Source organism: Reyranella sp. (assembly GCF_050185545.1).
Lineage (GTDB): Bacteria > Pseudomonadota > Alphaproteobacteria > Reyranellales > Reyranellaceae > Reyranella.
The window spans coordinates 1-41,386 of the sequence record NZ_JBFWZI010000051.1; the positions used below are offsets into that span (position 1 = coordinate 1).

The window sequence follows — 41,386 nt, forward strand, 5'->3', positions numbered from 1 at the left end:
CTTCGCGGACGGAGGGGTCAGGGTCTTCCGGACCGCGGGCGTCCCGCCCGCTCATGGATCATGATCATGAGCGGGGGGGACGCCCGCGGTCCAAGAGAGCCTGACCTCTCCGCCCCGTATGACGGGGCACCTTCCCAGCGAAGCTGGGGAGGAGAAAGAGCATACATCGCCAAGCGCTCGCTGAACTATAAAGTCGCCAGCATTCAGGAGGAACGTTCATGTCAGAGTCGATTCGTCGCCGGTCGCTGCTTGCTGCTGCCGTCGCGGCGCCGATGGTGAGTCGCGCCGGTTGGGCGCAGCCTGCCTATCCCGGCAAGCAGATCCGCATGGTGGTACCGTTCGCCGCCGCCGGCACGACCGACCTGCTGGGCCGCATCGTCGCCCAGTACCTCACCGAGGTTTGGGGCCAGCAGGTGATCGTCGACAACAAGACCGGGGCGGGCGGCAATGTCGGCGCCGAGCTGGTCGCCAAGGCAGCGCCCGACGGCTACACGCTGCTGCTCGGCACGGTCGGCACCGCCGTCACCAACCAGTATCTGTACAAGAACATGCCTTACGACAGCGTGAAGAGCTTCGCGCCCGTGGCGCTGGTCGGCGAGGTGGCGAACGTGCTCGCCGTCCATCCGAGCTTCCCCGCCAAGTCGCTGCAGGAGTTCGTCGCCTACTGCAAGGCGCAGGGCCCCAACAAGGTGAGCTACGGCTCGCCAGCGATCGGCGGCACCGGGCATCTCGCGATGGAGTATCTGTCGGAACTCGCCGGCATCAAGCTCGAGCATGTCGTCTATCGCGGCAGCTCGCTGGTGATGAAGGACCTGCTGGCCGGCCACATCCTCGACACCATGGACAACCTGCCGCCCTACCTGCAGCACATCCAGTCAGGCGCGCTGCGCGCGCTGGCGGTGAGCTCGTCCAAGCGCTGGTACTCGGCGCCGCAAGTGCCGACGGTCGCCGAGCAGGGCTATCCCGGCTTCGACGCCGCGCCGTGGTGGTACGTCGCGGCGCCGGCCGGCACACCGGCCGACATCGTCGGGAAACTGTCGGATCAGATCACCAAGGGCATCAGGAGCGAGGCGGTCATCAAGAAGATCCGCGAGACCGGCGCCGCCGAGCTGGCGGGCGATGCTGCGGCGCTTGCCCGGCACATGGTCGCCGAGAATGCCAAGTGGAAGAAGGTCATCGCAGCTGCCAAGCTGGAGCCGCAATGACACGCAACGAGCTCGCCGGAAAGATCCAGACTGTCCTCGGGCCGATCGAGCCCGTCGCACTGGGCCGGACGCTGATGCACGAGCATGTGCTGTGCGACATCCGTCCGCCCGGCACGCGCGCCGACAACGATCTCGGCCCCGAGATCACGCTCGAGAACGTCTGGCAGATCAACTACGGCCGCGGGCTGAAACGGGCCGGCCGCAAGTACATGCTCGATCTCGAGGACATCGCCACGCGCGAGGTGGCGATGATGAAGCACGACGGCGGCGACGCCATCGTCGAGCTGACCTGCGGCGGCCTCTCGCCCGATCCCGACGGGCTCCGCCGCATCGCCGCCGGCACCGGCGTGCACCTGATCATGGGCTGCGGCTACTACGTCAACGACTACCAGGATGCGCGCAACCAGGGCCGCAGCGTCGACGATTTCGCCGGCGAGATGATTGGTCAGATCCTGACCGGCGCCTGGGGCACCGACGTGCGCGCCGGCATGATCGGCGAGATCGGCTGCCAGGCGCCGTGGACCGACCTCGAGAAGAAGGTGATGCAGGGCGCCCTGATCGCCGCCGCCGCGACCGGGGCCGCGATCAACGTCCATCCCGGCCGCGATCCCGACCAGCCGCAGGAGGTCGCCGACTTCATCAAGGCGGCCGGCCATCCGACCGAGCGGATCGTCATCAGCCACATCGACCGCACGATATTCGACCTCGAACGCCTGCTGCGCCTGGCCGATTCAGGAGTTACGGTCGAGTTCGACCTGTTCGGCCAGGAATCGAGCTATTATGGGCTTAGCGACATCGACATGCCCAACGATGCGACGCGGCTCCGGCTGATCCGGTCCCTGATCGAGCACGGCCATCTCGACCGCGTCGTGATCAGCCACGACATCTGCTACCGCACCCGGCTGGCGAGCTTCGGCGGCCACGGCTACGGCCACATCTTCCGCAACGTCGTGCCGATGATGGCCCAGCGCGGCTACAGCGAGGACGAGATCGACGCCATCCTGGTGCGCAATCCTAGGAGACTGCTGACGTTCGTGTAGGGCAACGCTCATGGCCGGGAGCGCGCTACTCCATGGCGCTCATGGGAATGACGGACATCACGATTGCGGATCGGAAGAAGAGCATGAGCGCCATGGAGTAGCGCGCTCCCGGCCATGAGGCGGATCAGGCCAACCATACAGGAGGCCACAGCGGCATGATCGTAATCATCAGGAACGCGGCGTGGGTGGACGCGTGGGACGCCGACCTCGGGCAGCACTTCTATCGCCAGGACGTCGATGTCGTCTTCGACGGCAATCGGCTCGTCCATATCGACCCGGACTACACCGGAAAGGCCGACCAGATCATCGACGGCTCCGCGCTCTGCGTGATGCCCGGCATGGTCAATGTGCATACCCATCTGCAGTCGGAGAGCCTAGGCCGCGGCCTGATCGAGGAACTGGGCAATCCCGCCCTCTACATGACCGGCATTCTCGACGAGAAATCCGTCTTCGTGACCTCCGGGCTCACCGAGCAGGCGGGCGGCGCAACGGCGCAGCTCGCCGCCAATGCAGCGTCGACGCAGAACGCCATCGCCGAGCTGCTGAAGAGCGGTGCCACGACCGTCGTCGACCTCGCGGTGGCCTACGACGGCTGGCTCGATCTGTTGGCCGGCACCGGCATCCGGGCCGTAGCCGCGCCGATGTACCGCGATGCCAGGTGGCACGTGCCGACTGGTCATCGGCTCGACTATCTCTGGGACATCGAGAAAGGACGCCGAGATTTCGCGACGGCGCTCGAGGCTGTGGATGCCGCGACGAACCATCCCTCGGGGCGACTCAGCGCCATGATCGCGCCGATGCAGATCGACACCTGCGGCATCGAGCTGCTGCGCGACAGCCTCGCCGCCGCCCGGCAGCGCCGGCTCAAGATGACCGTGCACTGCTCGCAGCACATCCCCGAGTTCCAGGAGATGGTGCGCCGCCATGGCGTCACGCCGGTGCAGTGGATGCACGAGAACGGGCTGCTCGGTCCCGATACGCTGCTGGGCCACGCCCTCTTCCTCGATCACCATTCGCTGGTTCAATGGTGGACGCGGCGCGACCTCGACCTGCTGGCGGATACCGGCACGTCGGTCGCCCATTGCCCCGTCGTCTTCTCGCGCTACGGCCAGATGATGGAGGATGTCGGCACCTACATCCGCAAGGGCGTGAACGTGGCCATCGGCACCGACACCGAGCCGCAGAACATGGCCGAGGAGCTGCGAATGGCCTCGACCCTGGGCCGGGCGGCGGCGCGGAGCGTCCGCGGCGTATGGCTGTCCGAGCTGTTCCATGCGGCGACGATCGGCGGTGCCAACGCCCTCGGCCGCGACGATCTGGGCCGGCTGGCGGTCGGCGCCAAGGCCGACCTGGTAATGCTGGACCTCGATGCGCCCGGGATGCGGCCGGTGCGCGATCCGCTGCGCAGCTTCGTGTTCAGCGCCGCCGACCGCGCGGTGAGGCACGTCTTCGTCGACGGCCGCCAAGTCGTGAAGGACGGCGCTGTCCTGACCATCGACCACAAGGCGCTGTCGTTCTCGCTGCAGACGTCGCAGGATGCCTTCGTGCGAAACGCCCCCTATGTCGATTTCCGCGGCCGCAGCGCTGACGAGATTTCGCCACCGAGCTTTCGCATCGAAGGCCGGAACTGAGCGGCTCAGGGTGCTCGAATTTGCAAAGACACCGTCATCCCGAGCGGAGTCACCCCGAAGAGGCGGCGCAGTCGAAGGACCCTTTCTTGCCGTTTGCAATAAGTAAGGTCCCTCCACTACGCCTCGCTTCGCTCGGCTTCGGTCGGGATGACGGGATTTTTGCCGTTTGCAAGTACCGTGGGCGCTTGGGCAGGAACAGCCAGATCGGAGCCTGAACGTGGTCAACTTCGGTCTTTCGCTCAGCTTCCAGGTCCATCCTGGGATGGGCGAGAAATGGGACACCCCGTATCGCGAGAGCCTCGAGCTCGCGAGCGAAGCCAGCCGCCTGGGCTTCGATTCGATCTGGGCCAGCGAGCATCACGGCGAAGAGGATGGCTATTGCCCTTCGCCCATCGTCGCCTGCGCCGCGCTCGCTGCGGCCGCGCCGCGCTGCCGGATCGGCCAGGGCGTGGCGCTGGCGCCCCTGCACGGCCATCCGCTGCGCCTGGCCGAGGACCTGTCGGTGGTCGACAACATCTCGGGAGGGCGCATCGAGATCGGACTGGGGCAGGGATACCGCCCGGCCGAGTTCGAGAGCTTCGGCTGGAACTACAAGACGCGCACGCGGGCCTTCGAGGAGTCGCTGGACGTCCTGGGGCTGGCATGGCGCGGCGAACGCTTCGACTACGACGGCCGGATCCACAAGGTGAAGAGCGGCCTGCTGCGGCCGCCACCGGTCAGTCCCGGGCCGTTGCCGTTGTGGATCGGCGCCGCCGCCCCGAAGGCCCGCGCCCGCGCCGTGCGCTACAGGGCGGGGCTGATCGTGGCGCCACTGATTGAGCTGCAGCACCTCGCCCGGCAGATCAAGTCGTACGACGACGAGGCCGAGCGACAGAATGCCGGTCCGCTGCCGCATGCGCTGATGCGCGAGGTCCTGGTCGGCGAGTCGGCGGCCGATGCGATGAAGCGGCACCAGCCCTATATCGACCATGTCTATCGCGTGCAGTACGCGCCCGAGCGCACCGGCCAGACCTGGGTCGACCCCGCGACCGGCGAGCGCAAGCCACTCACCGGCGATAATCCACTCTACCTCTCCGAAGCCTTCATGCAGGACCGCTGGTTCCTCGGTTCGCCCGGCGAGATCGCCGCCAAGATGATCCACTGGCTGCCGCGCTTCTCGCTGGAACACTTCATCTTCCAGGGCCGCCAGCCCGGGATGACGCTACGTCATGCCGTCGACAGCCTGGAGGCGCTGGCGAAGGACGTCTTGCCGGTGGTTCGCAAAGCCCTCGGCTGATCGGATCGTGGTGTCACGTCGAGGAATTCATGCGCCCCGCACACACTTCTTGTCATCCTGAGCGCAGCGGAGGATCTCATCGCCAGAAGTTTCAAAGCACACTTTTGGCAAACGGCGATGAGGTCCTTCGCTGCGCTCAGGACGACAGAAGAGCGGCCCTGCAGGCCGCTCATCGCGATGAGGTCTACGCCTGGAAGAGTGCCAAGGTTAGCACCATGACGTGGGCGGCCTTGGTGCAACGAGAGTGGTCCGAAACGGTGGTTACACGCTACATTGCATAGCGGCCGGCTACGGCGAGCAAAGGAGGAGCCATGGCGACGCGCAACTGGCAGGTGAAGCGCCTCTCGGCGGCGTTGGGGGCCGAGGTGACCGGAGTGACCCTGGCCAAGGCCGATGCGACGGAGGCGGCCGACATCCGCCGCCTGCTTCACGAGCACATGGTGCTGTTCTTCCCTGCCCAGTTCATGAGCGCTGAAGATCACATCGCGTTCGGCCGGCATTTTGGCCTGCTCGAAGGCCATCCGAACCTGAAGGAGAGCACGCCCAAGGAACACCCCGAGTTGTTCCGGCTCGTGGCGAGCCAGGGCGGCATCGCCGACGAATGGCACACCGACCTCACTTTCCTACCGCGACCGGCGCTGATGTCGATCCTGAACATGAAGCAGTGCCCGGAGGTCGGCGGCGACACCATGTGGTCGAACCTGGTCGCCGCCTACGAAGGCCTGTCGCCGCCGCTCAAGCATCTGTGCGACGGGCTGAGCGCGCTGCACGATGCCCATCCGCACGATCGGGCGGATCGCATGGCCATCCATCCGGTGGTGCGCGTCGATCGCGAAAGCGGCCGCAAGGCGCTCTACGTGAACGAGCACTTCACGCGCCGGATCGTCGAGATGAGCGGTCCGGAGAGCGACCACCTGCTAGCCTACCTGACGCGCTGGGTGCAGCAGCCGCCCTTCACGGTCCGCTACCGCTGGACGGCCGGCACCATCGCCATGTGGGACAATCGCTTCACCCAGCACTACGTGATCAATGACTTTGTCGGCGAGCGGGTGATCGAGCGGGTGACGGTGATGGGCGATCAGGTGCGTGGCACCGCGCCGCGCTGGCGCCCCTGGCCGGAAGTGGTTGGCGGAACGTCGTCCATGAGCCGGCACGATCGGCAGCTCGTGCGCCATCTCAAGGCGCGCGCCGCCGACGCAGCCGAGTAGCGCCGACAGCCCGCGACATGTGAATCGGCGTCTTCGCTCTTCTCATCCTCCTCCCCAGCTTCGCTGGGGATGTGTCGCGTCATACGCGACGGAGGGGTCATGAGTCATGAAACGGGACTCATGGCTCTCGACCCCTCCGTCCGCGACTACGCGGACACCTCCCCAGCGAAGCTGGGGAGGAGAATGAAGGCGCCCGTCTTCAGGGATGACGGAAGAGGGACTTGCAATCACTTAACCGAAAGGTTAACTGTAATCCGAGCCCGTTCGAGGAGTACCCGATGAAGCTCTATTACGGCTGGGTCGTCGTCGCCGCCGGCGCCCTGATGGGCTGCGTGGCAATCGGCTCGGTGTTCTCGCTGGCGGTGTTCCTGCAGCCGATGGCCGACGCGACCCAGTGGTCGCGCACCGGCATCTCGAGCGCCATGACGATCGTCTTTCTGGCCATGGGGTTCGCGTCGTTCGGCTGGGGGGCGCTCACCGACCGTTTCGGGCCGATGCCGGTGGTGCTGGCCGGCGGCGTGCTGCTGGGCCTCGGCCTGCTGCTCGCCAGCCGGGCGACCAGCCTGATCGAGTTCCAGCTGATCTATGGCATCGTCGTCGGCGGTGCTGCCGGCGCGGTGTTCGTGCCGACCTTCGCCACCATCACCGGATGGTTCGAGAAGCACCGCAGCCTCGCCGTGTCGCTGGTGTCGGCCGGCATGGGCGTGGCGCCCATGACCGTGTCGCCCTTCGCGAGCTGGCTGATCACGCACTATGACTGGCAGGCAGCCCAGTTCGTGATCGCCATCGTCGCCTGGGCGGTGCTGGTGCCGACGGCTTTCCTCGTGCGCCGTCCGCCGCCGCAACCGGACGCGCGCGAGCGCATCGCACCCACATCGGGCGTGACGATGGGCGCCGCCGATTCCGACATGACGGCGGGCCAGGCGCTGCGTTCGCCGCAATTCTGGGTGCTGTCGCTCACCTATTTCTGCTGTTGTGCCACCCATTCCGGCCCGATCTTCCACACGGTGAGCTACGCCATTGCCTGCGGACTGCCGATGATGGCGGCGGTCACCATCTACAGCGTCGAGGGCCTGGCCGGCCTGGGCGGGCGCATCCTGTTCGGCCTGGCAGGCGATCGTTTCGGCGCCAAGCGGGTGCTGGTGATCGGCCTGTTCGCCCAGGCGCTGGGCGCGGGCGCCTACTTCTTCGTGCGCCAGCTCGGCGAGTTCTACGCCGTGGCGGCGGTGTTCGGCCTGATCTATGGCGGCATCATGCCGCTCTACGCCGTGATCGCACGCGAATACTTCCCGATGCGCATCATGGGCACGGTGCTCGGCGCGTCGACCATCTTCTCGAGTCTCGGCATGGCGCTCGGGCCGGTGGTCGGCGGCTGGATCTTCGACACGACCGGCGGCTACGGCTGGCTCTACATCGCCTCCGCCGGCATCGGCTTCGGCGCCATGGCGATCGCGCTCCTGTTCCCGCCCTATCCCTCGGCGCGCCCCGCCACCCAGCCGGCGTAGAAAGGGTTAAACAGCCGCGGGAACTTCCAGTGGTTGTCCGCGGTTGCTCTCCTAATCCCGGCGGGCAAGTGCTGGGACACAAGTTCGGCTTCAAGCGAAAGGACTGGTAATGGCAATCGCCAAGAACACGATTTGCGTCTGGTACGACAAGGATGCCGAGGCGGCCGCCCGCTTCTACGCAAAGACGTTTCCCAACAGCGCGGTCGGGGCGATCCATCGTGCACCCAGCGACTATCCGTCCGGCAAGAAGGGCGATGTGTTGACGGTGGAGTTCACGGTCGCGGGCGTTGCCTGCCTCGGTCTCAACGGTGGACCGGCGTTCAAGCACACCGAGGCGTTCTCGTTCCAGATCTCCACCGAGGATCAGGAGGAGACCGATCGGTATTGGAACGCCATCGTCGGCAACGGCGGCCAGGAGAGCGCGTGCGGATGGTGCAAGGACAAATGGGGCATCTCCTGGCAGATCACGCCACGCGTGCTGATGGAGGCGATGGCCGCCGGCGGTGCCGAAGCAAAGCGCGCCTTCGATGCGATGATGGACATGAAGAAGATCGATGTCGCCGCCATCGAGGCTGCGCGGCGTGGCTGACGGAGCACGCATATCCCTCCCCCGTAATCGGAGGAGGAGGCCCGAAGGGCCGGGGGAAGGCTGCAGTCGAGATTTTTCCGATTCCAACGTCGGACTCCGAACCATCTCGACTGAGGCTTTCCCCCACCGCCACTGACGGGGCACCTCCCCCGTCATACGGCGATGACGGGAGAGGAAAAGGGGATGCGCGTCCTCCCGGGCGCTCGATTGACTCGGCGAAAACTCCCCATCATCCTTCCTGAACCGCTCCAGTAGTACGACCGCGTTCGCTCTGGGAGGGTCTCATGACGGCGTGCCGATCTTGGCAGTTGCGTCGCGTGGTTTTCCGTTCCTTCCTTGTCCTCGGCATCGCCCTCGGTTTGGCGTCGCCTGTTGCCGCCGGGTCGCCGGCGGGCCGCGTGACAATCGCCTGGCATGTGACGATCTCGCCGAGCTGGTTCGATCCGTCGAGCGCGCCGCCGCAGATCACGCCGTTCGGCATGCTCTACGCCATCCACGACGCGCTCGTGCGGCCCTATCCCGGGCAAAAGATGGGCCCGAGTCTCGCCGAGTCGTGGCAGGAAAGCCCGGACGGCAAGACCTACGAGTTCAAGCTGCGTCCCGGCCTCACGTTCCACAACGGCGATCCGGTGACCACGGAGGACGTGAAGTTCAGCTTCGAGCGCTACAAGGGCGCGGGCGCCAAGATCCTGCACGACGCGGTCGACCGCGTCGAGATCGTCGATGCCCGGGTGGTGCGCTTCCATCTGAAGGCGCCGTGGCCTGACTTCATGACCTTCTACGGCACGACCGCGACGGCGGCGGGCCTCGTCGTGCCCAAGAACTACCTGACCCAGGTCGGCGAGGAGAACTTCCGCAAGAAGCCGGTCGGCGCCGGCCCGTACAAGTTCGTCGGCAGCAAGCCCGGCGTGGAGGTCGAGTTGGAGGCGTTTCCCGCCTACTGGCGTCGCGTGCCGGCCGTGAAGACCGTGATCATGAAGAGCGTTCCCGAGGCGACGGCGCGCGCCGTCATGCTGAAGACCGGCGAAGCCGACATCGCCTATGTGCTCGACGGTCCCGAGGCCGAGGATATCCAACGCGATTCGCGCTTCAAGGTGGTGTCGTCCAAGCACGCATCGATCTTCTGGATCGAGATGACGGAGCAATGGGACGCCGCCTCGCCGTGGCACGACAAGCGGCTTCGCCAGGCGGTGAATCTGGCGCTCGACCGCAAGCGGATCAACGAGGCGGCGTGCCTGGGCTTTTGCCCGCCGGCTGGCGTGATCGTGCCGCGCGTCATGGACTTCGCGCTTCAGGTCGATCCGCCTCCGTATGATCCCAGCAAGGCGAAGAAGCTGCTCGCCGAGGCCGGCTATCCCAAGGGGATCGACGGCGGCGAGTTCGCGGCGATCCCGGGTTTCCCGACAGTGGCCGACTCCGTCGTGAACGACCTCAACGCCGCCGGCATCCGCGTCCGTCAGCGGCCGATGGAACGCGCGGCCTTCTATGCCGCCTGGCGGGAGAAAAAGCTGCGCGGCCTGTTCATGACCGCGGTCGGCAATTCCGGCAACGCCGCGAGCCGGGTCGAGTCGTTTATCCAGTCGAAGGGTGCCTACGCCTACGGCGGCTATCCCGACATAGACGAGCTGTTCCAGCGCCAGGCGTCGGAGCGCGACGTCAAGCGGCGCGAGGCGCTGCTCCACGAGATCCAGAAGCTCACGATCGAGCGTGCGATGTTCGCGCCGGTCATGGACCTGCGCGTCCTGATCGGCATCGGCCCGCGCATCGCCAAGCACACGATCACCGACGTCTGGATGAGCCCGTTCGCCTCGAACGAGGACATCGAGCTGAAGCCGTAGGAACCGCTGGGGGCGCGCCGCTCCCGTGGCGCTCATGCTCATGTGGACCGCGGGCGTCCCGCCCGCTCATGCGTCCTTGCTGTCATCTGGGCACTGACGAGGTGCAGACATCCTCTTTTCCTCCCCCCGTCATCGGGCGGAACGCCCGCGGTCCGCATGAGCGACACGGAATGGCGCGCGCCCAGCGAAGAGTCAAAACGTCAGCGCGTACGCCGCCTCCTCGGTGTAAATCGAGCCGTTGCGGCCGGTGCGGCTGGAGTAGAGCGCGAAATGGTCGGCGATCCACGGGCCGGCCCTGAAGGTCGAATGGCTGGCCATGAACTGCGCCAGGTGGTGGCCGGTCTCAGCACCGTTGCCGAAGCGCGCCAGGGTGACGTGGGGGCGGTACTTGCGGCGCTCGACCTCGATGCCGCAGTTGCGTGCCACCGTTGCCACTTTCTGCTGCAGCCAGTCGAGCCGGTCGCTGCGCTCGACGGTGGCGACCAGCGCGCGCGGCTGCTTGCCGCTGCTGAACTGCTCGACGCCGGCGAGCGCCACGGCGAAGCGCGGGCCGGCGATGTCGGCCAGCTCCTCCTCGAGGTCGCGCATGACGGCACCCTGCACTTCGCCCGCGAAGCACAAGGTGACGTGCAGGTTCTCCGGCGGCAGCCAGCGCGCGTCGGGCACGCCCGACTGCAGCGCCATGAGCTCGTCGGCGATCTCGTCAGGGACGGGCAGGGCGACGAACAGACGCGGCATAGTCGTCGAGGTTTCGGGTGACGAAGGGCAGGAGACGGGCGACGACGATGTCGACGCCCTTGGCATTGGGATGGATTCCGTCCGGCTGGTTGAGCGCCGGATCCTGGGCGACGCCGTCGAGAAAGAACGGATAGAACGGCACGCCGTGCTTGTCGGCGAGGCGCTGGAAGGCGCCGTCGAACTGCTTGGCGTACTCCGGGCCGAAGTTGCGCGGCGCCAGCATGCCGGCCAGCCATACCGTCACACCGGCCCGCTTCAGCTTCCCGATGATGGCGTCGAGGTTGCGCTCGGTCGCTGCCGGATCGAGGGCGCGCAGCGCATCGTTGCCGCCCAGCTCGACGATCACGATGTCGGGCTTGTCGGCCAGCATCCAGTCGACCCGGGAGAGGCCGCCCGCGGTGGTGTCGCCCGACACGCCGTGATTGATCACCGTGACGTTGCGGCCGGCCGCCTTCAGCGCCGCCTCGAGGCGGGCGGGGATCGCCTGGTCGGGCTTGAGCCCATAGCCGGCGGCCAGGCTGTCGCCCAGAAAGGCGAGCTTGACCGGCGTGGCCGGCTTGCTCGGCGCATTTTGTGCATGGGCAGGCGAAAAGCACAGCGCAATCGTGATCAGCAGCGAATTGACCATCGCCGCAAAACGACCATATGCAGACTTGACACTCATGGCCTCTGTTCCGGAACCCGTTGCCTTGGCGCCCATCGTCCGTCTCTCCGACGTCCATCTCGACATGGCAAGCGATGCCGGCACGGTCAATATCCTGCGCGGCGTGAGCCTGGACATCGCCGCCGGCGAGATCGCCGCAGTGGTGGGTCCCTCGGGCGCGGGTAAGTCGAGCCTCATGATGGTGGCGGGTGGCCTCGAGCGGGCAAGCTCCGGCCGCGTCGAAGTGGCGGGCCACGATCTCGGGCCGCTCGACGACGATGCGCGGGCGCGCCTGCGGCGCGATCACATCGGCATCGTCTTCCAGGGCTTTCATCTCATCCCGACCATGACCGCACACGAGAACGTTGCCCTGCCGCTCGAGTTCGCTGGCCGTGGCGATGCCTTCGCGCTCGCCGAGGCGGCGCTGCGGCGCGTCGGGCTCGGCCATCGCATCGGCCACTATCCGGCGCAGCTGTCGGGCGGCGAGCAGCAGCGCGTCGCCGTGGCGCGCGCCTTCGTCGGCCGGCCGAGGCTCCTGCTGGCCGACGAGCCGACGGGCAATCTCGACGGCAGCACCGGCAAGCAGGTCATGGACCTCCTGTTCGAGCTGGCGCGCGCCGACCAGGCGACGCTGATCCTGATCACCCACGACATGGTCTTGGCCGATCGCTGCGACCGCATCCTGCGCATCGCCGACGGCCTGCTGGTCAGCGACGAACGTCCGGCAGCGGCGCTGGCGGCGCAGTGATGGTCGTGCTCATGCGGACCGCGGGCGTCCCGCCCGCTCATGATCATGAACATGAGCGGGCGGAACGCCCGCGGTCCATATGACCATGACCCCTCCGCCCCGCAAGACGGGGCACCTCCCCGGCGAAGCTGGGGAGGAGGGCAAGACGAGAAGCCCGCGCCTGCCGCTCGCCATCCGCCTCGCCGCGCGCGAGATGCGCGGCGGGCTTGCCGGCTTTCGCCTGTTCCTGGCCTGTCTGGCGCTGGGCGTGGCGGCGATCGCCGGCATCCTGAGCTTCAGCCGTGCCGTCGAGGAAGGACTGCGGGCCGACGCGCGCGAGATCCTGGGCGGCGATGTCGCGGTCTCGCTGCTCTACCGCGAGGCGACGCCCGAGCAGATCGAGTTCATGAAATCGCGCGGCCAGTTCGTGCGCTGGATCGACAGCCGGGCGATGGCGCGGCCGGTCAAGCCGGAGGGCCGGCCCACGCTGGTGCAGATGAAGGCGGTCGAGGCGGCCTATCCCTTGTACGGCGTCATCGAGCTGAAAGGCGGCGGCACGCTCGGCGCTGCGCTGGCCGAGCGCGACGGCGTGTGGGGCGCCGTGGTCGAAGAGTCGGCGCTCAGGCGCATGAACCTCGCGCTCGGCGATCGCCTGCGCGTAGGCGACGCCACGGTCGAGGTGCGCGATGTGCTGGCGCGCGAGCCCGATCGCGGGCTGAACGCCTTCGCAAGCCTCGGCCCGCGCCTGATGATCCCGTTCGCGGCGGTGGCCGAGAGCGGGCTGGTGCAGCCCGGCAGCCTGCTCAACTGGGAGTACCGCCTGCGCCTGCCGCAGGGAACGTCGGATAAGGCCACGATCGCGGCGCTGAAGAGCCGCTTTCCCGACGCCGGATGGCGGGTGAGGGGGCTCGCGGAGGCCGGCGGCGGCATCCGCTTCTGGCTCGACCGGCTGACCCAGTTCATCGGCCTGATCGGCCTGTCCTCACTGCTGGTCGGCGGCGTCGGCGTCGGCAATGCGATCGCGAGCTTCCTCACCGGCCGGCTGCGCACCATCGCCATCCTGAAATGCCTCGGCGCGCCCGAGCGCCTGGTCTTCTCGACCTACTTCGTGCAGCTGGCGGCGCTGGCGCTGCTCGGCGTGCTGCTCGGCGTCGTGATCGGCGGGGCGCTGCCGTTCCTCGCCCAGTCGCTGATCGCCGACGTGCTGCCGGTGCGCGCGCGGGTCGCGCTCTATGCCGCGCCGCTCGCCGTCGCCGGGGCGTTCGGCCTCCTGGTGGCGCTGCTGTTCACCCTGGTGCCGCTCCTGCGGGCGCGCCGCATTCCCGCCGCGACCCTGATGCGCGGCGCCGTGGTCGGCGTCGCCGGGCGCCTGCCGTGGCGCGATGCCCTGCCGATCCTCGCCGTGGTGCTGGCGTTGGCGGCCTTCACCATCTTCACCGCCGACTCCAGGCGCATCGCCGGCTGGTTCGTGCTCGGTGCGGTCGGTGCCTTCATCGCCTTTCCGTTGCTGGCGCGACTCCTGATGCTTGTGGCGGCGCGCGCGGGCAAGCCGCGGCTGGCCGGGCTCAGGCTGGCGCTCGCCAACCTGCACCGGCCGGGCGCGCCGACGCCGATCGTCATGCTGTCGCTCGGGCTCGGCCTCACCGTGCTGGTGGCGACGGCGCTGATCGAGGGCAATCTGCGCGAGCAGCTGACGCGGCGCATCCCGAGCGACGCGCCGGCGTTCTTCTTCGTCGACATCCAGTCGAGCCAGATCGCCGAATTCGAGAAGACGCTGGCCGCCATTCCCGGCGCCGGCCCGCTCGACAAGGTGCCGTCGCTGCGCGGCCGCATCGTCAAGATCGGCGGCAAGCCGGTGAGCGAGATCGCAGTGCCGTCGGAGGCGCGCTGGGCGGTCGAAGGCGATCGCGGCGTCACTTACTCGGCGACGCCGCCCGAGGGCTCGCGCATCGTCGCCGGCCAATGGTGGCCGCCGGACTATCGCGGGCCGCAGCTCATCTCGTTCGACGAGGGGCTGGCCCGCGCCTTCGGTCTGGGTCTCGGCGACACGATCACGGTGAACGTGCTGGGCCGCGACATCGAGGCGACGATCGCTTCGCTGCGGCGCATCGAATGGACGACGCTCGCCATCAATTTCGTGTTCGTCTACTCGCCCGGCCTGCTCGACAAGGCGCCGCACACGTTCCTCGCCACGGTGAAGGCCAAGCCGGGAGCCGAGGATGCGATCTTCGCCGCCGTCACCGACCAGTTCCCCAACGTCACCGTGGTGCGCATTCGCGACGCCATCGAGACCGCGGCGGGCGTGCTGGGCAATATCGGCCTGGCAAGCCGGGTCATCGGCTTCCTCAGCATCCTGGCCGGCGTGCTGGTGCTGGCCGGCGCCATGCTGGCGACCCAGCAGCGGCGGGTGCACGAGGCCGTGGTGATGAAGGTGCTGGGCGCCACGCGGGCGCGCATCGCGGGCATCTTCGCCTGGGAGTTTGCCGCTCTCGGCATCGCCACCGCGCTGGCGGCGCTGGGTGTCGGCACGGTGGCCGCGTACTTCGTGATCAATCGCCTGATGGGGCTGGACTGGACGTTTTTGCCGGCCGTCGCTGTGGCGGTCGCCGTGGGCGCCACGGCGCTGACCCTGGCCTTCGGGCTGGCCGGCACGCTGGGCGCCCTGCGCCAGCGGCCGCTCGCGTTACTGCGCAATGAATGACCAATAAATCTCTGTAATTTGTAAACGATTCGCAACCTTTGCGGCTCTAAAGACTATTGATTCATACGGTCTGAGTGACCAAATTGACGGGCAATGGGGCTCGCCAACGAGGCCCCGTGGAGGCTGAGGAGCAAATGGCGAATACCAACTTCGGAATGTTCAACCGCGCCGGCACTGTTGCCGACCAGGCAGCGTTCGATGTCGGCCTGCGCGCCCACATGGTGCGCGTCTACAATTACATGGCCTCGGGGCTCGCCCTGTCGGGCATCGTGGCCGTTGGCCTGTTCAGCTCGGCCGAGCTTGCCGGCTTGTTCTTCCAAGTGCAGGGCACGCGCGTCGTTGGCCTGAACATGCTCGGCTGGATCGCGATCTTCGCGCCGCTCGGCTTGCTGCTGCTCGTCTCGTTCCGGGCGGCGTCGATGAGCGTGGGCGCGATACAGGCCGTCTACTGGGCTGTGACGGCCCTGATGGGCGTCAGCATGTCGCTGCTGCTGTTCCGCTACACCGGCGCATCGGTGGCCCGCACGTTCTTCATCACCGCGGCCGCGTTCGGTGCGCTGAGCCTTTACGGCTACACCACCAAGCGCGACCTGTCGGCGATGGGCAAGTTCCTGTTCATGGGACTGATCGGCCTGATCCTGGCCGGCTTGGTCAACATGATCTGGCCGTCCGGCACGATGAGCTTCGTCATCTCGGCCGTCGGCGTGCTGATCTTCTCGGGCCTGATCGCTTACGACACCCAGAAGATCAAGGAGCAGTATGCCGAGGCCTGGGGCACTGACACCTTGGAGAAGGTCGCGGTGTTTGGCGCTCTGAGCCTCTACCTCGACTTCGTGAACCTGTTCCAGTTCCTCATGGCCTTCCTCGGACAGGAACGCGAGTAGCACTCACCGATCGATTGATCGTCGAGACGCCCGGGCCGCAAGGCTCGGGCGTTTTGCTGTGGGGCTCGTGGCGACATCTCCTCTTCCTGACGACACTCGCCATTGCCGATGACCAGGGGCCGTCGTCATCATTGCGGCGTTCCGCACCGGCCACCTGACGCCGGTCGCCCTGACCTTCTCCGGCATTGTCATTGTTGGCCTGGCGGAACCTCAACCTTTCCGGCGTGCGCAGCCTTGCCCCCACCTCGTGCCGGGCGTCGTGCTGGGGCGTGTCGGTGCTCGAGTCGGGTGTCCATGCCACCCTGGCCGGCGTCGATGCTGCTCAGCCCTGCGTCCCGAAGTTGAGTGGGGCAATTGCGCGGCCGTTCGGCCGGCCTATAGATTACCGTCATGCGGCGGACATCGTACGAACAGATGAACTGCTCGATCGCGTCGGCGCTCGATATCGTCGGCGAACCTTGGACGCTGTTGATCGTGCGCGACGCTTTCTACGGCGTGCGCCGCTTCGACGACTTCCATGAAAATCTCGGCATCGCCCGCAACGTGCTGACGGTGCGTCTGAAAAAGCTCGTCGAGGTCGGCATCTTCCGCAAGATCGCCTACCAGACACGGCCGCTGCGTCACGAATACAGGCTGACCGACAAGGGCGCGGCGCTGTTCGGCGTGATCGTCGGACTGAAGCAGTGGGGCGATCGCTACGGCGCCGCGGCGCGCAGCGGCAAGCCCATGGAGCTGGTGAACCGCACCGACGGCCGGCCGCTCGATCCGGTGCTGATCGACGCCGACACCGGCCAGCGCATGGAGCTCACCAACGTGCGCGCCGTGGCCGGCCCCGGCGCCGACCAGGCAACACGCGCCTTCTTCGAGCGCCTCGCCGTCAATCGCGCCGGGCGTTGATGAACCCAGGTTCGTGAGCGCAATTCCCGTTTTTGGGATGAGTCGTCCCGATGCGGTTGCTGCGGAGTGGACACGTCTCAGCCTGGACCGGATTGGGGTGGTTCTTGGCGCATTCCGGGGGGAGCCGGGTTGACGTCGCGCAAATCTCGTCTAGCTTGGCGAGAGCTGGCGGCGATCGGTTGCCGGTGACTGCGCGGCATCATGGAGGATGGATCATGCGCATGGTCGGGCTTGCAGCCGAGGCCGTTTTCGGCCGCTTCGGCGCCCGCGGGCGGTTCGGCTGTTCGTCGTGCCTGCGAGCGAAGCTGACGGAAAACGCCCGACTGACACAAAGCCACCTTCCACATCGTCATTTGCGTCAATCGCAAGCCTTTGATTCCAAAGGGGCGCTGACGCAAAGACGCAAATGACGCAAAATTCGGGCGTGAAAAGTATCCCGAGGAGCTCTCCTTGCCCGCCCATGAATCCGAGCGGGCGAGACGCCCGCGGTCCGGGAGAAAGCCCGCGATCCGCCTTTTTGGACCGCGGACATCTTGCCCGCTCATGAATCCGAGCGGGCGAGACGCCCGCGGTCCGGGAGAAAGCCCGCGATCCGCCTTTTTGGACCGCGGACATCTTGCCCGCCCATGAATCCGAGCGGGCGAGACGCCCGCGGTCCGGGAGAGAGCCCGCGATCCGCCTTTTTGGACCGCGGGCATCTTGCCCGCTCATGAATCCGAGCGGGCGAGACGCCCGCGGTCCGGGAGGGCGCCCGCGGTCCGGGAGAGGCCCCGCGGTCGGCATCAACGAGAGCCGTCACTCCTTCTCGATCAGCTTGCCGTCGAGCGTGCGGCGCGCGCGTTCCTCGTCCTGCCTGTCGGCAGCTTTCTGGGCCTTGGTGCGGCCGAAGCGGCGCCGGTTGGCGTCGGCCTCGTTCTCGCGGTCGCGCCGTGCCTTGTCCCTGCGGGCGCGTCGCAGGTTGACGATCTCCGCCATCGTTCGTCTCGCCTGTGGAATAACGCCAGAAGTCTATGCCGTGTCGGGCGCCGATGCGCTACTCTTAGCATGACTCCGGGTACAGGAGCGGGTCATGGCCAGTTCGCTTCGCAAGAAAGTCCTGATCGGCAGCGGTAGCGTCATCGCCCTCCTGGTCGTCGTGCTGATCGCCCTCCCGTTCTTCATCGACGTCAACGCCTTCAAGCCGCAGATCGCCGCCGAAGTGAAGAAGGCGACCGGCCGCGAGCTGCTGATCGACGGGCCGATCGAGCTGTCACTGTTGCCGAGCCCGGTTGTCACGGTCCAGGGCGTGAAATTCTTCAACGCGCCGGGCTCGAAGAACGCCAATATGGTCGAGGTCAAGTCGGTCACGGTGAAGCCGGCCATCCTGCCCCTCCTGAGTGGCGGCATCGAGGTCGACGAGGTGACTCTGGTCGAGCCCAAGATCGTCCTGGAGGTCAATGCCGCCGGCAAGCCGAACTGGGAGTTCACGCCATCGGTTGCGGAGGCCAAGCCGGCGGCGCCCAAGCCCGGCCCGGCCCGGCCGCTGTCGCTCGGCCGGCTCACCATCGATAACGGCACGCTGATCTTCAGCGACGCCAAGGCGGGCCTCTCGGTGGTCGCCGAGAAGGCCAACTTCACCGCCTCGGTCGGCTCGCTCGACGGGCCCTATTCGTTGGCCGGCAGCGCCACGGTGAACGGCTCGCCGCTCGCCGTCGACCTCGCCGTCGGCCCCAGGGGGCAGTCCGGCCACAGCGCCGACCTGTCCTTGCAGGTCGGCGGTGGGCGGCTGGCCTTCAAGGGTACGCTGAGCGAGCTCGGTCCGAACGCGCGCCTGGCCGGCACGGCCTCTGCAGCCGCCGAGTCCCTATCTGCGTTCGTCGGCACCCTGTCGAAGCTGGTCGGACAGCCCGAGCCGGTGCTGCCGCCGCTGCTCGTCGGCAAGTTCAGCTTCGACGGTGGCATCGAGGCGTCGCAGGCTGCCTTCGCGGCCAAGAATTTCAAGGTCGTGCTCGGGCAGGACAGCGGCTCGGGCTCGGTGTCCGTGTCGATGAAGCCGGAACTGGCGATCGATGCCAGGCTCGCGCTGCCCAAGATCGATTTCGATCGCACGCTGGCGGTGATGTCGCAAGCCGCTGCACCCTCCGCGGCGGCGAGGCCGGCGACCGCCACGCCGGCGGCACCTGCGGCATCGTCAGGCGGCCTGCCGGCCAATCTCACCCTCAAAGCGATGCTCGAGATCGGCGAGCTGATCTACAACAAAAAGCCCGTGCGCAACGTCGCGCTGGAACTCGACGCCAAGGGCGGCGCGGTCGCTGTCCCGAAGCTCACGGCGACGCTGCCCGGCGACATGGTGCTGCAGGCGCGCTCGACCCTGTCGGGCGACCCGGCGCGGCCCACCGTGTCGGGCGAGTTCAGCCTGGTCGGTCCCAAGCTGCGCGAAACCCTTGCCTGGCTCGAGGTCGACGTCGCCTCGGTGCCGCAGAGCAAGCTCAACCGGCTCAACGTCAAGGGCCGCATGGCGTCGAGCGGCGGCAAGGTGCAGGTCAGCGGCGTCACCTTCGAGGTCGACGATCTCAAGGGTACCGGCGGCATCACCGTGACACTCGGCGTGCCCCTGGCGATCGCAGTCAGCGTCGACATCGACACGATGGATCTCGATTCCTACCTGGCGCCGCCGCCGCAGAAGCCTGCTTCGGCGGCGGCCAAGCCGGCCGGTCCGGCGGTCGCCGGCCCGACGGTTGCACTCAAGGCCAAGGTCGCCAAGCTGATCTATCGCAAGGACACGATCGGCGGCATCGATGTCGACATCGCCCTGCAGGGTACGACGCTGCGCCTGAACGACATCAAGGTCGGCAACCTCGTGGGCGCCCGGCTGGCGGTGCGCGGCTCGGTCGCAAATTTCCAGTCGGCGATGCCGCGGCCCGACATCGCCTTCAATTTCGAGGCGCCCGACATGGGGCGCGTCCTCAAGCTTGCCGGCACCACCGCGCCGTCCGGGCTCGGTCTGGTGGCCGCGAGCGGCGGCGTTTCAGGCACCCTCGAGCAGCTCGCGCTGCGAGAGTTCACGGTGACCGGAATGGGCCAGAGCGTGCGGGCGAGCGGCACGCTTTCGCTGCCCGGGGCGGCCCAGGGGGCGCTGAAGTCGGTCGGCTACAAGGGCAATATCACGCTCAACGGCCAGGCTCTCGGAGGCGCGGTCGATGTCGCCCTGGCCGGCGCCAGGCCCAACATCGTGGCCGACCTCAAGGCGGCGACACTCGATCTCGACCGGATCGGCGGCGCGCCGGCGGCGCGACCCGCAGGTCGCGGCAAGCCGGCGGCCGCAGCCAAGCCGATCGACACCGGGCCGCTGCGCAGCGTCGACGGCAGCTTCAGGCTGCAGGCCGGGACCCTGATCAGCGCGCCGATGCGCATCGCCAACGCCGACCTGGCGGCCACCCTCAAGGACGGCGTCCTCACCATTGGCCATTTCAAGGGCGGCCTGTTCAGCGGCTCGCTCGCCTTCTCGGGCGTCGTCAACGGCAGCCAGCCGGCGCTCTCGCTCGACCTCAAGGGCGACGTCAACGGCATCTCGCTCAGCGAGATGCTGCGCACCACGTCGGGCTCGAACCAGTTCGGCAGCGCCATCAAGGTGACGATCGACGGCCGGCTCAACGCCAACGGCATCACGGTGCGGGCGGCCGGCGCGACCGCCGCCCAGATCCGCGGCTCGCTGGCGGGCGGCGCCAATCTCGGCGGCCACATTTTCGTCGGCGCCGACAAGGCGCTGCAGATCCTCGGTGGCGCAGCGACGGGCGCGGCAAGCGGCGTGATCGACAACACGCTGGGCAACGTCCTGGGCGCGATCGGCCAGAAGGGCAATCTCGGCGTCGGCAACCTCCTGAACGCCATCTCGCTGGTGCTGAACCGCTTCGTCAACCATGACAGCCCCATCTCGGGTCATGTCGACATCGCAGGCGGCGTGCTGACGGACAAGGGCCTGGTCGTGCGCGGCAATCGCGCGACCGCGAACATCGATACGCGGACCAATCTGGTGAGCTCGACGACCGATACGACCATCACCTTCACCATCGCCGAGGATCCATCGGCCGCCTACCTGATCACCACCGCGCGCGGCCCGACCTCCTCGCCGTCGCTCAACGTGGTGCGCGGCACCGCCAAGGATCCGCCGGGCATGGTGAATACGCTGCCCGGAGTCGGTAATGTGTTGCCGGGCGGGCAGAACTCTCCGGTGCCGGGCGTGCCGATCCCGAACGTCCCCATTCCCGTCCCCAAAATTCCCAACATCTTCGGCCGCTGAGAGGTTTTCTTGCTCGATCGTTTGTTGACCGTGCTGCGCGCGCGGTTCGGAACCGCGCCGGCGCTCACCGAGGAGCCGCGCGGCGTCGATGTCCTGGCCGACATGGCCAACCGTCGGGTCATCCGGCGCTATCTCGACAAGCCGGTCGATCCGGCGCTGCTCGACACGCTCTGCGCGGTGGCACTGTCGGCGCCGTCCAAGAGTGATCTTCAGCAGGGGGACATCGTGATCGTGTCCGACAAGGGCCAGCGCGAGAAGCTCGAGGCCCTGCTGCCCGACAATCCCTGGGTCAAGGCGGCGCCGGTCTTCCTGGTGTTCTGCGGCAACAACCGTCGCCACCGCCTGCTGTTCGACTGGCGCAAGCGGCCGTTCGTGAACGACTATCTCGACCCGTTCTTCAACGCCGCGGTCGATGCCGGAATCGTGCTGGCGACCTTCACCGCCGCCGCTGATCGGGTGGGGCTGGGCAGCTGCCCGATCAGCGCCATCCGCAACCATGCCGCCAAGGTCTCGGACATCCTCGGGCTTCCCCAGCACGTGTTTCCGGTTGCGGCACTCGGTGTCGGCTGGCCGTCGTTCGAGGGCGTCATGAGCCCCCGGCTCGGGCTCGACGTCACCATCCACCGCGACCGCTACGACGAGCAGGGCCTCGCCGACAAGATCGCGGCCTACGACAAGCGGCGCGAGGCGGTGCAGCCCTATCGCACCCAGCGCTATGTCGAGAAGTTCGGCGAAAGCGCGGAATACGGCTGGTCGGAGGACAAGGCCCGGCAATATTCGGTGCCGGAACGGGCCGATTTCGGAGCATTCGTGCGCGCCAAGGGGTTCAAGCTGGAGTGATCGTGCGTGTGTCAGTGCGCCTCATATGGACCGCGGGCGTCCCGCCCGCTCATGATGATGAAGGATGAGCGGGCGGGACGTCCGTGGTCCGGAAGATTTGATCATGACATAAGCGGGCGAGACGCCCGCGGTCCAAAACGAGGGCCCGCGATGCGTCAGCGCGTCTCGTCCCGCCGGCGTTTCAAGGCCTCGAGCACATGCAGCCTGAGCGCGCTCGACAGGTTGGTCGACCCGCCGCCGGCGGCGCGCGCGTGATCGACCTCGGCGATCAGGGCGTTGAGCGACTGGCTGCGCCCATGGGCGAGCGCCGCCAGTTCGGTCCAGAAGGCATCCTCGAGCGACACCGAGGTGCGATGGCCGTCGATGGTGACCGAGCGCTTGCGCATGGCTCGACTGTGGCAGCGTCAAGTCGCCTCCTCAACCTGCCTTGCCGCCGTCATAGAGCGTGCGTATAAGCGCGCCCAACAACCCCGGACACATTTATGGAAATCCGTAACGTCGCGATCATCGCGCACGTCGACCATGGCAAGACGACCCTCGTCGACTGCCTGCTGAAGCAGAGCGGTACCTTTCGCGACAACCAGCAGGTCGCCGAGCGGGCGATGGACTCGAACGATCTCGAGCGCGAGCGCGGCATCACCATCCTCGCCAAGGCGACCTCGGTGGTGTGGCGCGACGTGCGCATCAACATCGTCGACACGCCGGGCCACGCCGATTTCGGCGGCGAGGTCGAGCGCATCCTGTCGATGGTCGACGGCGTGGTGCTGCTGGTCGATGCCGCCGAAGGGCCGCTGCCGCAGACCAAGTTCGTGCTCGGCAAGGCGCTCAGGCTCGGGCTGCGGCCGATCGTGCTGATCAACAAGGTCGACCGACCCGATGCCCGCGCCCACCAGGTGCACGACGAGGTGTTCGACCTGTTCGCCGCCCTCGAGGCGAGCGACCGCCAGCTCGACTTCCCGACCCTGTTCGCCTCGGCCAAGCAGGGCTGGGCGGCCGATTCGCTGGAGGCCGAGCGGGTCGACATGACGCCGCTGTTCGACCTCATCCTGCGCCACGTGCCGGCGCCGCACATCGAGGCCGACAAGCCGCTGCGCATGCTGGTGACGACGCTCGAGTCCGACTCCTTCCTCGGCCGCATCCTGACCGGCCGCATCCAGTCGGGCGTGCTCAGGCCTAACACCATCCTGAAGGCGCTGAGCCGCGACGGCGGCGAGATCGAGCAGGCGCGCGTCACCAAGGTGCTGGCCTTCCGCGGCCTGGAGCGCCAGGCGCTCGACCAGGCCGAGGCGGGTGACATCGTGGCGGTGGCCGGCTTCAAGACTGCGACCGTGGCCGACACGATCTGCGATCCCGCCGTCGAATGGGCGCTGCCCGCCCAGCCGGTCGATCCGCCGACGCTGGCCATGACCTTCTCGGTCAACGATTCGCCGCTCGCCGGCCGCGAGGGCGACAAGGTGACGACGCGCATGATTCGCGCCCGCCTGATGCGCGAGGCCGAGGGCAATGTCGCGATCCGCGTGCGCGACACCGACAACACGGATTCGTACGAGGTCGCCGGGCGCGGCGAGCTGCAGCTCGGCGTGCTGATCGAGACCATGCGCCGCGAGGGCTTCGAGCTCGCCGTCGGCCGTCCGCGCGTGCTGTTCGAGAACGATCCGGTGACCGGCCAGCGGCTCGAGCCGATCGAGGAGGTCGTGATCGACGTCGACGACGCCTACACCGGCGTCGTGGTCGAGCAGATCTCGACCCGCAAGGGCGAGCTGCAGGACATGCGGCCGTCGGGTGCCGGCAAGACCCGGCTGGTGTTCCATGCCCCGTCGCGCGGCCTGATCGGCTATCACGGCGAGTTCCTGACCGACACCCGTGGCACCGGCGTGATGAACCGCCTGTTCCACAATTACGGGCCCTATCGCGGCCCGATCCCGGGCCGGCGCAACGGCGCGCTGATCGCCAATGCCGAGGGCACCGCGGTGGCCTATGCGCTGTGGAACCTCGAGGAGCGCGGGCCGATGTTCATCGATCCGGGCACGGCGGTGTACGAGGGCATGCTGATCGGCGAGCACAGCCGCGGCAACGACCTCGACGTCAACGTGCTGAAGGGCAAGCAGCTCACCAACATCCGCGCCGCCGGCAAGGACGAGGCGGTGCGGCTCACTCCGCCCCGCCGCATGTCGCTCGAGCAGGCGATCGCCTACATCGAGGACGACGAGCTGGTCGAGGTGACCCCGAAGTCGATCCGTCTGCGCAAGCGCTTCCTCCATCCGGAGGATCGCAAGCGTGCCAAGAAACAGGCGGCTGCTGCCGCCGCAGAATAGGTAGGACCCTTGAACAATCGCGATACTTTTTCCGACCGCCTCGAAAACCAGGCCAAGGCCCGTCAGGCCCTGCTCGAGCGCTCCCGGGCGAAGGACCCGACCAACGATCCCGACTTCGCCGCCCGCCAGGAGGCCCGCGCCGCCGCGGCCCGCCTGCGCGAGCAGCGCGAGGAGGAGCGCCGCAACGCCCGGCTCGCCGAACGCGCCAAGGCGATCGCCGATCGGGAGGCAAAAAAGGCCGAGAAGATCAATCGCGAGGCCGAGGAGGCCAAGGCCGCCCTGCGCGCGCAGATCGAGCTGCTGGCGGCCCAGAAGGCGACCCGCGACGCCCGCTACGCCGCCCGCAAGGCGCGCAAGAAGTAGGCTCTTCATTCTCCTCCCCAGCTTCGCTGGGGAGGTGGCCGCGTAATCGCGGACGGAGGGGTCATGGTCTTCCGGACCGCGGGCATCCCGCCCGCCCATGCTCATGAAATCATGAGCGGGCGGGATGCCCGCGGTCCGGAAGGGCATGAGCATGAGCGGGCGGGACGCCCGCGGTCCACGATGAGCTACAGCTTCCCGCCGGTCAGCGAGGCGCGCTGGCTGATCTCGATGTGGTTGCCGTCGGGATCGCAGACGAAGGCGAAGCGCACCGTGTCGCCCAGCACGCGCGGCTCGCCGCCCGAGGTGCCGCCGCGCGCGAGGATGCCGGCGTACTCGTGCAGGCAGTCCCACACCTGCACGGTCATGTAGCGATAGCCCGGGCCGCGCCATTCCGTGCTGCGCTCGACCCGCCCGCGCTCGGCGATCACGATCAGCGAATCACCGCAGCGATAGCGACCGTCGCCCGCGCGCTCGAACTGCATGGCATGGGTCCAGAACCGGTCGTGCTCGGCCGGGTCGTTGACCTTGAGCAGGATGGCGATGCCCTCGACGCCGTGCTCGCCTCTGGGCACCAGCGTCACCTTGTTGCCGTCGGGGTCGACCAGCGCCCGGGGCTCGGCGAGGCCGTCGCGGGCGATCTCCAGGCCGATGATGCCGGACGGCGGGGCGTCGGGCAGGGCATCGCGCGAATGGTTCATCTTGAGGATCGAGCCGTTCATGTGATGGCGATGCTGCTGCATGCCGCCGCCCAGCTTGCCCATGTGGTCGTAGGGCAGGCCCACCGTCTGCTGCCAGAAAGCGAGTTGCTCGTCGCGCCTGGTCGAGAACAGGCCGATGTCGAGATGCTGCTTGGCAAGGTTCATGACGTCGGATCGCCGGCCTAGATCTTCAGCTCGCTGAAAAAATCGTTGCCCTTGTCGTCAGTGACGATGAAGGCCGGGAAGTTCTCGACCTGGATGCGCCAGATCGCTTCCATGCCGAGCTCGGGATACTCCAGGACCTCGACCTTCCGGATGCAGTTCTTGGCCAGGATGGCGGCCGGGCCGCCGATCGAGCCGAGATAGAAGCCCTTGTGCTTCTTGCAGGCGTCGACCACGGCCTTGCTGCGGTTGCCCTTGGCCAGCATGACCATCGAACCGCCATTGGCCTGGAACAGGTCGACGTAGGAGTCCATGCGGCCGGCGGTGGTCGGCCCGAACGAGCCCGACGGCATGCCCTGCGGCGTCTTGGCGGGGCCGGCGTAGTAGACCGGGAACTGCTTGAAGTAGTCGGGCAGGCCCTCGCCACGATCGAGCCGTTCCTTGAGCTTGGCGTGCGCTGAATCGCGCGCCACGATCAGGGTGCCCGTGAGATTGACGCGGGTCTTCACGGGATACTTGGTCAGCACCGACAGGGTGTGCGCCATGCCCTTGTCGAGATCGACCGACACGACGTCGCCGGACAGCTGCTGCGGCTCGATGTCGGGCAGGAAGTGCGCCGGGTTGGTCTCGAGCTGCTCCAGATAGATGCCGTCCCTGGTGATCTTGCCCAGCGCCTGGCGGTCGGCCGAGCAGGAGACGCCGATGCCGATCGGCACCGAGGCACCGTGCCGGGCGATGCGGATCACGCGCACGTCGTGGCAGAAATACTTGCCGCCGAACTGCGCGCCGATGCCCATCTTGCGCGTGAGCTCGAGCACCTTCTGCTCCATCTCGCGATCGCGGATGGCGACGCCCTTGTTGTTGCCCTCGCCCGGCAGGTCGTCGAGGTAGCGCGTCGAGGCGAGCTTCACCGTCTTGAGGTTCATCTCGGCCGAGGTGCCACCGACGACGATGGCGAGGTGATAGGGCGGGCAGGCGGCGGTGCCCAGGGTGCGGATCTGGGTGTCGAGAAACTTCAGCAGCGCCGCCTCGTTCAGCACCGCCGGCGTCTGCTGGTGCAGGTAGCTCTTGTTGGCCGAGCCGCCGCCCTTGGCGATGAACAGGAACTTGTAGGCGTCGCCATCGGTGGCGTAGATGTCGATCTGCGCCGGCAGGTTGGTGCCGGTCTGCACTTCCTTGAACATCGAGAGCGGCGAGACCTGCGAGTAGCGCAGGTTGGTCTCCGTGTAGGTCTTGTAGACGCCCCTGGCGATCGCCGCCTCGTCGCCGCCGCCGGTCCACACCGCCTGGCCCTTCTTACCCATGACGATGGCGGTGCCGGTATCCTGGCACATCGGCAGCTCGCCGCCGGCGGCGATGTTGGCGTTCTTCAAGAGCTCCAGCGCGACGTACTTGTCGTTGTCCGAAGCCTCGGCGTCATCGAGGATCGAGCGCAACTGGGCGAGATGCCCGGGCCGCAGAAGATGCGAGATGTCCTTGAACGCTTGGGCGGTCAGCAGGGTCAGCGCCTCCGGCTCCACCGTCAGCACGTCGCGGCCGTTGAACCTGGTCGTGCCGACGAAATCCGCGCTGAGCTTGCGGTAGGGCGTGGCGTCCTGGCCGCTGGGAAACATCTCCTGGAACTGGAATTCGGGCATGACCATCTCCTGACGCGCCGGCTGGAGGCGCGCATCCCTGCCGCAAGCGCGGCGCGGCGTCCACCTACTTCTTGCGGAAGCTGTCGAGCTTGACGACCTTCGAGGCCGGATCCTCGGGCTTGGTCTCGTCGGGTTTGCCGCCTTCCGGCGGCTCCTTCGCCGACTGCGCCTCGTCGCTGGTCGGCGCGGCAAGGGGCGGCCGCTTCTCGGGTGCCGGCAGCGACGTCGTCGGCGCTGCCTTCTCGGGCTTGTCGGCGGCAGCCGCCTTGTCCTTGCGGTCGAACTGCAGGCCGAACCGTACCGACGGATCGACGAAAGCGGAGAGCGCAGCAAAGGGCACGCGGATGCGTTCCTGCTGCTTGTTGAAGCTCACCGTCACTTCGAAGAAGTCCGAGCCGAGGAGGAGATCCCAGTACTGGTGCTGCAGCACGATGGTCATCTCTTCCGGGTACTTGGCGCGCAAATAGTCGGGCAGGGAGACGCCCGGGTCGTTGCTGCGGAAGGAGATGTAGAAATGATGCGAGCCCGGCAGACCCTTCTCCGCCACTTGCGTCAGCACGCGTCGGACGACGCTGCGCAACGCGTCGTCGACGAGAGCGTCGTAGTGAAACCGATCGTTCATGGCCTGTTGGAAATCTCGTTGAAAGCATCGACCCGCATCGCGGCGGAGTCAACGCTGCCATAGCTTGCAATTGGCGCAAAAGAAAGTGGGAGGGCTTCTGTTGCCCGGTGCCCTCCCGAACCGCGCTTACGTCCGCTGTTTAGGCGGCAGCAGCGAGTGCAACGTCGTTATCGTTGGCACTTGTGTGTGGCCCGTCACGGCGGAACCATACCGGGCAAAAACCGCGCCTTTACCACGCTCGTCGATCCTGGTTCGCCCCCATCGACTCCGCCCCGCGAGGAGCGGAGGAAAACTGGTGGAGGCGCCGGGTACTGCCCCCGGGTCCGAAACGCTTATGCCACGCGGCGTTTATCGCCATAGTCGGTTTCCCGACGCCCCAATATAGGCACTCCCCGAGGCGTTTTGAAGGCGCTGATCGGGCCAATGCGAACGAACTTCGCTACGCGCTCCGGACGCGATCAATGGTCGACCATGTGGGCAAGTGAGCGTTGGGCGAATGCCCGCTGACCGCTAGAGTGCGGGCAACGATAACGGAACGCCGCCATGCCCCTCTCGATCGACCAGCAAACCGAAATCGACCAGGCGCGCGCCGGTGCGCAGGCGACCCTGCGGCCGATCGCACCCGCGCTCGAGGAAATCCTGTTCCAGGCGCTGCCTGTCCTCGACCATGGCTTCGTGCGGGTTGTCGACTACATGGGCGACGACGCGGCGGTCGTGCAGGCGGCACGCGTCAGCTACGGCCGAGGCACCAAGAAGGTCAGTGAGGATCGCGGGCTGATCAACTACCTGATGCGGCATCGCCACACGACGCCGTTCGAGATGTGCGAGATCAAGTACCACGTCAAGCTGCCGATCTTCGTCGCCCGCCAGTGGATCCGCCATCGCACGGCCAACGTCAACGAGTACTCGGCGCGCTACTCCATCCTCGACAACGAATTCTACATTCCCAAGCCCGAGCATCTCGCCGCGCAAAGCCGGCTGAACCGCCAAGGCCGCGATGCGGTGCTCGCCGGCAAGGAGGCCGAGCGCGTGTTCGCTCTCCTGAGGCAGGACGCAGAGCGCGTCTACGAGCACTACATGGAGATGCTGAACGAGGGCGAGGACGGCCAGCCGCTCGACCCCGGGCGCTCCGGCTTGGCGCGCGAGCTGGCGCGCATGAATCTGTCGCTCGGCTTCTATACGCAGTGGTACTGGAAGACGAACCTGCACAATCTGATGCATTTCCTGTCGCTGCGTGCCGACGCGCATGCCCAGTACGAGATCCGCGCCTACGCCGACGTGATGATCGACACGCTCAAGCGCTGGTGCCCGAATTGCCACGACGCCTTCATGGAGTACCGCATCGGCGGCGCTCACCTGTCGAAGACCGGGCTTGCCGCCGTCAAGCGCATGATCGCGGGCGAGAAGGTCGACCAGAAATCGAGCGGGCTCAATCCGCGCGAATGGCGCGAGCTCATGGCGGCGCTCGGTCTTGGCTAAGGTGCGCGACATTGGCCTCTCTGCCGGCCGGCTGCGCCTGGTGCGCGAGCGGCCGCGCGACGGTGCCGCCGTCGAGGCGATGAACGAGGCGGCCTTCGGGCCGGATCGCCATCACAAGACGGTCTATCGGCTGCGCGAGGACGTCGCGCCGATCAAGGAGCTATGCTTCGTCGCCATCGACCCGAAGGGCCGCATGGTGGCCTCGATCCGCAACTGGCCGATCCTGATCAACGAGCGCTGGCCGGCCGTCCTGCTCGGTCCGCTCGCCATCGCGCCCGAGTTGCGCGGGCTGGGCTACGGCAAGGCGCTGATGTGGCACTCGATGGCGCAGTCGCGCATGCTGGGTCACAGCCGCATCATTCTGGTCGGCGATCCCGAATACTACAACCAGTTCGGCTTCCGCCGCGACCTCGCGCTCAACATCCAGCTTCCCGGCTGGGTCGAGGAGCGCCGCTTCCTGGCGCTCGAGCTGGTCGCCGGAGCGATGATCGGCGTGCATGGCATGATCGGCAAGCCGCTGCCGAAGGGCACTGCCGGTCGCCGCAAGAAGCGCTGACACGCTGGGAGCGCGCCACTAAGCGCGCCACTCCAGTGGCGCTCACGTGGACCGCAGGCGTCTCGCCCGCTCATGATCATGTTCATGAGTATGAGCGGGCGAGACGCCCGCGGTCCAAGAAGACCATGACCTCCCGGCAACGAGCTCAGCGCACCACGATGCGCGGCGCGGCGCGCGGGCCGCGCTGGTTGGCCGCCAGCTGCTTCCACACCCGGCCGGCGATGTTGCGGTAGATCTGCGCGTAGGGGCTGTCGGGCTGGGCGACGACGATGGGATGGCCCGAGTCGGATGTCGTGCGGATGTCGAGATGCAAAGGCACCTCGCCCAGGAACGGCACGCCGAGCTTGTCGGCCTCCTCGCGGGCGCCGCCGTGCCCGAAGATCTCGGCGCGCTCGCCGCAGTGCGGGCAGAGGTAGAAGCTCATGTTCTCGACGAAGCCCAGGACCGGCACCGCCACCTTGCGAAACATGTTGAGGCCCTTGCGGGCATCGACCAGGGCGATGTCCTGCGGCGTCGAGACGATTACCGCGCCCGCAAGCGCGACTCGTTGGGCGAGCGTCAGCTGCGCATCGCCCGTGCCGGGCGGCATGTCGACGACCAGCACGTCGAGTTCGCCCCACTGGACGTCGCGCAGCATCTGCTCGAGCGCGCTCGACACCATCGGGCCACGCCAGATCATCGGCGTGTCCTCGTTGACGATGTAGCCAATCGACATGGTCTTGAGGCCGTAGCGCTCGATCGGCTTCAGCGCCTTGCCGTCGATCGATTCGGGCTTGTCCTTGACATCGAGCATGCGCGGCATCGACGGGCCGTAGATGTCGGCGTCGAGAAGCCCGGTGGCGACGCCGTTGGCGGCCAGCCCGAGCGCCAGGTTGACGGCCGTCGTCGATTTGCCGACACCACCCTTGCCCGAGGCGACGGCGATGATGTGCTTGACGCCCGGCACGTCGATGCGGCCGCCGCCGCCGGTGGTCTTCTGGCCAGGGGCGGCGGCGCCACGTCCGTGGGCGTGCGGGGCGGGCGCCGGCGGCGCCGGCCGCTCGGCCGTCATCACGGCGGTCGCCGACAGCACGCCCGGCAAGGCGCGAACCGCCTGCTCGCAGGCCTGGCGCAGGGGCTCGAGAGCCGTGCCGCGGGCCGGATCGACGTCAAGGGTGACGGCCACGTGGCCGCCGCGGGTGGCGATGCCGCCCACCATGCCGGCGGCCAGGACGCTGCGGCCGCTCGCCGGATCAATGACCGTCTCGAGAACCTTGCGGACGGCCGCTTCGGTGATTTCCGCCATGTCGCTTGCTTCCGTCGGCTGGCAATTTTCTGTCGCCGCTTGATTGCGGGTGATGCTGCCGTCACATATATGCAGCCCGACGTGAAAGCAAAGCGATGATGCGTCGAGGCGGGCAGCCCGTGGTGCCGAGGTGAACGATGGCCTGGAACAACAATAGCGGCGGCCCGTGGGGCGGCGGCGGTGGCGGCGGCCCATGGGGCGGCGGCGGTGGCAATCGCGGCGGCGGGGGCGGCGGTCCCTTCGGCTCACGCCGGCCGCCCGACATGGAAGACGTCATCCGCAAGGGCCAGGAGCGCCTGAAGAACCTCATTCCCGGCGGCTTCGGGACCTACAAGGGAATTGCGCTGATCGTCCTGGCCGCGGCCGTGATCTGGCTTCTGACCGGCTTCTTCCGCGTCCAGCCCAATCAGCAGGCCATCCAGCTGGTGTTCGGCAAGCCGTATGGCAAGCCGGTCGAGCCGGGGCTGCACTACAATCTGCCCGGTCCGATTGGCAATGTCGTCGTGGTCAACGTTCAGGACCAGCGCCGCACGGTGATCGGCTCGCGCACCGGCCAGGACAGGCAGACCCCCTACACCCGTGGCCCGCGTCCGACCTCGACGGAGAACCTGATGCTGACCGGCGACGAGAACATCGTCGACATCGAGTTCGCGGTGCTGTGGCAGATCAAGGACGTATTCAAGTACGCCTTCGATGTGCGCAATCCCGAGGAGAACGTGCGCGCGGGCGCCGAGGCGGCAATGCGTGAGATCATCGGCAAGTCGAACCTGCAGTTCGCGCAGACCGAGGGGCGCAGCCGCATCGAGCAGGACGGCAAGGACTTGCTGCAGCGCATCCTCGATGATTACGGCCTGGGGGTGCGCATCTCCCAGGTCCAGCTCCTGCGCGTCGACCCGCCGCAGGAGGTGATCGCCGCCTTTCGTGACGTGCAGGCGGCGCGCGCAGACAAGGAAAGAAGCATCAACGAGGCCAATACCTACCGCAACCAGGTGCTGCCGCGAGCGAAGGGCGAGGCCGAAGCCATCATCCAGCGGGGCGAGGCCTACAAGGCGCAGATCGTCGCCCGCGCCAGCGGTGACGCCCAGCGCTTCAGCCAAGTCTACGAGCAGTACGCCAAGGCCAAGGACATCACCACCGAGCGCATCTATCTCGACACGATGGAAGAGGTGTTGCGCAACGTGAACAAGGTGCTGGTCGACAAGAACACCTCGGGTACCGGCGTGCTGCCTTACCTGCCGCTGCCCGACTTCAGGACGAGCCAGCCCCCACCGGCTCGACAGCCGGCGCCCGCGCCCGCACAGGGCCAGGGGAGCAGCCGATGACCAACCGCGGCATTGCCATTCTGGTTGGTCTGGCGGTCATCGTCTTCCTGTTGACCCAGACCTTCTACACCGTCGATCCGACCAAGCAGGTCCTGGTTCGTCAGTTCGGCGCCATCGTCGGCAACCCCAAGACCGAGCCCGGCCTCTATGCCAAGATGCCGCTGATCCAGGACATCCAGCGCATCGACCGCCGCCTGCTCGACTACGAGGCCGAGGAATTCGAGATCATCGCCGGTGACCAGAAGCGCCTCGTGGTCGATGCCTACGCCCGCTACAAGATCACCAATGCCAAGACCTACGCCCAGACCGTGCCGGGCGGCGAGCCGGCCCTGCGCGGGCTGCTCGATTCCCTGATCAACTCGGAAATCCGCGGTGTGCTGAGCTCGGTGCCGTTGCACGCGATTCTGACCGACCAGCGCGCCAACCTGATGGAAGAGATCACCAAGCGCGTGAACGGCAAGACCAGGGAGCTCGGTGTCGACACCGTCGATGTGCGCATCAAGCGTGCGGACTTGCCGCAGGCCAACTCGCAATCGGTGTACAATCGCATGAAGACCGACCGCGAGCGCGAGGCCGGCCAGCTTCGCGCCGAGGGCGACGAGGAGAAGGCGCGCATCACCGCGACCGCCGACCGCGAGGTCGCCGTCATCAAGGCCGACGCCGGTCTCAAGGCGCAGGTCCTGATGGGCGAGGCCGACGGCGAAGCGACCCGGATTTATGCCCTGGCGTTCGAGAAGGGCAAGGATTTCTATGCCTTCTACCGGCGCATGGAAGCCTACAAGCAGGCCTTCGGCAGCGGCGGGTCGACCATGATCCTGAACCCCGACACGGATTTCTTCCGCTATTTCAACGACCCGCCGGCGGGCGCCGCGATCACCCAGAAGTAACCATCGCCGGAGGATGGCGCAACGGTGCCTGTGGCAGCCCTGCAACGCAATCCGGCCAATCGAGGCAAGGGGCCGCAATCGCTGCAACAATCGGCAACATTTCGGCCTCTTCATTTGCGCCACAATCGGCGGCCATGTAGACAGGAACTCTAGCGCGCGGCGCCGGCTGTACCGACCATTTTGGGCCTGAGCGCCGTTGGAGGTCGGACGTGATTCTCACAGTTTTTAGTGGAATTTGCAGAAGTGCGGCCGTTGCCGCGGTGGCTTGCGTCGGGCTGGCGCTGGCACAACCGGCATGGGCTCGCGAGCAGGCGACGCAAAGCTTCGCCGAGTTGGTCGACCGGCTCATGCCGACCGTCGTCAACATCACCACGACCCAGAACGTGCCGCAGCAGGGGCCGCGTCTGCGCGACATGCCGCAGCTGCCGCCCGGCTCGCCGTTCGAGGAGCTGTTCAAGGAATTCTTCGACCGTCGCGGGGGGGGCGAGGAACAGCAGAAGCGGCGCGGCACGTCGCTCGGCTCGGGCTTCGTGATCGATGGCGAGGGCTACATCATCACCAACAATCACGTGATCCAGGGCGCCGAAGACATCACCGTGATCTTCCGCGACGACACCCAGCTCAAGGCCAAGCTGGTCGGGTCGGACAGCCGCGTCGACCTCGCCCTGCTCAAGGTCGAGCCGCCGAACAAGAAGCCGCTGCCGGCGGTGAAGTTCGGCGATTCGGACAAGATGCGGGTCGGCGACTGGGTGATCGCCATCGGCAATCCGTTCGGCCTCGGCCACTCGGTCACCGCCGGCATCATCTCGGCGCGCGGCCGGTCGCTGAACGATTCGCTCGATGACTACCTGCAGACCGATGCCGCCATCAACAAGGGCAACTCGGGTGGTCCGCTGTATAATGCCGACGGCGAGGTGATCGGCGTGAACACGGCGATCTACTCGCCGTCGGGCACCAATGCCGGTCTTGCCTTCTCGATCCCATCCAACATCGTCAAGCAGGTGTCCGAGCAGCTGCGCGAGTTCGGCAAGGTCAAGCGCGGCTGGGTCGGCGTCAGCTACCAGAGCGTCACCGACGACATCGCCGATTCGTTCGGCCTCGATCGGGCACGTGGCGTGCTGGTGGCCAATGTCGTGGCCGACGGCCCGGCCGCCAAGGCCGGCGTCAAGCGCAACGACATCATCATCAGCTTTGCGGGGCAGGACGTGCTCGACCTGCGCCGTTTCCCGCGACAGGTAGCCAATGCCCGGGTCGGCAGCACGGTCGATGTCGTGGTGTGGCGCGGCGGCAAGGAAGTGCCGCTGAAGCTCAGGGTCGGCGAGCAGGAAGAGGCGTCAAAGCAGAACGCCTCGGCCCAGAAGGGCAGCGACGGCAAGAAGTCGCCGGAGCCCGACCAGCCGGTCGCTTCGAGTGTCGAGCAGCTCGGCCTGACGCTGCAGAAGGCGACCGACCAGCTGCGCGAGAAGTACGGCCTGTCCGATCAGGTCAAGGGCGTGGTGATCACCAAGGTGGCACCCAACAGTCCGGCCGCCGAGAAGCAGCTGCAGGCCGGCGACGTCATCCTCGAGGTCGACCAGAAGCCGGTCGCCTCACCGCAGGAGATCACCGACATCGTCGCCAAGCTGCAGCAGCAGAAGAAGCGTTCGGTCCTGCTGTTCGTCGAGCGCCAGGGCGACCCGCGCTTCGCCGCGCTCAGACTGACGAAGTAGGTCAGCGTCTTCCGGACCGCGGGCGTCCCGCCCGCTCAAGTTCATGAGCGGGCGCCTCGCCCGCTCGGGTTCGTGAGCGGGCGGGACGCCCGCGGTCCGAAGAGACTCAGGCACCCACTCCCGAGACCCAGGTCCTGCGCACCTGCAGCGCCGCGTCGAGATGCACGATGTCGGCGGCATGACCGGGCGCGATGCGGCCGTGGCGGTCGTCCAGTCGCAGGAAGGTCGCGGGATAGAGCGAGGCCATGCGCAGAGCCTCCTCCAGCGGGACATCCAGCTCATCGACGCAGAGCCTGACCGCCGATGCCATGTCGAGATGTGCACCGGCCAGGACCGGCTCGCCATCGTCGCCGGTCCAGGTCAGGCGTTTGCCCTGCCGCTGCACGGTCCTGCCGCCGAAGGTGAACGAGGTCGCGCTCGAGCCGACGCTCGGCATGGCGTCGGTCACCAGGAACAGGCGGCCCGGCGGGCGCTTGGCGCGCAGGGCAATTCGCAGCACGGCCGGCGTCACGTGGATTCCATCGGCAATCACGCCGCACCACACCGAGCCCGCCTCGAGGGCGGCGCCGACCAGGCCGGCGGCGCGGTTCTGCAGGGGGCTCATGGCGTTGAACAGGTGGGTGATGCCCGTCGCGCCGGCGTCGATCATCGCCATCGCCCGCTCGAAGCGCGCATCGGAATGGCCGAGACTCACGATCGCGCCGCCGTCGACCAGGCGGCGCACCTGGGGCGGCTCGACCTGCTCTGGAGCGATCGTCAGCAGCAGGCGTCCGACATCCGCGGCCAGCAGGCGGTCGATGTCGGTTTCGCCCAGCCGGCGCATAAGCCGGCCGTCATGAACACCCTGGCGAACCGGATCGAGGTGCGGGCCCTCGAGATGGAGGCCGACGATTGCCGGGCCGGCGCTGCGCGCCGCGGCCAGGGCGGCTGCGGTGACCTCCGGCAGGGTGGTCACCAAGGTCGGCAGCAGGCGGCAGGTCCCGAATGGCCGATGGGCGGCGGCAATCCGATTCATCGTCTCGGCGGTCGGCGCATCGTTCAGCGCCACGCCGCCGCCGCCATTCACCTGGGCATCGATGAAGCCCGGTACCAGCATGCCGCCCTCGACGCGTTCCGCCGCAGCGTCGGCCGGCACGGCGTGCCGCGCCACGATGTCGAGGATTCGGCCGTCGCCAATCAGGATCGTCGAGTCGTAGTGCCAACTTCTGCCGTCGAAGATGCGGGCGCCGGAGAGGGCGGTGAGGCGGGTCACGCGCCGGCCGCCTCGCGGGCGAGGTCGATGGCGCCGGCCAGCGCGTCGCGACGCGGCGCCACGAGCCGGCGCGCGAGGCGCCGCGGCAGGCGCTTGGCGTAGCGGTTGGCCAGGCCACCCACCAGGACGATGCTCTGTGCGCCAAGCTCGACCATGCGGTCGAGCAGGCGGGTGACATCGCCAACTGCCTGATCGACCAGCCGTTGAGCTGCCGCATCCCCCGACTCCGCACAGGCGAACACCACAGGCGAGAAGGCGCCCCAGTCGCCGGGCGTGAGCTGGTGCGACCAGGCGAGCATCCTGACCGGCGCGTTGCCGAACCGACGCATGATCCGACGGCTGAGCAGTGAGGCCTCGACCACGCCCTCATGCGCCGCCAGGGCGTGTCTCAAGGCGGCGTGGCCGAGCATGGCGGCCGAACCATGGTCCGACAGCATGAAGCCCCAACCGCCGACGCGGTGAAAGCGGCCCTTGTGACGGACGATGCCCTGGCTTCCCGTGCCGACGATGAGCAGGCCGCCGTCGTCGTCGCCAAGGGCGCCGATGCAGGCGGTCACGGCGTCGCTGCGGATGGTGACAGACGCAAAGGGCAGGGACTGCGCGGCGAGCGCCTCGACGGCGGCCGGGTCGTCGGCGCCAGCGGCACCGATCGCGAGATGGGTTCGGCGGAACGCGGACCGGGCAAGGCCTGCATCAGCCAGGGCGGCCGTACTCGCCGCCATGATGGAGGTGTGCGCCTGCCTGGCGCCGAGCGTCAGATTGGCGGGACCGGCGTCGCCGCTGCCGAGTGTCTTGCCGTCGCCATCGACGAGCCGTGCCCGGCAGTGCGTGCCACCGGCGTCGATGCCGAGGAAGAGCGCCCTTTTCATCGTCACGGCTGGATAGGGTGCGCGAGTTAGGCGATCTTGACCACCAGCTTGCCGAAATTCTCGCCTTTCAGCAGACCAAGAAAGGCGTCCGGCGCGCGCGTCAGCCCCTCGACCACGGTCTCGCGGCTCTTGAGCTTTCCGTCCCTCACCAGCGCGCCGACCTCGTTCACGAACTCGCTCATCAGGGCCACATGGTCGGAGACGATGAAGCCCTGCAGGGTGAGCCGGCGCTGCACGATGGTGAACATCTTCGGCGGGCCGGCCATCGGCGTCTTGTCCTGGTACTCCGAGATGGCGCCACAGAAGGCGACGCGGCCGAAATTGTTGAGTCGCGCGAACACGGCGTGGAAGATTCTGCCGCCGACATTCTCGAAGTCGGCGTCGATGCCCTGCGGGCAGAGCCTGTCGAGAACGGCGCCGTAGTCGCCTTCGGTGCGATGATTGAAGCAGGCATCATAGCCCGCCTCGCGCACCGCCCAGCTGCATTTGTCGTCGCCGCCGGCGCAGCCCACCGCCCTGGCGCCGGCGAGCTTCGCGAGTTGTCCCGCCACCTGGCCGACCGCGCCGGTCGCCGCCGACACGAACACCGTCTCGCCGGCCTTGGGCTTGCAGATGTGACGCATACCGTACCAGGCGGTGAAGCTCGGCATGCCGAGCACGCCGAGATGAGCCGACAGCGGAGCCGGGCCGGGATCGATCTTGCGCAGTCCCTTGCCGTCGAGCAGCGTGTGTGTTGCCCAGTTCAGCATGCCGATCACCGCGTCGCCCTTGGCGAAACGCGGGTTGTTCGATTCGACCACCTCGCCGACCGAGCCGCCGGTCAGCGGCTTATCGAGCTCGAACGGCGGCGTGTAGGAGCGCAGCTCGGTCATGCGCGGGCGCATGTAGGGATCGAGCGACAGGAAGCGCTGCCTCACCAGGACCTGGCCGTCGCCCGGTGCCGGCAGATCGACCGTCTCCTGGCGGAAGCAGTCGGGCGTGACGTCACCCGTCGGACGCTTGGCGAGGACGATCTGCAAGGTCTCGGTCATGGGTCGTTCCTTTCGACGAAGTCGCTCCGGCGATAGCCCTGCAGATAGAGCAAGGCGGTGAGATCGCCATGGTCGATGCGAGCCGGCACCTGGGCGGCGACCACCGGCTTGGCGTGGAAGGCGACGCCCAGGCCCGCCTGCTTCAGCATCGGCAGATCGTTGGCGCCGTCGCCAACGCTGATCGCATCCGCGGTCGAGAGGCTGTGCTCCGCTGCGAGGTGCTGCAGGGTCGCAAGCTTGGCCTCCTTGCCGAGGATGGGCCGCGCGGCGGTGCCGGCGAGCACGCAGCCGTCGTGCTCCAGCACGTTGGCGGACTCTCGATCGAAGCCCAGCGCCTGCTTCACCAAGGCGGTGAAGTACGTGAAGCCGCCCGATACCAGAGCACAGTGTGCGCCATGCTTTTTCATGGTCGCCACCAGCGTGGCGCCACCCGGCATAAAGCGGATGCGTTTCGCCGCCTCGTCGAGCCGCGCGACCGGCAGTCCCTTCAGCAGGCCGACGCGTTCGGCGAGCGCGCCGGCGAAATCGATCTCGCCGTTCATCGCCCGCGCCGTGATGCCGGCGATGCGTTCGCGCAGGCCGAGGAAGTCGGCGAGCTCGTCCAGCATCTCGTTCTCGATCATGGTCGATTCCATGTCGGCGACGAGCAGCTTCTTGCGGCGGCCGGCGGCGGGGACCACGACGACGTCGATGGCCGTCATCGCGATACCATCGCCCGGATCTTCGATTGACCCGTCGAACGGCAGGTCGCAGGCGATCTCCGGGGCCAGCCAGTCGGGCGTGCCGACGGCAGTGGCGCCGCGGGCGCGCAGAACGTCGGCAGCCGCGCTGATCGCGCCGTCATTGAGCGCCGGATGCGCCGGGCTCGAGATCAGGACGAGGACATTTCTCACGCTCAGGCTCTAGCGCACATTCCGTTCGGCTGGAACAGCCGAACTTCGGCGGAAGAGGGACTCATGGCCGGGAGCGCGCCACTCCGTGGCGCTCATGCTCTTCTTCCGGTCTGCAATCGGCATGTCCGCTATGCCCATGAGGGCCACGGAGTGGCGCGCTCCCGGCCATGAGTCCAGATCGCACTGGCGGCAGCATCATCGATTTGCAAGAAGTTCGCCCGCCATGGCGGAGCAGCGTGTCATCGTCATCACCGGCCCGACGGCCAGCGGGAAGTCGGCGCTGGCGCTCGCCCTGGCCGAGCGCCGCGGCGGCACGGTGATCAATGCCGACGCCATGCAGACTTATGACGCCTTTCCCATCCTGACCGCGCAGCCGACGGCGGAGGAACGGGCGCGCGTCCCGCATGCCCTCTATGGCGTGCTGCCGTTGAGCGAAGCCTTGTCGGCGGCGCGCTGGCGCGCCCTCGCCGACGTTGCCATCGAGCGCTGTCTTGCCGAGCGTCGCACGCCCGTCCTGTGCGGCGGCTCGGGACTCTACCTGCGCACCCTGATGCAGGGCATCGCCGCCATTCCCGAGGCGCCAGCCGCGCTGCGCGAGCAGGCCAATGCCGACTGGCAGGTCCTGGGGGCCGATGCCTTTCGCGCCCGGCTCGCCGTGCACGATCCCGCGGTGGTGGCCCGCCTGAAGCCCGGCGATCGCCAGCGCCATGTCCGCGCGTGGGAGGTCTGGCTGGCAACCGGACGGCCGATCAGCATCTGGCAGGCCGAGCAGAGCCGGCCGCCTGCACCCTGGCGCTTTGTCACGATCGTGCTTGCGCCGGAGCGGGCATGGCTGCGCGAGCGCATCGCGATGCGCTTCGATGCGATGCTCGCTGGCGGCGTCCTTGCCGAGGCGAGGGCCGTGTTCGACCGGTCACCGGACCCGCGATGGCCCGGCCTCAAGGCGCACGGCGCGCCGGAGCTGTTTCGCCACTTCCGGGGCGAACTGTCGCTCGACGACGCGCGGCGCATCGCGATTGACCACACCCGTCAATATGCCAAGCGCCAGATGACGTGGATTCGGCATCAGATGGCACCAGATTTGGTATTGGCCACACCACCCGCTCCACATGTGGATGCAGTTGAGAAATTTTTGACCAATTCGGAGGGCTGAAACTTTACGTTTCGTGCCGTTTTCGGTTGACCCTCTCCTGTTCGGCCTATACGTTCCGCGCCGCCGCAAACACCCGTGTTTTGCGGCACATTTGTCATAGAGGAGGTTCGTGTCATGAAGCCCGAGGAGTCCGCCACGACCGGCGCCGATCTGTTGGTGAAAGCCCTGATCGACGAGGAAGTCGAGGTCGTCTTCGGCTATCCGGGCGGCGCGGTCCTTCCCATCTACGATTCAATCTTCAAGCAGAACCGGCTTCGCCACATCCTGGTGCGTCACGAGCAGGCGGCGGTGCATGCCGCCGAAGGCTATGCCCGGTCGACCGGCAAGGTGGGCGTGGTGCTGGTCACCTCGGGCCCTGGTGCCACAAATGCGGTGACCGGCCTCACCGACGCGCTGATGGATTCGGTGCCGATCGTCTGCCTGACCGGCCAGGTGCCGACCCACTTGATCGGCAACGACGCCTTCCAGGAGGCCGACACGACCGGCATTACCCGGCCGTGCACCAAGCACAACTACCTGGTGAAGGCCGTGGGCGATCTCGCCCGTACCGTGCACGAGGCCTTCTACGTTGCCCGCTCCGGCCGGCCCGGCCCGGTGGTGATCGACCTGCCCAAGGACGTGCTGATGAACAAGCACGACTACGTGGCGCCCAAGAAGCCGGTTCAGCACAAGAGCTACCGCCCGCAGGTCAAGCCCGACGCCGACCGCATCGAGCAGGCGATCGCGATGATCGGTGCCGCCAAGCGGCCGATCTTCTACACCGGCGGCGGCGTCATCAATTCCGGCCCCAAGGCCTCCAAGCTGCTCACCCAGTTCGTGCGCACGACCGGCTTCCCGATCACCAATACGCTGATGGGGTTGGGCTCGTTCCCGGCGTCGGACAAGCAGTTCGTCGGAATGCTCGGCATGCACGGCACCTACGAAGCCAACCTCGCCATGTACAATTGCGACGTGCTGATCAATATCGGCGCGCGCTTCGACGACCGCATCACCGGCAAGCTCGCCGAGTTCTCGCCGCGCTCCAAGAAGATCCATGTCGACATCGATCCGAGCTCGATCAACAAGAACGTGCATGTCGACCTGCCGATCGTCGGCGACGCAGGCCTCGTTCTCGAAGAGCTGATCCGCGTGTGGAAGGCCAGGCAGCCGAAG

Annotated in this window: 36 protein-coding genes and 1 other RNA gene; 24 read left to right on the forward strand and 13 right to left on the reverse strand. The window is 67.4% G+C overall.

The genetic code is table 11. The features are described from left to right. Positions 1-218: 218 nt before the first annotated feature. From AB7O82_RS16100 to AB7O82_RS16135, 8 genes are all read left to right on the forward strand, one after another. Complete coding sequence (locus AB7O82_RS16100) at positions 219-1,205, forward strand: Bug family tripartite tricarboxylate transporter substrate binding protein (RefSeq protein ID WP_428619762.1); 987 nt, start codon at positions 219-221, stop codon at positions 1,203-1,205. Further along, positions 1,202-2,245, forward strand: coding sequence for a phosphotriesterase family protein (locus AB7O82_RS16105; protein WP_428619764.1), 1,044 nt, complete (start codon positions 1,202-1,204; stop codon positions 2,243-2,245). The genes AB7O82_RS16100 and AB7O82_RS16105 overlap by 4 nt, the downstream gene beginning before the upstream one ends. A gap of 155 nt (positions 2,246-2,400) precedes the next feature. Continuing rightward, a complete protein-coding gene (locus AB7O82_RS16110; protein ID WP_428619765.1) occupies positions 2,401-3,876 on the forward strand; it encodes an amidohydrolase family protein in 1,476 nt (491 codons plus the stop codon). 217 nt (positions 3,877-4,093) lie between these two features. Further along, positions 4,094-5,152 carry an LLM class flavin-dependent oxidoreductase gene (locus AB7O82_RS16115; protein WP_428555152.1) on the forward strand — a complete coding sequence of 353 codons (1,059 nt, stop codon included), beginning with the start codon at positions 4,094-4,096 and terminating at the stop codon, positions 5,150-5,152. A gap of 311 nt (positions 5,153-5,463) precedes the next feature. After that, positions 5,464-6,360 carry a TauD/TfdA dioxygenase family protein gene (locus tag AB7O82_RS16120; RefSeq protein WP_428555154.1) on the forward strand — a complete coding sequence of 299 codons (897 nt, stop codon included), beginning with the start codon at positions 5,464-5,466 and terminating at the stop codon, positions 6,358-6,360. Positions 6,361-6,638: 278 nt separating this feature from the next. After that, positions 6,639-7,865, forward strand: a complete 1,227-nt coding sequence (locus AB7O82_RS16125) for an MFS transporter (RefSeq protein ID WP_428619766.1) — start codon at positions 6,639-6,641, stop codon at positions 7,863-7,865. Positions 7,866-7,980: 115 nt separating this feature from the next. Next, positions 7,981-8,454: a VOC family protein gene (locus AB7O82_RS16130; protein WP_428552089.1), complete on the forward strand. Its 474-nt coding sequence runs from the start codon at positions 7,981-7,983 to the stop codon at positions 8,452-8,454. Positions 8,455-8,852: 398 nt separating this feature from the next. Further along, a complete protein-coding gene (locus tag AB7O82_RS16135; RefSeq protein WP_428552083.1) occupies positions 8,853-10,292 on the forward strand; it encodes an ABC transporter substrate-binding protein in 1,440 nt (479 codons plus the stop codon). Positions 10,293-10,484: 192 nt separating this feature from the next. Here the strand turns inward: AB7O82_RS16135 and thpR are convergent, their stop codons facing one another. Continuing rightward, the gene (gene thpR, locus AB7O82_RS16140) at positions 10,485-11,030 is read right to left on the reverse strand and encodes an RNA 2',3'-cyclic phosphodiesterase (RefSeq protein WP_428552080.1); all 546 of its coding nucleotides are present in this window, start codon (positions 11,028-11,030) and stop codon (positions 10,485-10,487) included. Then, entirely contained in the window at positions 10,996-11,694 is a 699-nt protein-coding gene (locus AB7O82_RS16145) for an arylesterase (RefSeq protein ID WP_428552077.1), read from the reverse strand. The genes thpR and AB7O82_RS16145 overlap by 35 nt, the downstream gene beginning before the upstream one ends. Between AB7O82_RS16145 and AB7O82_RS16150 the strand changes: the two genes are divergently transcribed. From AB7O82_RS16150 to AB7O82_RS16170, 5 genes are all read left to right on the forward strand, one after another. Continuing rightward, positions 11,693-12,421 carry an ABC transporter ATP-binding protein gene (locus AB7O82_RS16150; RefSeq protein ID WP_428552074.1) on the forward strand — a complete coding sequence of 243 codons (729 nt, stop codon included), beginning with the start codon at positions 11,693-11,695 and terminating at the stop codon, positions 12,419-12,421. The two genes, AB7O82_RS16145 and AB7O82_RS16150, sit on opposite strands and share 2 nt — an antisense overlap. A gap of 85 nt (positions 12,422-12,506) precedes the next feature. Beyond that, positions 12,507-15,101, forward strand: coding sequence for an ABC transporter permease (locus AB7O82_RS16155; RefSeq protein ID WP_428552071.1), 2,595 nt, complete (start codon positions 12,507-12,509; stop codon positions 15,099-15,101). Positions 15,102-15,235: 134 nt separating this feature from the next. Next, positions 15,236-15,985, forward strand: coding sequence for a Bax inhibitor-1/YccA family protein (locus tag AB7O82_RS16160; protein WP_428552068.1), 750 nt, complete (start codon positions 15,236-15,238; stop codon positions 15,983-15,985). Between the two features lie 390 nt (positions 15,986-16,375). Next, positions 16,376-16,882 (forward strand): winged helix-turn-helix transcriptional regulator, encoded by a 507-nt coding sequence (locus AB7O82_RS16165; RefSeq protein ID WP_428552065.1) that lies wholly within the window; start codon positions 16,376-16,378, stop codon positions 16,880-16,882. A 215-nt stretch (positions 16,883-17,097) separates the two neighbouring features. Beyond that, the gene (locus AB7O82_RS16170; RefSeq protein WP_428619768.1) at positions 17,098-17,292 is read left to right on the forward strand and encodes a hypothetical protein; all 195 of its coding nucleotides are present in this window, start codon (positions 17,098-17,100) and stop codon (positions 17,290-17,292) included. Positions 17,293-17,677: 385 nt separating this feature from the next. On the opposite strand, the gene AB7O82_RS16175 is transcribed toward AB7O82_RS16170, so the two are convergent. Then, positions 17,678-17,857 carry a DUF4169 family protein gene (locus AB7O82_RS16175; protein WP_428619770.1) on the reverse strand — a complete coding sequence of 60 codons (180 nt, stop codon included), beginning with the start codon at positions 17,855-17,857 and terminating at the stop codon, positions 17,678-17,680. 94 nt (positions 17,858-17,951) lie between these two features. Between AB7O82_RS16175 and AB7O82_RS16180 the strand changes: the two genes are divergently transcribed. Beyond that, positions 17,952-21,161 (forward strand): AsmA family protein, encoded by a 3,210-nt coding sequence (locus tag AB7O82_RS16180; RefSeq protein ID WP_428619771.1) that lies wholly within the window; start codon positions 17,952-17,954, stop codon positions 21,159-21,161. A 9-nt stretch (positions 21,162-21,170) separates the two neighbouring features. After that, positions 21,171-22,001 (forward strand): nitroreductase family protein, encoded by an 831-nt coding sequence (locus AB7O82_RS16185; protein ID WP_428551100.1) that lies wholly within the window; start codon positions 21,171-21,173, stop codon positions 21,999-22,001. A gap of 155 nt (positions 22,002-22,156) precedes the next feature. Here AB7O82_RS16185 and AB7O82_RS16190 read toward each other — a convergent pair whose 3' ends face one another. After that, a complete protein-coding gene (locus AB7O82_RS16190) occupies positions 22,157-22,387 on the reverse strand; it encodes a ribbon-helix-helix domain-containing protein (protein ID WP_428551097.1) in 231 nt (76 codons plus the stop codon). 96 nt (positions 22,388-22,483) lie between these two features. On the opposite strand from AB7O82_RS16190, the gene typA reads away from it, so the two are divergent. Continuing rightward, a complete protein-coding gene (typA, locus tag AB7O82_RS16195; protein WP_428551094.1) occupies positions 22,484-24,316 on the forward strand; it encodes a translational GTPase TypA in 1,833 nt (610 codons plus the stop codon). 9 nt (positions 24,317-24,325) lie between these two features. After that, positions 24,326-24,679 carry a DUF6481 family protein gene (locus tag AB7O82_RS16200; protein WP_428551091.1) on the forward strand — a complete coding sequence of 118 codons (354 nt, stop codon included), beginning with the start codon at positions 24,326-24,328 and terminating at the stop codon, positions 24,677-24,679. A 185-nt stretch (positions 24,680-24,864) separates the two neighbouring features. Here AB7O82_RS16200 and AB7O82_RS16205 read toward each other — a convergent pair whose 3' ends face one another. From AB7O82_RS16205 to ssrA, 4 genes are all read right to left on the reverse strand, one after another. Further along, positions 24,865-25,542: a VOC family protein gene (locus AB7O82_RS16205; protein ID WP_428619772.1), complete on the reverse strand. Its 678-nt coding sequence runs from the start codon at positions 25,540-25,542 to the stop codon at positions 24,865-24,867. Between the two features lie 17 nt (positions 25,543-25,559). Then, positions 25,560-27,176: a fumarate hydratase gene (locus AB7O82_RS16210; RefSeq protein WP_428551086.1), complete on the reverse strand. Its 1,617-nt coding sequence runs from the start codon at positions 27,174-27,176 to the stop codon at positions 25,560-25,562. Positions 27,177-27,240: 64 nt separating this feature from the next. Further along, complete coding sequence (locus AB7O82_RS16215) at positions 27,241-27,798, reverse strand: SspB family protein (RefSeq protein ID WP_428551084.1); 558 nt, start codon at positions 27,796-27,798, stop codon at positions 27,241-27,243. 84 nt (positions 27,799-27,882) lie between these two features. Further along, positions 27,883-28,209, reverse strand: a transfer-messenger RNA (tmRNA) gene (gene ssrA / locus AB7O82_RS16220). A 132-nt stretch (positions 28,210-28,341) separates the two neighbouring features. On the opposite strand from ssrA, the gene thyX reads away from it, so the two are divergent. Further along, on the forward strand, positions 28,342-29,277 hold the full coding sequence (gene thyX, locus AB7O82_RS16225) for an FAD-dependent thymidylate synthase (protein WP_428551081.1): 936 nt from the start codon (positions 28,342-28,344) through the stop codon (positions 29,275-29,277). Position 29,278: 1 nt separating this feature from the next. Further along, positions 29,279-29,833, forward strand: coding sequence for a GNAT family N-acetyltransferase (locus tag AB7O82_RS16230; protein ID WP_428551104.1), 555 nt, complete (start codon positions 29,279-29,281; stop codon positions 29,831-29,833). A 145-nt stretch (positions 29,834-29,978) separates the two neighbouring features. On the opposite strand, the gene apbC is transcribed toward AB7O82_RS16230, so the two are convergent. Next, a complete protein-coding gene (apbC, locus tag AB7O82_RS16235) occupies positions 29,979-31,118 on the reverse strand; it encodes an iron-sulfur cluster carrier protein ApbC (protein WP_428549543.1) in 1,140 nt (379 codons plus the stop codon). A gap of 137 nt (positions 31,119-31,255) precedes the next feature. Here apbC and hflK point away from each other — a divergent pair, with 137 nt between their 5' ends. From hflK to AB7O82_RS16250, 3 genes are all read left to right on the forward strand, one after another. Next, positions 31,256-32,440, forward strand: a complete 1,185-nt coding sequence (gene hflK / locus AB7O82_RS16240) for an FtsH protease activity modulator HflK (RefSeq protein WP_428549545.1) — start codon at positions 31,256-31,258, stop codon at positions 32,438-32,440. Continuing rightward, positions 32,437-33,327 (forward strand): protease modulator HflC, encoded by an 891-nt coding sequence (gene hflC / locus AB7O82_RS16245; protein ID WP_428619773.1) that lies wholly within the window; start codon positions 32,437-32,439, stop codon positions 33,325-33,327. Before hflK ends, hflC begins: the two co-directional genes overlap by 4 nt. 260 nt (positions 33,328-33,587) lie before the next feature. Then, positions 33,588-35,036 carry a DegQ family serine endoprotease gene (locus AB7O82_RS16250; RefSeq protein ID WP_428619774.1) on the forward strand — a complete coding sequence of 483 codons (1,449 nt, stop codon included), beginning with the start codon at positions 33,588-33,590 and terminating at the stop codon, positions 35,034-35,036. A 106-nt stretch (positions 35,037-35,142) separates the two neighbouring features. Here AB7O82_RS16250 and nagA read toward each other — a convergent pair whose 3' ends face one another. The 4 genes from nagA to serB are packed head-to-tail and all read right to left on the reverse strand — an operon-like array spanning position 35,143 to position 39,081. Then, the gene (nagA, locus tag AB7O82_RS16255; RefSeq protein ID WP_428549551.1) at positions 35,143-36,288 is read right to left on the reverse strand and encodes an N-acetylglucosamine-6-phosphate deacetylase; all 1,146 of its coding nucleotides are present in this window, start codon (positions 36,286-36,288) and stop codon (positions 35,143-35,145) included. After that, entirely contained in the window at positions 36,285-37,157 is an 873-nt protein-coding gene (locus AB7O82_RS16260) for a BadF/BadG/BcrA/BcrD ATPase family protein (protein ID WP_428549553.1), read from the reverse strand. The genes nagA and AB7O82_RS16260 overlap by 4 nt, the downstream gene beginning before the upstream one ends. 26 nt (positions 37,158-37,183) lie before the next feature. Further along, complete coding sequence (locus AB7O82_RS16265; RefSeq protein WP_428619776.1) at positions 37,184-38,188, reverse strand: NADP-dependent oxidoreductase; 1,005 nt, start codon at positions 38,186-38,188, stop codon at positions 37,184-37,186. After that, positions 38,185-39,081 carry a phosphoserine phosphatase SerB gene (gene serB / locus AB7O82_RS16270; RefSeq protein ID WP_428619777.1) on the reverse strand — a complete coding sequence of 299 codons (897 nt, stop codon included), beginning with the start codon at positions 39,079-39,081 and terminating at the stop codon, positions 38,185-38,187. The genes AB7O82_RS16265 and serB overlap by 4 nt, the downstream gene beginning before the upstream one ends. Before the next feature lie 223 nt (positions 39,082-39,304). Here serB and miaA point away from each other — a divergent pair, with 223 nt between their 5' ends. Continuing rightward, a complete protein-coding gene (gene miaA / locus AB7O82_RS16275) occupies positions 39,305-40,234 on the forward strand; it encodes a tRNA (adenosine(37)-N6)-dimethylallyltransferase MiaA (protein WP_428549559.1) in 930 nt (309 codons plus the stop codon). Between the two features lie 114 nt (positions 40,235-40,348). Beyond that, the coding region (locus tag AB7O82_RS16280; protein ID WP_428619778.1) for a thiamine pyrophosphate-binding protein at positions 40,349-41,386 on the forward strand (1,038 nt) is incomplete at its 3' end.

Coding starts and splice junctions, on each gene's coding strand:
- AB7O82_RS16100 (WP_428619762.1), top strand. CDS start 219: ATGTCAGAGTCGATTCGTCGCCGGTCGCTGCTTGCTGCTGCCGTCGCG.
- AB7O82_RS16105 (WP_428619764.1), top strand. CDS start 1,202: ATGACACGCAACGAGCTCGCCGGAAAGATCCAGACTGTCCTCGGGCCG.
- AB7O82_RS16110 (WP_428619765.1), top strand. CDS start 2,401: ATGATCGTAATCATCAGGAACGCGGCGTGGGTGGACGCGTGGGACGCC.
- AB7O82_RS16120 (WP_428555154.1), top strand. CDS start 5,464: ATGGCGACGCGCAACTGGCAGGTGAAGCGCCTCTCGGCGGCGTTGGGG.
- AB7O82_RS16125 (WP_428619766.1), top strand. CDS start 6,639: ATGAAGCTCTATTACGGCTGGGTCGTCGTCGCCGCCGGCGCCCTGATG.
- thpR (WP_428552080.1), bottom strand. CDS start 11,030: ATGCCGCGTCTGTTCGTCGCCCTGCCCGTCCCTGACGAGATCGCCGAC.
- AB7O82_RS16150 (WP_428552074.1), top strand. CDS start 11,693: ATGGCCTCTGTTCCGGAACCCGTTGCCTTGGCGCCCATCGTCCGTCTC.
- AB7O82_RS16145 (WP_428552077.1), bottom strand. CDS start 11,694: ATGAGTGTCAAGTCTGCATATGGTCGTTTTGCGGCGATGGTCAATTCG.
- AB7O82_RS16155 (WP_428552071.1), top strand. CDS start 12,507: ATGACCCCTCCGCCCCGCAAGACGGGGCACCTCCCCGGCGAAGCTGGG.
- AB7O82_RS16160 (WP_428552068.1), top strand. CDS start 15,236: ATGGCGAATACCAACTTCGGAATGTTCAACCGCGCCGGCACTGTTGCC.
- AB7O82_RS16165 (WP_428552065.1), top strand. CDS start 16,376: ATGCGGCGGACATCGTACGAACAGATGAACTGCTCGATCGCGTCGGCG.
- AB7O82_RS16170 (WP_428619768.1), top strand. CDS start 17,098: ATGCGCATGGTCGGGCTTGCAGCCGAGGCCGTTTTCGGCCGCTTCGGC.
- AB7O82_RS16175 (WP_428619770.1), bottom strand. CDS start 17,857: ATGGCGGAGATCGTCAACCTGCGACGCGCCCGCAGGGACAAGGCACGG.
- AB7O82_RS16180 (WP_428619771.1), top strand. CDS start 17,952: ATGGCCAGTTCGCTTCGCAAGAAAGTCCTGATCGGCAGCGGTAGCGTC.
- AB7O82_RS16190 (WP_428551097.1), bottom strand. CDS start 22,387: ATGCGCAAGCGCTCGGTCACCATCGACGGCCATCGCACCTCGGTGTCG.
- typA (WP_428551094.1), top strand. CDS start 22,484: ATGGAAATCCGTAACGTCGCGATCATCGCGCACGTCGACCATGGCAAG.
- AB7O82_RS16205 (WP_428619772.1), bottom strand. CDS start 25,542: ATGAACCTTGCCAAGCAGCATCTCGACATCGGCCTGTTCTCGACCAGG.
- AB7O82_RS16210 (WP_428551086.1), bottom strand. CDS start 27,176: ATGCCCGAATTCCAGTTCCAGGAGATGTTTCCCAGCGGCCAGGACGCC.
- AB7O82_RS16215 (WP_428551084.1), bottom strand. CDS start 27,798: ATGAACGATCGGTTTCACTACGACGCTCTCGTCGACGACGCGTTGCGC.
- thyX (WP_428551081.1), top strand. CDS start 28,342: ATGCCCCTCTCGATCGACCAGCAAACCGAAATCGACCAGGCGCGCGCC.
- apbC (WP_428549543.1), bottom strand. CDS start 31,118: ATGGCGGAAATCACCGAAGCGGCCGTCCGCAAGGTTCTCGAGACGGTC.
- hflK (WP_428549545.1), top strand. CDS start 31,256: ATGGCCTGGAACAACAATAGCGGCGGCCCGTGGGGCGGCGGCGGTGGC.
- hflC (WP_428619773.1), top strand. CDS start 32,437: ATGACCAACCGCGGCATTGCCATTCTGGTTGGTCTGGCGGTCATCGTC.
- AB7O82_RS16260 (WP_428549553.1), bottom strand. CDS start 37,157: ATGAAAAGGGCGCTCTTCCTCGGCATCGACGCCGGTGGCACGCACTGC.
- AB7O82_RS16265 (WP_428619776.1), bottom strand. CDS start 38,188: ATGACCGAGACCTTGCAGATCGTCCTCGCCAAGCGTCCGACGGGTGAC.
- miaA (WP_428549559.1), top strand. CDS start 39,305: ATGGCGGAGCAGCGTGTCATCGTCATCACCGGCCCGACGGCCAGCGGG.